The sequence below is a fragment of the Microbacterium schleiferi genome (genome assembly GCF_020781975.1).
GTDB lineage: Bacteria > Actinomycetota > Actinomycetes > Actinomycetales > Microbacteriaceae > Microbacterium.
The window spans coordinates 57,078-112,685 of record NZ_JAJGNI010000009.1 but is presented as its reverse complement, the minus strand read 5'-3'; the positions used below and the strand labels follow the sequence as shown (position 1 = coordinate 112,685).

At 65.8% G+C, this 55,608-nt stretch carries 62 protein-coding genes and 1 tRNA gene (1 of these 63 cut by a window edge); 30 read left to right on the top strand and 33 right to left on the bottom strand.

Annotated features, from left to right (window positions below):
* From LL236_RS12030 to LL236_RS11980, 11 genes are all read left to right on the top strand, one after another.
* A protein-coding gene (locus LL236_RS12030; RefSeq protein ID WP_082157222.1) for an IS1380 family transposase crosses the window boundary here: on the top strand, positions 1-444 show its 3' end. Its footprint begins 963 nt before the window's first position; the window shows 444 of its 1,407 coding nt (coding positions 964-1,407); the start codon falls outside the window, past its left edge; it ends in the stop codon at positions 442-444.
* A gap of 47 nt (positions 445-491) precedes the next feature.
* Positions 492-2,687, top strand: coding sequence for an outer membrane protein assembly factor BamB family protein (locus tag LL236_RS12025; protein WP_228179088.1), 2,196 nt, complete (start codon positions 492-494; stop codon positions 2,685-2,687).
* Positions 2,684-3,553, top strand: a complete 870-nt coding sequence (locus LL236_RS12020; protein WP_045245719.1) for a carbohydrate ABC transporter permease — start codon at positions 2,684-2,686, stop codon at positions 3,551-3,553. Before LL236_RS12025 ends, LL236_RS12020 begins: the two co-directional genes overlap by 4 nt.
* A gap of 50 nt (positions 3,554-3,603) precedes the next feature.
* Positions 3,604-4,395, top strand: a complete 792-nt coding sequence (locus LL236_RS12015) for a carbohydrate ABC transporter permease (protein ID WP_228179087.1) — start codon at positions 3,604-3,606, stop codon at positions 4,393-4,395.
* Positions 4,396-4,476: 81 nt separating this feature from the next.
* Positions 4,477-5,121 (top strand): extracellular solute-binding protein, encoded by a 645-nt coding sequence (locus tag LL236_RS12010; RefSeq protein WP_228179086.1) that lies wholly within the window; start codon positions 4,477-4,479, stop codon positions 5,119-5,121.
* A complete protein-coding gene (locus tag LL236_RS12005) occupies positions 5,007-6,086 on the top strand; it encodes an IS30 family transposase (protein WP_445241960.1) in 1,080 nt (359 codons plus the stop codon). The genes LL236_RS12010 and LL236_RS12005 overlap by 115 nt, the downstream gene beginning before the upstream one ends.
* On the top strand, positions 6,083-7,003 hold the full coding sequence (locus LL236_RS12000; protein WP_228179084.1) for an extracellular solute-binding protein: 921 nt from the start codon (positions 6,083-6,085) through the stop codon (positions 7,001-7,003). Before LL236_RS12005 ends, LL236_RS12000 begins: the two co-directional genes overlap by 4 nt.
* Before the next feature lie 20 nt (positions 7,004-7,023).
* Positions 7,024-8,097, top strand: coding sequence for an ABC transporter ATP-binding protein (locus tag LL236_RS11995; protein ID WP_045245710.1), 1,074 nt, complete (start codon positions 7,024-7,026; stop codon positions 8,095-8,097).
* On the top strand, positions 8,087-8,752 hold the full coding sequence (locus LL236_RS11990; RefSeq protein WP_045245711.1) for an HAD family hydrolase: 666 nt from the start codon (positions 8,087-8,089) through the stop codon (positions 8,750-8,752). The genes LL236_RS11995 and LL236_RS11990 overlap by 11 nt, the downstream gene beginning before the upstream one ends.
* A gap of 426 nt (positions 8,753-9,178) precedes the next feature.
* A complete protein-coding gene (locus LL236_RS11985) occupies positions 9,179-9,964 on the top strand; it encodes an AEC family transporter (RefSeq protein WP_228179083.1) in 786 nt (261 codons plus the stop codon).
* 99 nt (positions 9,965-10,063) lie between these two features.
* The gene (locus LL236_RS11980; protein ID WP_228179082.1) at positions 10,064-10,636 is read left to right on the top strand and encodes an HdeD family acid-resistance protein; all 573 of its coding nucleotides are present in this window, start codon (positions 10,064-10,066) and stop codon (positions 10,634-10,636) included.
* 71 nt (positions 10,637-10,707) lie between these two features.
* Here the strand turns inward: LL236_RS11980 and LL236_RS11975 are convergent, their stop codons facing one another.
* A complete protein-coding gene (locus tag LL236_RS11975) occupies positions 10,708-11,508 on the bottom strand; it encodes an SDR family oxidoreductase (protein ID WP_267189802.1) in 801 nt (266 codons plus the stop codon).
* A 101-nt stretch (positions 11,509-11,609) separates the two neighbouring features.
* On the opposite strand from LL236_RS11975, the gene LL236_RS11970 reads away from it, so the two are divergent.
* From LL236_RS11970 to LL236_RS11955, 4 genes are all read left to right on the top strand, one after another.
* Positions 11,610-12,107 carry an NfeD family protein gene (locus LL236_RS11970; protein ID WP_228179081.1) on the top strand — a complete coding sequence of 166 codons (498 nt, stop codon included), beginning with the start codon at positions 11,610-11,612 and terminating at the stop codon, positions 12,105-12,107.
* Complete coding sequence (locus LL236_RS11965; protein ID WP_228179080.1) at positions 12,100-13,029, top strand: SPFH domain-containing protein; 930 nt, start codon at positions 12,100-12,102, stop codon at positions 13,027-13,029. Before LL236_RS11970 ends, LL236_RS11965 begins: the two co-directional genes overlap by 8 nt.
* Positions 13,026-13,814, top strand: a complete 789-nt coding sequence (locus tag LL236_RS11960; protein WP_228179079.1) for a glycerophosphodiester phosphodiesterase family protein — start codon at positions 13,026-13,028, stop codon at positions 13,812-13,814. The genes LL236_RS11965 and LL236_RS11960 overlap by 4 nt, the downstream gene beginning before the upstream one ends.
* 154 nt (positions 13,815-13,968) lie before the next feature.
* Complete coding sequence (locus LL236_RS11955) at positions 13,969-14,352, top strand: RNA polymerase-binding protein RbpA (RefSeq protein ID WP_228179078.1); 384 nt, start codon at positions 13,969-13,971, stop codon at positions 14,350-14,352.
* Positions 14,353-14,424: 72 nt separating this feature from the next.
* On the opposite strand, the gene lnt is transcribed toward LL236_RS11955, so the two are convergent.
* The 9 genes from lnt to LL236_RS11910 form a co-directional block, all read right to left on the bottom strand.
* A complete protein-coding gene (lnt, locus tag LL236_RS11950; protein ID WP_228179077.1) occupies positions 14,425-15,975 on the bottom strand; it encodes an apolipoprotein N-acyltransferase in 1,551 nt (516 codons plus the stop codon).
* Positions 15,976-16,025: 50 nt separating this feature from the next.
* Positions 16,026-18,515, bottom strand: a complete 2,490-nt coding sequence (locus LL236_RS11945) for a DEAD/DEAH box helicase (protein WP_228179076.1) — start codon at positions 18,513-18,515, stop codon at positions 16,026-16,028.
* On the bottom strand, positions 18,512-19,273 hold the full coding sequence (tatC, locus tag LL236_RS11940; protein WP_228179075.1) for a twin-arginine translocase subunit TatC: 762 nt from the start codon (positions 19,271-19,273) through the stop codon (positions 18,512-18,514). The genes LL236_RS11945 and tatC overlap by 4 nt, the downstream gene beginning before the upstream one ends.
* A gap of 69 nt (positions 19,274-19,342) precedes the next feature.
* Entirely contained in the window at positions 19,343-19,612 is a 270-nt protein-coding gene (tatA, locus tag LL236_RS11935; RefSeq protein WP_228179074.1) for a Sec-independent protein translocase subunit TatA, read from the bottom strand.
* Between the two features lie 100 nt (positions 19,613-19,712).
* On the bottom strand, positions 19,713-20,690 hold the full coding sequence (locus LL236_RS11930) for a helix-turn-helix transcriptional regulator (RefSeq protein ID WP_228179073.1): 978 nt from the start codon (positions 20,688-20,690) through the stop codon (positions 19,713-19,715).
* Positions 20,687-21,619, bottom strand: coding sequence for a helix-turn-helix transcriptional regulator (locus LL236_RS11925; protein ID WP_267189816.1), 933 nt, complete (start codon positions 21,617-21,619; stop codon positions 20,687-20,689). Before LL236_RS11925 ends, LL236_RS11930 begins: the two co-directional genes overlap by 4 nt.
* Before the next feature lie 123 nt (positions 21,620-21,742).
* A complete protein-coding gene (locus LL236_RS11920; protein WP_228179071.1) occupies positions 21,743-22,705 on the bottom strand; it encodes an FKBP-type peptidyl-prolyl cis-trans isomerase in 963 nt (320 codons plus the stop codon).
* A gap of 4 nt (positions 22,706-22,709) precedes the next feature.
* Positions 22,710-23,747, bottom strand: a complete 1,038-nt coding sequence (locus LL236_RS11915; RefSeq protein WP_228179070.1) for a tRNA (adenine-N1)-methyltransferase — start codon at positions 23,745-23,747, stop codon at positions 22,710-22,712.
* Positions 23,744-24,427, bottom strand: coding sequence for an HAD family hydrolase (locus tag LL236_RS11910; protein WP_308017277.1), 684 nt, complete (start codon positions 24,425-24,427; stop codon positions 23,744-23,746). Before LL236_RS11910 ends, LL236_RS11915 begins: the two co-directional genes overlap by 4 nt.
* 125 nt (positions 24,428-24,552) lie before the next feature.
* Between LL236_RS11910 and LL236_RS11905 the strand changes: the two genes are divergently transcribed.
* Positions 24,553-25,419 carry a PAC2 family protein gene (locus LL236_RS11905; protein WP_228179069.1) on the top strand — a complete coding sequence of 289 codons (867 nt, stop codon included), beginning with the start codon at positions 24,553-24,555 and terminating at the stop codon, positions 25,417-25,419.
* A 25-nt stretch (positions 25,420-25,444) separates the two neighbouring features.
* Here the strand turns inward: LL236_RS11905 and LL236_RS11900 are convergent, their stop codons facing one another.
* Positions 25,445-26,269, bottom strand: a complete 825-nt coding sequence (locus LL236_RS11900; RefSeq protein ID WP_228179068.1) for an undecaprenyl-diphosphate phosphatase — start codon at positions 26,267-26,269, stop codon at positions 25,445-25,447.
* A gap of 14 nt (positions 26,270-26,283) precedes the next feature.
* Positions 26,284-27,591, bottom strand: a complete 1,308-nt coding sequence (locus tag LL236_RS11895) for a M20/M25/M40 family metallo-hydrolase (protein WP_374198031.1) — start codon at positions 27,589-27,591, stop codon at positions 26,284-26,286.
* 113 nt (positions 27,592-27,704) lie between these two features.
* Here LL236_RS11895 and LL236_RS11890 point away from each other — a divergent pair.
* A tRNA-Leu gene (locus LL236_RS11890) sits at positions 27,705-27,789 on the top strand.
* A gap of 51 nt (positions 27,790-27,840) precedes the next feature.
* Here the strand turns inward: LL236_RS11890 and LL236_RS14890 are convergent.
* The 4 genes from LL236_RS14890 to LL236_RS11875 all read right to left on the bottom strand — a co-directional run bounded on the left by LL236_RS14890 (position 27,841) and on the right by LL236_RS11875 (position 31,719).
* On the bottom strand, positions 27,841-27,969 hold the full coding sequence (locus LL236_RS14890) for a hypothetical protein (protein ID WP_267189801.1): 129 nt from the start codon (positions 27,967-27,969) through the stop codon (positions 27,841-27,843).
* Entirely contained in the window at positions 27,966-28,628 is a 663-nt protein-coding gene (locus LL236_RS11885; RefSeq protein ID WP_228179066.1) for a DsbA family oxidoreductase, read from the bottom strand. Before LL236_RS11885 ends, LL236_RS14890 begins: the two co-directional genes overlap by 4 nt.
* Before the next feature lie 64 nt (positions 28,629-28,692).
* Entirely contained in the window at positions 28,693-29,775 is a 1,083-nt protein-coding gene (locus LL236_RS11880; RefSeq protein WP_228179065.1) for a VIT1/CCC1 transporter family protein, read from the bottom strand.
* A 96-nt stretch (positions 29,776-29,871) separates the two neighbouring features.
* Positions 29,872-31,719: a DEAD/DEAH box helicase gene (locus LL236_RS11875; protein WP_228179064.1), complete on the bottom strand. Its 1,848-nt coding sequence runs from the start codon at positions 31,717-31,719 to the stop codon at positions 29,872-29,874.
* A 71-nt stretch (positions 31,720-31,790) separates the two neighbouring features.
* On the opposite strand from LL236_RS11875, the gene LL236_RS11870 reads away from it, so the two are divergent.
* Complete coding sequence (locus LL236_RS11870; protein ID WP_228179063.1) at positions 31,791-32,639, top strand: SGNH/GDSL hydrolase family protein; 849 nt, start codon at positions 31,791-31,793, stop codon at positions 32,637-32,639.
* Here the strand turns inward: LL236_RS11870 and LL236_RS11865 are convergent.
* Positions 32,614-33,426 (bottom strand): TrmH family RNA methyltransferase, encoded by an 813-nt coding sequence (locus tag LL236_RS11865; RefSeq protein ID WP_228179062.1) that lies wholly within the window; start codon positions 33,424-33,426, stop codon positions 32,614-32,616. The two genes, LL236_RS11870 and LL236_RS11865, sit on opposite strands and share 26 nt — an antisense overlap.
* A gap of 101 nt (positions 33,427-33,527) precedes the next feature.
* Here LL236_RS11865 and LL236_RS11860 point away from each other — a divergent pair, with 101 nt between their 5' ends.
* The 3 genes from LL236_RS11860 to LL236_RS11850 all read left to right on the top strand — a co-directional run bounded on the left by LL236_RS11860 (position 33,528) and on the right by LL236_RS11850 (position 35,606).
* Entirely contained in the window at positions 33,528-34,412 is an 885-nt protein-coding gene (locus LL236_RS11860) for a Sir2 family NAD-dependent protein deacetylase (RefSeq protein ID WP_228179061.1), read from the top strand.
* Positions 34,409-35,017: a histidine phosphatase family protein gene (locus tag LL236_RS11855; protein WP_228179060.1), complete on the top strand. Its 609-nt coding sequence runs from the start codon at positions 34,409-34,411 to the stop codon at positions 35,015-35,017. Before LL236_RS11860 ends, LL236_RS11855 begins: the two co-directional genes overlap by 4 nt.
* A gap of 115 nt (positions 35,018-35,132) precedes the next feature.
* Positions 35,133-35,606 carry an Lrp/AsnC family transcriptional regulator gene (locus LL236_RS11850; RefSeq protein ID WP_228179059.1) on the top strand — a complete coding sequence of 158 codons (474 nt, stop codon included), beginning with the start codon at positions 35,133-35,135 and terminating at the stop codon, positions 35,604-35,606.
* Here LL236_RS11850 and LL236_RS11845 read toward each other — a convergent pair.
* The gene (locus LL236_RS11845; protein WP_228179058.1) at positions 35,578-36,570 is read right to left on the bottom strand and encodes an EamA family transporter; all 993 of its coding nucleotides are present in this window, start codon (positions 36,568-36,570) and stop codon (positions 35,578-35,580) included. The genes LL236_RS11850 and LL236_RS11845 overlap by 29 nt on opposite strands.
* Before the next feature lie 88 nt (positions 36,571-36,658).
* Between LL236_RS11845 and LL236_RS11840 the strand changes: the two genes are divergently transcribed.
* On the top strand, positions 36,659-37,213 hold the full coding sequence (locus LL236_RS11840; protein WP_228179057.1) for a CGNR zinc finger domain-containing protein: 555 nt from the start codon (positions 36,659-36,661) through the stop codon (positions 37,211-37,213).
* On the opposite strand, the gene LL236_RS11835 is transcribed toward LL236_RS11840, so the two are convergent.
* The 4 genes from LL236_RS11835 to glgA form a co-directional block, all read right to left on the bottom strand.
* A complete protein-coding gene (locus LL236_RS11835) occupies positions 37,173-38,072 on the bottom strand; it encodes an alpha/beta fold hydrolase (protein ID WP_228179056.1) in 900 nt (299 codons plus the stop codon). The two genes, LL236_RS11840 and LL236_RS11835, sit on opposite strands and share 41 nt — an antisense overlap.
* A 96-nt stretch (positions 38,073-38,168) precedes the next feature.
* The gene (locus LL236_RS11830) at positions 38,169-38,426 is read right to left on the bottom strand and encodes a type B 50S ribosomal protein L31 (RefSeq protein WP_228179055.1); all 258 of its coding nucleotides are present in this window, start codon (positions 38,424-38,426) and stop codon (positions 38,169-38,171) included.
* A gap of 87 nt (positions 38,427-38,513) precedes the next feature.
* Complete coding sequence (locus LL236_RS11825) at positions 38,514-39,302, bottom strand: ABC transporter ATP-binding protein (RefSeq protein WP_228179054.1); 789 nt, start codon at positions 39,300-39,302, stop codon at positions 38,514-38,516.
* Positions 39,303-39,312: 10 nt separating this feature from the next.
* Complete coding sequence (gene glgA, locus LL236_RS11820) at positions 39,313-40,536, bottom strand: glycogen synthase (RefSeq protein ID WP_228179053.1); 1,224 nt, start codon at positions 40,534-40,536, stop codon at positions 39,313-39,315.
* 46 nt (positions 40,537-40,582) lie between these two features.
* Here glgA and LL236_RS11815 point away from each other — a divergent pair, with 46 nt between their 5' ends.
* The 3 genes from LL236_RS11815 to LL236_RS11805 all read left to right on the top strand — a co-directional run bounded on the left by LL236_RS11815 (position 40,583) and on the right by LL236_RS11805 (position 43,267).
* Complete coding sequence (locus LL236_RS11815) at positions 40,583-41,824, top strand: glucose-1-phosphate adenylyltransferase (protein ID WP_228179052.1); 1,242 nt, start codon at positions 40,583-40,585, stop codon at positions 41,822-41,824.
* Positions 41,825-41,863: 39 nt separating this feature from the next.
* Positions 41,864-42,499: a phosphoserine phosphatase SerB gene (gene serB / locus LL236_RS11810; RefSeq protein ID WP_228179051.1), complete on the top strand. Its 636-nt coding sequence runs from the start codon at positions 41,864-41,866 to the stop codon at positions 42,497-42,499.
* Between the two features lie 69 nt (positions 42,500-42,568).
* Entirely contained in the window at positions 42,569-43,267 is a 699-nt protein-coding gene (locus LL236_RS11805; RefSeq protein ID WP_228179050.1) for an alpha/beta fold hydrolase, read from the top strand.
* A gap of 6 nt (positions 43,268-43,273) precedes the next feature.
* On the opposite strand, the gene fabG is transcribed toward LL236_RS11805, so the two are convergent.
* Entirely contained in the window at positions 43,274-43,984 is a 711-nt protein-coding gene (fabG, locus tag LL236_RS11800; protein ID WP_228179049.1) for a 3-oxoacyl-ACP reductase FabG, read from the bottom strand.
* Between the two features lie 142 nt (positions 43,985-44,126).
* On the opposite strand from fabG, the gene LL236_RS11795 reads away from it, so the two are divergent.
* Genes LL236_RS11795 through LL236_RS11780 form a run of 4 tightly spaced genes read left to right on the top strand, consistent with a single transcriptional unit; the run spans position 44,127 to position 46,073 of the window.
* Positions 44,127-44,570, top strand: a complete 444-nt coding sequence (locus tag LL236_RS11795) for a DUF4190 domain-containing protein (RefSeq protein ID WP_228179048.1) — start codon at positions 44,127-44,129, stop codon at positions 44,568-44,570.
* Between the two features lie 60 nt (positions 44,571-44,630).
* The gene (locus LL236_RS11790; RefSeq protein WP_267189799.1) at positions 44,631-45,002 is read left to right on the top strand and encodes a DUF3099 domain-containing protein; all 372 of its coding nucleotides are present in this window, start codon (positions 44,631-44,633) and stop codon (positions 45,000-45,002) included.
* Entirely contained in the window at positions 44,992-45,216 is a 225-nt protein-coding gene (locus tag LL236_RS11785; protein WP_228179046.1) for a hypothetical protein, read from the top strand. The genes LL236_RS11790 and LL236_RS11785 overlap by 11 nt, the downstream gene beginning before the upstream one ends.
* Positions 45,213-46,073: an SURF1 family cytochrome oxidase biogenesis protein gene (locus LL236_RS11780; protein ID WP_228179045.1), complete on the top strand. Its 861-nt coding sequence runs from the start codon at positions 45,213-45,215 to the stop codon at positions 46,071-46,073. Before LL236_RS11785 ends, LL236_RS11780 begins: the two co-directional genes overlap by 4 nt.
* A gap of 28 nt (positions 46,074-46,101) precedes the next feature.
* On the opposite strand, the gene abc-f is transcribed toward LL236_RS11780, so the two are convergent.
* Positions 46,102-47,700, bottom strand: a complete 1,599-nt coding sequence (abc-f, locus tag LL236_RS11775) for a ribosomal protection-like ABC-F family protein (protein ID WP_228179097.1) — start codon at positions 47,698-47,700, stop codon at positions 46,102-46,104.
* A gap of 109 nt (positions 47,701-47,809) precedes the next feature.
* Between abc-f and LL236_RS11770 the strand changes: the two genes are divergently transcribed.
* Positions 47,810-48,448, top strand: coding sequence for a biotin transporter BioY (locus LL236_RS11770; protein ID WP_228179044.1), 639 nt, complete (start codon positions 47,810-47,812; stop codon positions 48,446-48,448).
* A 3-nt stretch (positions 48,449-48,451) separates the two neighbouring features.
* On the opposite strand, the gene LL236_RS11765 is transcribed toward LL236_RS11770, so the two are convergent.
* The 9 genes from LL236_RS11765 to sufB all read right to left on the bottom strand — a co-directional run bounded on the left by LL236_RS11765 (position 48,452) and on the right by sufB (position 55,492).
* Positions 48,452-49,606, bottom strand: a complete 1,155-nt coding sequence (locus tag LL236_RS11765; RefSeq protein WP_228179043.1) for a MalY/PatB family protein — start codon at positions 49,604-49,606, stop codon at positions 48,452-48,454.
* Between the two features lie 236 nt (positions 49,607-49,842).
* On the bottom strand, positions 49,843-50,433 hold the full coding sequence (locus tag LL236_RS11760; RefSeq protein WP_228179042.1) for a disulfide bond formation protein B: 591 nt from the start codon (positions 50,431-50,433) through the stop codon (positions 49,843-49,845).
* Positions 50,433-50,591: a DUF5993 family protein gene (locus LL236_RS11755; RefSeq protein WP_228179041.1), complete on the bottom strand. Its 159-nt coding sequence runs from the start codon at positions 50,589-50,591 to the stop codon at positions 50,433-50,435. Before LL236_RS11755 ends, LL236_RS11760 begins: the two co-directional genes overlap by 1 nt.
* Positions 50,592-50,658: 67 nt before the next feature.
* Positions 50,659-51,363, bottom strand: a complete 705-nt coding sequence (locus LL236_RS11750; RefSeq protein ID WP_228179040.1) for a lysophospholipid acyltransferase family protein — start codon at positions 51,361-51,363, stop codon at positions 50,659-50,661.
* A 59-nt stretch (positions 51,364-51,422) separates the two neighbouring features.
* Positions 51,423-51,752, bottom strand: a complete 330-nt coding sequence (locus tag LL236_RS11745) for a metal-sulfur cluster assembly factor (protein ID WP_195693758.1) — start codon at positions 51,750-51,752, stop codon at positions 51,423-51,425.
* A 9-nt stretch (positions 51,753-51,761) separates the two neighbouring features.
* A complete protein-coding gene (sufC, locus tag LL236_RS11740; RefSeq protein WP_228179039.1) occupies positions 51,762-52,532 on the bottom strand; it encodes a Fe-S cluster assembly ATPase SufC in 771 nt (256 codons plus the stop codon).
* Positions 52,533-52,543: 11 nt separating this feature from the next.
* Positions 52,544-52,885: a non-heme iron oxygenase ferredoxin subunit gene (locus LL236_RS11735; RefSeq protein ID WP_228179038.1), complete on the bottom strand. Its 342-nt coding sequence runs from the start codon at positions 52,883-52,885 to the stop codon at positions 52,544-52,546.
* Positions 52,882-54,072: a Fe-S cluster assembly protein SufD gene (gene sufD / locus LL236_RS11730; protein WP_228179037.1), complete on the bottom strand. Its 1,191-nt coding sequence runs from the start codon at positions 54,070-54,072 to the stop codon at positions 52,882-52,884. Before sufD ends, LL236_RS11735 begins: the two co-directional genes overlap by 4 nt.
* A gap of 1 nt (position 54,073) precedes the next feature.
* Positions 54,074-55,492, bottom strand: a complete 1,419-nt coding sequence (gene sufB / locus LL236_RS11725) for a Fe-S cluster assembly protein SufB (protein ID WP_228179036.1) — start codon at positions 55,490-55,492, stop codon at positions 54,074-54,076.
* Positions 55,493-55,608: the final 116 nt, after the last annotated feature.

Below are 55,608 nucleotides of genomic sequence, written 5' to 3'. Positions count from 1 at the left end.
AAGCAGGTCGAGCAGCCGACACTGTTCGACATCTACCGGCACCACGCGTTCTTCACAACCACCGACAAGACAGTGATGGGCACCGTGGTGGCGGACAAGACCCACCGGGCACACGCGATCATCGAGCAAGTCCACGCCGACCTGAAGAGCGGCCCGCTCGCTCACCTGCCCTCCGGGGTGTTCACCGCGAACAGCGCCTGGCTCGTCCTCGCGGTGATCGCGTTCAACCTCACCCGCGCCGCCGGACTCATCGCCGACCACGCCGGCCGGCTCGCCAGAGCGACGACCGCGACGATCCGCCGCACTCTCATCTCCGTGCCCGCGCGGCTGGCGCGGTCCGCGCGCCGGGTCACACTGCACCTGCCCGAGGCCTGGCCCTGGCAGGCCCCGTTCGAGCAGCTCTTCACCGCGACGCACGCACCACCACCGGCCGCGACCAGCTGACCACCGCCGCGCCCGCGGCACGACCAAGGACCAAGTGGACGACCGGGATGCGACGCCCGGAACACACCCCTGCCCGCGGCGCATCATCTCGCACCGATCACGCCAGGACGGCCAGCCGAAGGCTCATCGGTGGATCGAGGCTAAGTGATGCAGGCTCACCGATGCCAGGAGTCGTCGTCAGCGACGGCTTACGGGTCACTCGCACCGACGAGGATGGGCGATTTCGGATTGACCAGGTCCGCGGACCCGTGTTCATTACCCGGCCGGCTGGATGGCGGGTCGACCGATGGTACGTCGGCGCAAGCGCGATCGACCCGGTATTCACCCTCAGCCCAGCTCCGGTGCAGCTGCCCGTCCGTTTTGCACATCTCACAGACACCCACCTCGGCACGGGAGCCGGCTATCCCCAACCGGCCGAAATCGGGACCGGCGAACGCCTGTCGCAGGCCTTCCGCGAGATCGCCGCGGCTCATCCGGGACTCGAGGCCTTCGTCGTCACGGGAGACCTGACCGACCGTGGTCTGCCCGAAGAATTCGCAGCTTTCGTCGCTGCGACCGCAACGACCGAGTTGGCTGTCTACGCGATCCCGGGAAACCACGACCATCTCGTTCCGGATCCGACGGATCTGGTTAGCCGCAACGGCTATGCCATCCATTCCGGGGAGCCCAGGCATTACGAAGACTACCTGGGGCCCAGGTGGTATTCGTTTGATCTACCTGGCCTCCACGTCGTTGCCGTGGACTGGTTCACGCATGAACTCGGTCTAGACCACGAGACCCAGGACACCTGGCTACGCGCCGACCTTGAGATGCTCGCGACCGGGACTCCGTGGATCATGCTCTGTCACGACCAGCCGTGGCGCTCCATTCTCGACGGGCTGCCCAGTGCCCCGATCGCGACGTTCTCCGGCCACCGGCACACCTCCCGGGTCGTCGCGAGCGGCCCCACGCTGCACGTGAACACCCCTCCGGCCATGTTCGGCGGTGTAGACAACTCTCCGGCCACATATCGCATCGTTGTGTGGGACGGCGAGCGGATCACCACAGGGTCACACCAAACCTATCCTCCACAATCCGACACCCGTTCAGGTTGGGCCCGCACCACACAGGCACTCTGGAGCACATCGACCCCGGCGATTGGACAGCGCACACCTTTCATCGTTGCTGACGGTCGGGTGCTCGTACCGCTCGCGCTCGATGATGAGGCCCGCGGCGCGCTGGCCGCATACGACGCCTGCTCGGGAAAGCCCCTGTGGCAGGCCAGTCTTGACGCTCCGCTGCGTAGCGCGCCCGCGGGTGCCGGGACCGCGGCTATCATCAGCTCGACTGTGTCTGGAACGACGTGGGCGCACGACCCGAGCACGGGTGAGATGTTGTGGCAGCGGCCGACATCGGACCCGCTTCGGCGCTTTGGCTTCTACCCACCGACACTCGTCGACGGACTCGTTTTGGTTGGCGACCAGGCTGCACTCCGAGCCCTCGACCAGAGCACAGGCGAGATCGTGTGGGAGCGATCGGACATCGCCGCGTATCAGATCTTCATCACCCTCAGCGCCCCGGTAGTCGACCGATCGGGAGCGAACGGCAGCCTGACGACGGTGCTCTGGGCGGGGTTTCCCGAGCCGAGCACGCCCGTACGACTTGACCCGAAAACGGGCGAGACGATCGCGAACTCTAACGAGGTGGTGGCTGAAGGCTTGTTCGATGTCTTGACGAGCGGCGCCGGCCTGCCGATACGCACCCCCAGCGTTGACCCTGCAACGGGCGACCTGATCGCCACTGGACTGACGAATGTCTTCCGGCGTTCGGCGTCCGGTTCCGCAATACGCTGGTCGTACCCGACCTCAGTGCCGTGGAACCCTGTCGGGGTCAATCTCGGCAGCCACGGCGTGTTAGTCGTCGACGCCGGCGGCGCTGTCGCGATGCTCGACCCCGTCTCGGGCGAGCAGCTTTGGCGCACGGAAATTGCGGCCGACTCCGACGAGTGCTTCCTGACCTACCGGCGCAGTCCTCATCCGCTCTTCGCCCAGGCGACCACGGTGGGCGACCGGCTGCTGATCCCGGCGCTCGACGGTGACATCGTCACGCTAGACGCGCGCACGGGTGACGAGCTGGGCCGCTTCGCCACCGGAGTTCCGATCCTGGCTCCGCTGGTCGTGCACGACGGCACGGCCGTCGCGCTGCATCGTGACGGTCTTCTCGCGGCCTACCCGCTCGCCACGCTCGCGGGGGAACGCTTGTGAGGGGCATACGAATCGGCGGCTGGGCGCTTGCCCTGCCAGCGCTGATCCTGATCGGGCTCTTTCTGCTACTGCCCGGCGTTCTTGCGCTCGTGGGAAGCCTGTTCCAAATCGACCTCGGCGACCGAACTGTGTGGCGCTGGGCTGGGCTGCAGAACTACACGGCTCTCTTCTCCGACCCCGCGGTTGTCGAGTCGATCTGGAATACCGTGCTGTATTCAGCGATGACGATCATCCCGAGCCTGGTCCTCGGACTGGGCCTGGCCCTTCTGGTTGCCTCGTTTCGGCGGGCCAGGCCACTTCTTCAGGTGCTCCTATTCCTGCCCTTCGCCACCAACATGGTCGCGATGGCCGTGGTGTTCCGCTGGATTTTCGCTAACCGTGGCGGTTTTGTAAACGAGGCACTTGCGCTGGTCGGCCTAGCCCCGATCAACTTTCTTGGTGACTCCAGGTACGCGTTGATCACCGTGGCACTGGTTGGAATCTGGCGGCTGACGTCGTTTGTCATGATTTTCTATTTGGCAGGCTTGACGAGCATCCCGACGGCGCTCTACGAGGCATCCGCCGCCGATGGCCTCGGCCCGTGGTCGACGTTTCGTCGCGTAACACTGCCCCTGCTTCGACCGACGACCGTGTTTGCAACAGTCATGGCCGTTCTGCAGGCGGTGCAGGTGTTCGACACAGTCAACGTCCTCACCGGCGGGGGACCGCTCGGGGCTACGGAAACCATCCTGACCATGACCTGGCGACTCGGCTTTGTCTACTTCGACCTCGGTCAAGCGGCTGCAGTGTCAACACTGCTACTGGTCGTTCTCGTGCTCATTGGCGTGCTTCGCCGTCGAGCCTTCCTCGGAGACAAGGAACTCTAATGCGCACCACACACCGCACCCGACGTTTGATAGGCAGGAGCATTCAGATTGTGGCGGTCACCGTATTCGCCGCGATCTCGGTATTTCCCGTCGTCTGGATGTTTCGCATGTCGGTCTCTCCTGCCGACGAGGCCGTGCTCGATGGCTTGCAGCTGCTTCCCGAATCCCTAGACCTCGGCAACTTCACCCGCGCTTGGGACCAAGCGAACCTGGGCCAAGCCATGCTCAACGGCGCACTCGTCACCCTTGGCATCCTGGCCGCACAGCTCGTGACGGTCATACCCGCGGCATACGCCTTTGCCAAGCTGCGCTTCCGTGGCCGCGATGCTGCCTTCGCGATCGTGCTCGCGTGCCTCCTGATCCCCACCCAGGCCATCGCGCTTCCGCTCTATCTCGGAATCGGCTCGGTGGGGCTCGCAAACACCTTCGCCGCCCTCGTCCTGCCCTTCACAACGAGCGCCATCGGGATCTTCATGCTCAGGCAATACATGGTCACGATCCCCGACGCACTGCTCGAGGCCGCGAAGGCCGACGGCCTCGGCGTGTTCTCCACCCTGCTGCGTGTCGTCGTCCCGACGTCGATGCCATCGATCGCGGCCTTCTCGGTGCTGTCGATTTTTACGCACTGGAACGACTATCTGTGGCCCTTGTTGGTAGCGCGCGACAGCTCGCTCTACACACCTCCTCTCGCACTATCAGTGTTCCAACAGGCCGAGACAGGCACCTCCTACGGCGAACTTGCCGCGGCAGCCCTGCTCGTGACCCTGCCGATAGTGGTGCTGTTCATCGTGGCCCAACGCAAGTTCGTCAGCGGCATAGCCGGCGGCGAACTCCCGGGCTGACGTCCAACGCCTCGCAAATACCTCCCGTTATCCACCTCCTCACCACCTCTTCATTCCTCCGCACAGATTGTGAGTATCCCCATGCCCGTACCCAGAAGAGCTCTCGCCTTTGGCGCTGGCCTCATTGCCTCCACACTCGCCCTGACCGGCTGCTCGGCCGCCCAGGAGACCGCTCCGAGCGCGCAGGTCGACGTCAGCTCCTGCGATCCGAGCGGCGTCACCATTTCCGCCCAATACGCCAGCCAAGGTCAAGCCGCCGCCGAGCTTGGCAAGGAGACGCTGGAGAAGAAGTACTCAGGCCTAACCGTCAACCTCAAGGCTGCTCCCGAGGGCACCAGCTACGACGAACTCACGCAGCAGGTCGTCGCTGACATCGCCGCTGGATCCCGTCCCGACGTGATCATGCTTGGCCTGGACCAACTCAAATTCTGGGTGGAGAAATACAGCCCACAGGCGATTGACACGGCGGATTCAACCGGTCAACGCAACGGGTGCTGTGAGATGAAGCAGGCGCTGATCTCGGGAGGCATCGATTGCAGGGCAAACATGGTCATCTCAGTCGTGAGCAGAAGCAGCTCGCGCTCCGTCTCCACTCGAAGGGGTGGCGGCTCATCGATATCGCCCGCGAGATCGGCTGTACGGCGCCGATGGTCGGCCGCATGGCGCGGGAGGGCCGTCACCTCGACGGGAAGCCGTTCGGCTGGGAGCCGCGCGAGGGGCATCTGACGGTCTTCGACCGTGAGGAGATCCTGGTCGGCCTCGCCCGCGGTGACACGCTTACTGCGATCGCGCGTGCCCTGGGACGCGCGGTGTCGACGGTCAGCCGCGAGGTCAAGCGCGGCGGCGGACGGGAGGAGTACTCGGCGTGGCGGGCGCACGAGGACGCACGAGAGCAGGCCCGCCGACCGAAGCCGTTCAAGCTCGACAGTGGACGGCTGCTCGAGGTCGTCACGACGCAGCTGGAGCAACTGTGGTCGCCGCAGGAAATCGCCGCGCGCTTACGTTTGGAGCATCCCGACAACCCGGAGATGCACGTGAGTCACGAGACGATCTACCAGTCCCTGTTCGTGCAGGGACGCGGGCAGCTGCGCCGCGAGCTCGCCCGCTGCCTGCGGTCGGGGCGGGCGGCACGGAAGTCGCGGACCGCGACGGACGGGCGGGGCCGGCTGCCAGGGATGGTGATGATCAGCGAGCGCCCCGCAGAGGTCGAAGACCGTGCCGTGCCGGGGCATTGGGAAGGCGACTTGATCCTCGGCGAGAACAGTCGCAGCGCCGTGGGAACCCTCGTCGAACGCAGCACCCGCCTCACACTTCTGCTGCACCTGCCCGACGGGAAGAGCGCCGACAAGGTGGAGGCCGCAATGCGCGAGGCGATCACCGCGCTTCCGGCGTCGCTGGCGCGGACGATCACCTGGGATCAGGGCGCCGAGATGGCCAAGCACGCCGAGTTCACCACAGCGACCGGCATCCCGATCTACTTCTGCGACCCGCACTCCCCGTGGCAGCGCGGAAGCAACGAGAACACCAACGGGCTGTTACGCCAGTACCTGCCGAAGAGCACCGATCTGAGCATCGTCACCCGCGCTGAGCTGACCGCGATCCAGGACTCGCTCAACGGTCGACCACGCAAGACACTCGGCTATCTGACACCATCGGAGAAGTTCGCGGAACTCGTTGCGACCACCGGTTGAATCCGCCCACTGATTCGCTCCGCGACAGTTACGACCGGGACTATCTCAGCGTCGGCACGGTCGACGGTACGACTTACGTCGCTCCTTTCCAGATCTCGGTGCCCGTGCTCTACACGAACACCACCCTCGCCGAGTCCGCTGGCATCGACGCACTGCCGACCACCCACTCTGAAGTCCTCGAGGACGCGCGTGCCATCCAGGAAAAGACGGACGTCTCCACCCCGATCCAGATCCCTCGTGACAACATCGCCTGGTGGTTTGTCCAGGCCTTCGTCGGCAGTGGTGGCGGCACGTTCGTAAACAAGGACGGCACCGCGGGCTTCGACAGCGAGGAAGGGCGGGCAGCGCTCAAGATTTATCAGACCATCGGCGACGAAAAGCTCGAAGACCAGGTGAGCTGGCAAGACTCGATCGCCCAGTTCACGCAGGGAAACGTGGCCTACTTCTTTGCCACGCCCGCCGTGGGCGCGAGCGTGGCTGCCAGCATCGGCGACTCGTTCGACTGGACTATCTCGGACATGCCGATCCCTGACGGCGGCACCGCGAAGCTCCCCGCGGGTGGTAACGGCTGGATGGTGCTCTCCGACGATGCCTGCCGGGCTGCGTTCAGCAACGAGCTGATCGGCGCCATGCTCGACCCTGAGGTCATCCTGACGAGCTCGCTGGCCAATAGCTACATCCCGGTCGACACCGAGGCCAAAGCCGAACTGCTCCAGCGCCCCGAGGCCGACGGCCCGCTCGGCTACGCCTGGCGATACGAGGGCACCCCGGTTGCCGGATCTGGCTGGGCTGGCGAAAACCTTGGACGCACCAACCAGTACCTGCAGGACATGGTGCAGTCGATGGTCGACCAGGGCGAAGACGTCAACGACGTCGTTCCCAGCACCGCCGATCGCATCAGCGCACTCACGAAGTAAACAAACAAAGGAGCACGAACATGTCTGCTGAGGTTTCCCTTCGCCATCTAGTCAAACAATTCGGCGGCGTAACCGCGGTCAACGACGTCTCAATCGAGGTCGCCGCCGGTGAATCCCTCGTCATCCTCGGGCCCTCTGGATCGGGGAAGTCCACCCTGCTTCGCATTGTGGCTGGACTCGAGGCGCTTGACTCCGGCGACGTGCTAATCGGAGGGAAACCCCAGCAGAATCTCCCGCCCCACGAACGCGATGTAGCCATCGTCTTCCAGCACTTCGCGCTCTACCCCCACATGAGCGCGCTCGAGAACATCACCCTCGGCCTTCGGCACGGCCTGGGTCTGGATCGTGCCGCGGCGCGTCAGCGAGGTCTGGAGTTCGCGAAGCGGATGGATATCGAGGATCTACTCGACCGTAAACCCCGGCAAATGTCGGGGGGCCAGCGGCAGCGAGTCGCCCTCGCCCGAGCTCTCGCCCGGCAGGCTCGCTTGGTGCTACTCGACGAGCCCCTGTCCGGGCTCGATGCCCAGCTGCACATCGCGCTGCGCCAGGAAATCGCCGATCTGATGCGGACGACGGGGGCGACGTCGATCCACGTCACGCATGACCAGAGCGATGCCATGGCCTTGGCCGACCGGATTGCCGTGATCAACAAGGGATGCTTCGAGCAGATTGGCACGCCCGATGAAATCTATAACGAGCCGGCGACGGTGTTCGTTGCGGGCTTCATAGGGTCTCCTCCGATGAATCTTCTCCCTGGAACGGCAGTCGATGGCGGCTACCGCACTATCTTCGGTGACGTTGAGGAGCGCACCACCGCCCGAGAGGTGAGGGTCGGAGTGCGTCCGGAGCACGTGCGAATCGACAGCACGGGCCGGTACCATGCGACTGCCATTGTGCACACCACTATCTTCGAAGGTTCCACCCGGATCCTGGAGGTCACGGTCGGCGATGTCAGACTCGCAGTCCGTACCGACCAGAGCGTGCGCGTGCGTCGAGGCGACTCCGTGTCGCTGAGCTTCGGCGACGAGGACGCGCAGCTCTTCGACGCTGAGACCGGCCGCCGCATCGAGCGATCGCTATCGCGTGTCCGCTGAGTCCGGAGGCGCCCTGCTCTGGGACCTCGACGGGACCCTGATCGACAGCGAGCAACGATGGGCGGCCGTCTGCTGGGAGATCGCTGAGGAATCGGGTATTAAAGAGTGGAGGCCGTCACCGGTGGATATCTCCGGTCGTGCTATCCCGATGCTGGCAGGCATGCTGAGGGAACGCGGAGCGGCAGGCACGCTAGGCTCGCTCACCTCGGCACTTACTGAACGGATGCGAACCCTGAATCGCCAGGACGGAGTCCTGTGGCGGCCTGGGGCTCTAGAAATGCTCGAGACTGCGCACCAGAATGGCGTCCGGCAGGCTCTGGTGACGATGTCGCTCGAGATGAATGTCATCGACATCCTGGAACAGCTACCACGACCCTATTTCGCTCAAATCGTGACGGCGAACATGGTGACCAGGCACAAGCCAGCCCCCGATCCGTACGTGCTCGCCCTCAAACGGCTGGATCTGCCCACATCCGGCTCGGTCGCCATCGAGGATTCTCCCGCCGGGCTGCGCAGCGCCTGCGATGCGGGTTTGAACGTGATAGCTGTACCCTGCTCTGGCGCGATCGCGCCGAGTGACGACTACCAAATCTGGGAAACGCTTGCCGCGCGCGGCCTGCCCGACCTCGTGGCCGCGGGACTCGCCGTAGGCTGAGTAGCCACAGCGGAAGCAGATTCCAACATCGGCCCTGCTTTGCTCCACCAGTTCCCGTCGTGCTGAAGAGATGCCTGCTCGTAAATCGACCTTCGGTCGTTCATGTCGTTCGAATTCCAAAAGCAGTGTCAGCGTTCGTCTCGAACTAATTTATCAAGATAGATGATTCTCGGCGCTCGACGCGCTCGCCCGCGAATCATCACCGAAAGCCCAATACGCAATGCCCGAAGCCTCATGCACAGCGGACAGACAGCGGCCGAGGTCTTACGCAGCCTCGGAAGATTCAGAGCGACGTTCTATCGCCCGGCGCCTTGGCTGGGACTTCTGCCGGGTTCAGTCGCGGTTGATGACTCCCTGGTAGCCGATGACGCCAAATAGCGATCACAGAACGCCGCCAATTATTGTTCAAGTCCACACCTCTCCCCCGTGCTGCTGTTTGTGGTCCTCTCCGAAGCCGATATCGCAACCCTGTTTTCGGCACTTCTCCCGGTCTCGGCGATCACGGCGATCATCGTCATCGGCCTCTACGCAACGATCTCCCGCCTGTTGTGGCGACGGCCCGTGGGAGACACGCTCATCGGCGCGCTCGCGGCCGGTCAGGTGAACTCCAACAACATCGGGATCCCCCTGTCGCTCTATCTCCTGGGATCGGCCGCGTTCCCGGCACCCGTCATCTTGTTCCAACTGCTTGTCCTCGTACCGATCTCGATGGCGATCCTCGAAAGCGTCACCGCGCAGACTCGGAACCTCGGAAAGATCGCGCTACGCACTGTGACGAACCCGGTCGTGATCGGATCGGTGGCCGGAACGATCGTGGCGGCGACGGGGCTTCAGCTCCCGTCACTCGTCACGGAGCCTTTACACTTCCTCGCCGCAGCATGCGTCCCGGTGCTCCTTCTGAGCTACGGGATGTCTCTCCATGGCCAGCGGGTTCTCGCCGCCGGCGGTCACCGCCGCGAGGTGATCCTGGCTACCGCGTTCAAGCTGATACTGATGCCGGTGCTGGCCTGGGTGCTTGCGAGCATCGTGTTCAGATTGCCGGCGCCCGAAACGCTCACCGTGGTCGTCCTGGCAAGCCTCCCGACCGCACAGAATGTCTTCAACTTCGCTCAGCGCTTCGGCGTCGCGGAAACCGTCGCGCGTGACACTGTCTTCCTCACAACAATCGGGTGCATCCCGGTGCTGATCGGCGCGCTCGTCCTTTTCGGGTGATCTCGGGCCGACATGCCCCTCCCACTCCCCCGAAGTCCGGCCGGAAGAACGCTACGCTGAGAACGCAAGCTCTCAGCTAACTCCCAGAAAGGGAACGCCATGTCAACCGAAAGCTCCGTCGCCAAGGAGGCCATCAACGGCGTCCGCACGGCGCTCGGCATCGCCGGTGTCCTCTCGCTCATCGTCGGAATCCTGATCCTCGTCTGGCCGGGCCGCGCGGCCATGGCCGTGACCGCGATCATCGCCATCTACGCCATCGTCGGCGGACTGGTCTACGGCGGCCTCGGCATTTTCTCGAAGGGCAAGGGAGCGTGGGCGCGCGTCGGTCACATTTTGCTCGGCCTGCTCTTCATCGCTGCCGGCGTAATCGCTCTGTTCAATCTCGCGCAGACCACCGAATGGCTCGCAGTCTTCATGGCGATCCTCGTCGGCATCATGTGGATCGTCGAAGGTGTTGTTTCTCTGACCACACTCGGCGACGCCGCCTCCAAGGGCTGGACGATCTTCTTCGCGATCGTCAGTCTCATCGCGGGCCTCGTCCTGCTCTTCTCCCCCCTCTGGGGAGCAGTGATCCTCGTGTGGCTGGCCTTCATCCTCATTGGAGTCTCGCTCGTCGTGCTCGGCATCATCCAGATCGTGCGTGCCTTCACGTTCGGCAAGAAGAGCGTCTGACTGCTCGTATCAGTGAAGAAGGCTCCGGGGGATTTCCCGGGGCCTTCTGCTGTGAATGGATGCAGTGCGGACTACTCCCCCACAAAAGAGCTCGTGTCGCCGACGAGCCGCGTGTTGTCCGCGGGGATCGGGTCCACAGCGGCCTGTGCGACCTCGGCAGCGAACTCCGAAACGTTGTAGAGCTTGCCGGCTGATTCGCGACGCGACGCGATAGCTCCGGGGTTCGCACGCTCCAGCAACGTTGCGGTGATGGTTCCTTCGATCATGTCGCCGGAGACGACGACGAACCCGATGCCGCGTTCGAGGAGCGCGGGCACCCGCTCGCGAAGCGCATCCTCGCCGGCACGCTTGGACAGCGCGACCGGCTCATATTCGGGCATGGTCGGGGTCGTTCGGATGAAGTGCGCCTGGTGGCTGGTCACGAAGACCACCCGTGCGTCGCCCCGAAGAAGCGGCACTGCCGTCTCAAGCACGCTGACCTGAGCGTCTCGGTTCAGCAGCAGGGCGTAATCTTCCGCCATTCCTGATTCCATGCCACCGGATGCGTTCAGGACGAGGATGTCCAGGCCTCCGAAGGCCTCCTCGACGGCAGCGAACATTGCCGCGACCGACTCTGGATCGGTGAGGTCCGCTCCCACGACGAGAGCGTCGACACCCAGCTCCCGCACCTCAGCGGCAAGCCTCTCAGCGCGGGGAGCCTTGTTGCGGAAGTTGATGACGACGTTGGCCCCCGCGGCTGCGAGATAGCGGACGGTGTCGGCACCGATTCCGCGCGACGAGCCGGTCACCAGTGCGGTCTTGCCGCGCAGGGTTCCGGGGGCGATCGGGGTGGAAATGTCGGTCACTGTTGCTCCTGTTGCACGGTGGCGCATCGGCCGGGGGCGGCACCGGAATGGCGCGCGTACCGACCCTACCAACCGGTCCGCTGCGCGCCCTGCGTTGATAGGGTCAGTCCAAGAGGAAGGAGACTCGGATGTTGCCCGATCTCACGCAGTATCTGTGGATCCTCTGGCTCGCTCTGGCAGTCCTGTTCGTGATCATCGAACTGCTCACCCTTGAGTTCACATTCCTCATGCTCGCCGCCGGAACTCTCATCGGGGGCCTGGGAACGAATTTGCTGGGCGGCCCGTGGTGGCTGCAAATCGGCCTCGCCGCGATCGCATCAGCGCTTCTCCTGTTCACGATTCGCCCACTCCTGCTGCGGGCGCTGCATCGAAGTTCGCCCGTCGTCCTCACGAACGTCGATGCACTCGTCGGGATGCCGGCGCGCGTGACCCGCGCGTTCGTGCAGGGTGCGGGTGAGGTGAAGCTCGACAACGGCGAGACGTGGACGGCACGACTGAGCGCGGGCGTCACGGATGCCCAGGCGAGCGTTGGACAGTCCGTCAGCGTCATTGCGGTGCGAGGCGCGGCCGTCGAAGTAGCTCCGGAGCCCCGGCCATCGACAGAAAGGACCGTGGAACATGATTGACATCGGCGCGTTCGCGGGACAGATCTTTGTCATCGTCCTGCTGCTTGTCATTGCGATCTTCGTGGTCGTGGTGATCTTCCGATCGATCCGGATCATTCCGCAGGCCACAGCCGGCGTCGTGGAGCGCCTCGGCCGCTATCACAAGACCCTCTCCCCCGGCTTGAACCTCCTCGTCCCGTTCATCGACCGCGTTCGGCCGTTGATCGACATGCGCGAGCAGGTCGTCTCGTTCCCCCCGCAGCCGGTCATCACGGAAGACAACCTCGTCGTCTCGATCGACACGGTCGTCTACTTCCAGGTGACTGACGCCCGTGCGGCCACTTACGAGATCGCGAACTATCTGGGCGCAGTCGAGCAGCTCACGACGACGACGTTGCGAAACGTCGTCGGTGGCTTGAACCTCGAGGAGGCGCTGACGAGTCGTGACGAAATCAACACGAAGCTGCGGGTCGTTCTGGACGAAGCGACGGGCAAGTGGGGCATCCGAGTGTCGCGGGTGGAGTTGAAGGCCATCGATCCCCCGGTGTCCATCCAGGACTCCATGGAGAAGCAGATGCGCGCCGAGCGAGACCGTCGTGCGGCGATCCTCACCGCAGAGGGCACGAAGCAGTCGGCCATCCTGCAGGCTGAGGGCGCACGTCAGGCCGAGATCCTGCGCGCCGAGGGCGAAAAGCAGGGCCAGATCCTGCGTGCGCAGGGTGAAGCTGAGGCGATTGCCACGGTGTTCAACGCCATCCACGAGGGCAATCCGGATGACAAGCTGCTCGCCTACCAGTACCTGCAGACGCTTCCAAAGATCAGCGACAGCGCGTCGAGCAAGCTCTGGATCATTCCGAGCGAGTTCACCGAGGCACTCAAGGGTGTGTCCGGTGCGTTCGGGGCGCGGGAGGCCGCAAAGCCTGCACCTGACGAGCAGGCGTGACCCACCCGTACTTCCTCGACGCGCCATACCCGCGCGTCCTTGCGCACCGGGGGCTGACGGTTGACGAAGCGATTGCGGAGAACTCCTATGCATCGGTTGCCGCGGCGAAGCGCGCTGGCGCGACCTACGTCGAGTCCGACTGTCATCTCACCCGGGACGGCGAGGTCGTGCTGTTCCATGACGCGGATCTTCGTCGGGTGACGGGCGATCCTCGACGTGTCGTTGACGTCGAGCTTTCAGAGTTGACTGACTTGATGGCAGATCGCGGCGGACTGATCACGTTGCGCACCGCGCTCGAAGACTTCCCGACCGTGAGGTTCAACCTCGACGTGAAGGCGCCCGGCGCTGCTGACGCCGTCGGCATGCTCGTGGCCGGTCATGGTGAGCGCGTGCTCCTGACGAGTTTTGCGGACACCCGCCGCCGCGCAGCCGTAGCATCCGCAGCTCGTCACGCACCCACCGGCGCGGTGGCACCTGCAACATCGGCGGGTCGCGAGACCATCGCCCGGCTGCTCTGGGGCCTCGTCGCGCGGTCGCCGCGGCTGGTCGCATCATCGCTCGCGGGCATCGACGCGCTGCAGGTCCCGGAGCGTCAGGGACCGGTGCGGGTGGTGACGCCACGGCTGCTTGAAGCCGCTCACCGTCACGGGGTCGAAGTCCACGTATGGACAGTGAACGATCCCGCAGACATGAGCCGGCTTGTCGGCATGGGCGTCGACGGCATCGTCACAGATCGCGTAGACGTCGCGCTCACGACTCTCGGACCCGCGCCGGGTCACCCCTGAGTCGGCGGCGCTGACGGCGCCGCACCCCAGGTCGGCGTTGCGCCTATTCCTCCCCCGCTGAAGATCGGCTGAGAATGCTCTCATCTGCGGGTCGGCATGGATGATCTGCCCAGCTGAGAGCGTTATACCTGAACAGCGACGAGAGGACCACACAATGGCAGACCGCAGCCTCCGCGGCATGCGACTCGGCGCCTCCAGCCTACAGAGCGAGGACGGCGTCGTATTTCATGAGCGGGCACAATTCAGCTACTCCTGCACGTCTTGTGGACGTGACACCACCATGACCTTCGCGGCAGACGCCGAGGTCCCCGAGACCTGGGAATGCCGCACCTGCGGCGCCGAGGCTTTGCTGCGGGTCGACGGCGAGACCGTCACCGTCGACCACGGCGACGTCAAAGCCCCCCGCTCGCACTGGGACATGCTTCTCGAGCGTCGCACGATCCCGGAGCTCGAGGAGCTGCTCGAAGAGCGCCTCGCCTTCGTTCGCTCACGCCGAGGCGCCGGCGACGACGTCACGGTCGACAAGCTCAGCGCCTGACAGACGCCCACCGCGACGGCTTACGAAGCGGTGCAACAAACGGGACCGGTCCGATCACGGATCGGTCCCGTTTCATGTCCGGCGGCGGTTCGCGACGACTCCGCTGGCGATCAGACCGGCAATGCTAAGAATCGCGATCGCCATGCCCAGTGAGCCGCCGATCACGATGCTCGGGGTCAGGCCGGTCCGCAGCGGAACATCGGTGAGCATCGCTCCGGCCTCATCGGCGGGAAGAGAATCGATCGTCGCACCGTCGGGGCCGATCACCTGGCTCGTGCCGACTGTCGAGATGTTCACGACCGAACGACCGGTCTCGATAGCGCGCGTGCGCGCGAAAGCGAGTTGCTGCAGGTTCTCGTCGGTGTTGCGGAAGTCGGCGTTGTTGGTCTGGAACATGTAGACCTCGGCGCCGTCTCGCGCGCCGTCATGGATGACGTCGTCATAGATCACGTCGAAACAGATAGCGAGCCCCACCCCTGTGCCATCGATATCGACGTACGGCGGATTGGATCCTGGTGTGTACTCCCGGCCGATGAGCCCGATCAGATCGGGAACGATCATCTCGTAGAACCACCGGTCGGGCACGTACTCGCCGAAGGGAACCGGGTGAGTCTTGTCGTGATACTGCACGGCGCCCTCCCCCGCTTCCCACAGCATCGAGGTGTTGTAGGTCAGGTCGCCCCGCGTTGTTGCGGCGTTGACAAGAAGCGGAGCATCCGCCGCCTCCGACAGTCCGTCCAGAACCGCCGCAGTCGTCGCGTTGGTCATCGGATCCGAGTCGATCCCGCCTTCGGGCCACAGCAGCACATCCATGTCCTGACCGATCAGGTCAGTGGATGCCGACAGCTGCGCGTTCAGGATGTCGTTTCGCTGTCGCGCGTCAAAGTATCCGGAGGGACCGTTGCCCTGCACACTTCCCACGGTCATCGTGCCCGCCGGGGTGGTCGGGAACTGCGGCGTGACGAGCAGGGCGATCCCCAGCCCTGCGACCGGCAGCGCCGTGCGCACATCCGACCACTGGCGCAGTCGCAGCCACTCGATGGTCCCGGCGGTGAAGGCGACCATCAGGAACGACAGGCCCGTCACGCCGATCCACGAGGTCAGGTGTGAAAGGGGGCTCTCGGATTGACTCATCCCGATCCGCGCCCACGGGAACCCTGTGTAGGGCCAGGATCCGGTCACGAGTTCCCGCAGTGTCCACAGCCCGGCTATCAGCAGCGGTGTCAGGACGAGCTGAGCCCACCGACCGGGGGCTGCTCTCGGCATCCACCGGTATGCCAACGCGATGAGCACGGAGCCGAGCGCGACGTAGATGGTGGCCGCGACCGCCAGGGCGAACCACGGGATGACGCCGAGGTAGCGGTTCAGCCACACGATGTGGACGAGATAGAACGTGATCCCGAAGATGAACCCGACCAGCAGCGCGCCCCAGGCGCTGCGCCCAATGAGCGCCACAAGCGAGAGTCCGACACCGACGAAAGCCAACGGCCACCAGCCCACCGACGGGTACGCCAGATCGAGGATGAGCCCGGCAGCAACTGCCACCAATACCGCAGCCCACAAGGGCAACAGCGCACGGACACCGGTGGTACGGCTCTGCGTGGCGCTCGACGGTTCGGGCATGAGGACCAGCCTACATTCGGACGGCTATGGTGCGGCTGAAGGTTCGGCGATCACACCGACGAGTACGCCACGATCCCGCGACGAACACCATCGAGCGCCCGCCGCGCGACCGTGGCAAGGCTGGGTTCGGCCACAAGCGACATCTGGTCGAGAAGGTCGATCGTCTGCTTGGCCCACCGGACGAAGTCGCCGGCGGCAAGGTCTGCCTCGCGAAGCACGCGATCCAGCGGCATCCCCTTTGCCCACGAGTGCATCGCGAGCGCGAGTCCCGCTGCCGGCGGCTCCGACCCGGGCAGCCGCGAGTCGCGTTCGAGATCGTCCAGGCGTTGCCAGAGGTCGAGGGTCTGCGCGAGAGCCTCGCGGAACGCGCCGCGGGGAAGCGCCCGCTCCCCCGGTTCGTCCCGGCGCGGCTCGTAGACCAGAGCACAGGCCAGGGCGGCCAACGACGGCGCGTCCAGCGAGTCCCACAGGCCCAGGCGCAGTGACTCGGCCACGAGCAAGTCACGCTCTCCGTAGATCCGGCGCATTGTGCGACCAGCGGCCGTGAGCGTCGCCGCTCCGTCTGCATCCACGCGCACGTAATCAAGAGAGGCCAGAACATCCACGATGCGGTCAAAGACCCGCGCGACGGTTCCCGTGCGCGCGTCGATCTGGCCACGGAGTCGTTCGACGGTGCGGTTCAGCTTCCAGTACCGCTCTGCCCAGCGGGCGTGATGCTCACGGTCGGGGCACTGGTGGCACGGATGCCGCTGCATGCGCCTCCGCAGCTCACTGATCTCGCGCTGGCGCTTGTCGCGCGTCTGGCGCGAAGCATTGGCGTCCTTGCGATTCAGCTTCTCGAGATCACTCAGCTCGCGACGGATGCCGGAGTATTCGGCGAAGTCGCCCTTGTCGCAGCTCATCGCCTTGGCGTAGCCCGCGAGCGACTCTTCGGCATCCTTCACCTGCCGGGCAAGGCCGACGACAGCGCGGTCGGCCTGGAACTGGGCGAACGAGGACTCCAGGATCTCGCGCGCCCGTGCTCTGCCGAACTGGTCGATGAGGTTGACCGCCATGTTGTAGGTCGGCCGGAAGCTGGAGTTCAGCGGATACGTGCGGCGGGATGCCAGTGCTGCCACGGCCTGCGGGTCGAGTCCTTCGGTCCACTGGACGACGGCGTGGCCTTCGACATCGATCCCCCGGCGTCCAGCTCGACCGGTCAGCTGTGTGTACTCGCCCGAGGTGATCGCGACCCGCGCTTCGCCGTTGAACTTCTCGAGCTTCTCGAGCACGACAGTTCTCGCCGGCATGTTGATCCCCAGCGCGAGGGTCTCGGTGGCGAACACGACCTTCACGAGCTTGCGCTGGAAGAGCTCTTCGACGACCTCTTTGAACGCCGGCAGAAGACCCGCATGATGTGCGGCGACTCCCCGCTCAAGGTTCTCGCGCCATTCCCAGAATCCGAGGACAGCCAGATCCTCCTCGAGCAGGGTTCGGGTGCGCTCCTCGACGATCGCCCGGATCTCCGCCCGCTCCTCGGGTGTCGTGAAGCGGGCTCCGGACCGGCGAACCTGCTGCACCGCGGCATCGCAGCCGGCGCGGCTGAAGATGAAGAAGATGGCGGGGAGCAGATTCGATCGCGCGAGGAGTTCGATCACCTCGGGGCGATCGAGCCGTTCGATCCGTTGTGCATTCGCCGATCTCACCGGCCGCTGACCGCCCTTGTGGGGGCGGCGATGCTGGCCGTCACGGCCGCGACTTCCTGACATTGCGGCACTGCGGCCAGCCTGAGCGCGCCGATTGTTCTCGTAGGTCGGGCCCTTGAACGAGCGGATGCGCATGAGCTCTTGGTTCACCTGCGCCGTCGCGATGCCGGCGCGATCGTCGAACAGCGGCAGAAGGTCGCCGCGCACCAGAACATGCTGTTCGAGCGGAACCGGCCGTGTCTCCGAGACGATGACGTCGGTGTCTCCGCGCACAGTGTCGAGCCAATCACCGAACTCTTCGGCGTTCGAGACCGTCGCCGACAGCGAAACGAGACGCACCGCCGGCGGCAGATGGATGATGACCTCTTCCCACACTGCACCGCGGAACCTGTCGGCGAGGTAATGGACTTCGTCCATGACGACATAGCGCAGGTCGCGGAGCGCCGGTGAGCCCGCGTACAGCATGTTGCGCAACACCTCGGTCGTCATCACGACGACGCGAGCATTTCCGTTGATGTTGGTGTCTCCGGTGAGAAGCCCCACATCATCGGGCCCATAGACATCGACGAGTTCGCGGAACTTCTGGTTCGACAGCGCCTTCATCGGCGTCGTGTAGAACGCCTTGTCGGAGGGCTCCCGCATCGCCAGATGAATCGCGAACTCGCCGACAATGGTCTTTCCCGCCCCCGTGGGCGCAGCGACGAGCACGCTTCGCCCCGACTCGAGCGCGTGGCATCCGGCGATCTGAAACGGATCGAGATCGAAACGCTGATCGTCGGCGAACGCCGCCGTGACCGGATACGCACGGGCTGCTTCGGCCCGCGCAAATCGCTCCGCTGGGCTTGGAGCACTCACCCCGTCGCCTCAGGCGGCAGCAGGGCTGCGTCGCGCTTGGATTTGCGTCGGTCGAACAGTAGCGACACACCGGCTGCCGCGAAGAAGAGCACGACGAGGATGCCTGCCAACATCAGCATTGACACGGCGTCAGCTGCGGGTGTTGCAACCGCCGCGAAGAGGGTAGCCACCAGCACTGCAACCCGCCACCCTTTGAGAATGCCGCGGCCCGAGATCACCCCCGCGACGTTCAAAGCAACGAGGAAGACGGGTAGGACGAAAGAAACCCCGACCACAAGGAGGAACTTGAAGACGAAGTCGTAGTAGTACGTTGCGTCGTAGAACAGGGAAGTCTGGTCTGGAGCAAAGGTCGCCATGATCTCGACGACGTGCGGGAGCACGAGCCACCCCACGGTAGTCCCCGCGAAGAACAGCGGAACAGCTGCCCCGACGAACCCCGCCGTGTAGCCGACTTCTTTCCTTGTGAGTCCCGGCATGATGAAAGCCCAGATCTGCCACAGCCAGACCGGTGCAGAGATCAGAAGACCGGTCGCGAAAGCGATTCGGATGCGGAGATCGAACGGACCGGTGATCGTCGTGAACATCACCTCGACCTTGTCGGTCTCGCCACGCATGGCCGCCACATCTGCGATCGGAATCGTAATCAGCCGGATGATCGGATCGGTGATGATGAACGCCACCACCATGCCGACGACGAGCGCGAGGGCAGCGATCATGAGCCGCTTGCGCAACTCGATCAGATGTTGCCCGAGAGACATCCTCCGGTCACGGCGCGGCCGGTCGGGCTCTCCTACCTCCGGCAGGGAACTGGTCGCCACGCGGCCGGGTCAGGCTGTGGAATCTCGGCCGCTGGATGACGCGGCCTGCGACGAGCCAGCAGAACCCGTCGAGGACGAGTCAGCGGCTTCGGACGCTGCGACGTCGGGCTTCGCGGCATCCTTGGAGTCGTCGTCCTTCATGGCCTTCATCTCGCCCTTGAAGACACGGGCGGACTGGCCGAGGCTCTTTGCCAGCGCGGGCAGCTTCGCCGCGCCGAACAGCAACAGGATCACCGCGAGAATGATCAGCAGGTGCGGCCACCCGAATGCGTTCCCCATGGGGTCTCCTCACGATTGCGGTTTCTGCAGTCTACCCCGGTGCCGCTCACCGGTACCGGAACCTGGCCTGAGAACCATCCATATCCCTGTTTTGGTCTTCTTATGTCTGCTCGGGGTACTGGGCGAGGCCCGCCTCAGCCCACTCCCGCGCCGCTTCGCGGGCGCCTGTCGGCGCGAGAATCCGCACGTCTCCCCCGCGACGTGCTGCAAGTCGTCGCAGGCTCAGCACATCAGCCACCCGCATCCGTGCGGTGCTCACCCCCGCCGTGGTAGTGACGGTCGCTCGATCGAGGTAGTCACCCAAGAGTGGGGCGACGGATGCCGGGAACTCGAAGGTCACGTTCACGTCGCCCGCTGCATCGTCGCCGGTGTCGGCGAACCAGCCGGGTACGGTTTCTTGCCCGTGCGTGATCGGGATGTCGGTCAGGGCGAGATCGCTCACGCGGTCAAGGTGGAAGGTCCGCATCGCCTCTCGCAGATGGCACCAGCCCTGGAGATACCACTGCCCTTGGGCTATCAGAACCTTGACGGGATCGACCGTGCGTGTCGTCGGTGACCCTTCGGGAGTCTTGTAGGTGAAGCTCACAGCGACCCGACGACCGAGAGCGTCGGCTACGAGACGGCGAACCGCATCGACCGGCTCCGATGCAACGACGACGGCAGCAGGTGCGCGAGACGCGCCGCGCGCGAGTTTCGCCAGCAGCCCGGTATACAACTGCGAATCCCCCACGCCGGGGATCGTGGCCGCAAGCTGCAGTCCCGCCAGCAGAGCAGCAGCTTCGCGGGCGGTCAGTCGTGGCGCCCGCTCGAGACCCACGGAGTTCGTGATCGCGATGAGGTCCCGCTCGTCCAGCAGGTCCCAGTCGATGTCGAAGAGCTCGTTCGCCATCTGCCAATAGCCGGAGTCTCCGGGCAGCCCGATGACGGTAAGGCCGCGCACCATGGTGCGCATCTGCTCCGCGGTGACGTCGAACTCGTCTGCAGCCTCGGCCACTGACACCTCGCCCTTGGAGATGAGGTATGGCACCAACTGCAGGAGCAGTGCTGCGCGGTCGGTCGCGATCGACGAGCCGCTCATCCGTTCCCTCCGTTGTGCGCATCCCGAGTAGAGCGAAGCCGCCGAATGACCTCTGCTTTGACGTCATCCGGTTCGACGACACGGACTTCCGGACCGTACGATGCCAGCTCGTCGGCGAAGACGTGAAGATCCACGTACGGCACCCACCAGCCTTGCGCCGCAGGTTCCGCGCGACGCGAGAGGCGCAACCACGCCTCGGTCCCGGGGTCGATCTCCACCAGTGCCCTCTGCCGCTGTGCGAGCTCGCGCAGCCCGTCGAGCGCGCGGGCACCCGCACCCTCGCGCAGCGCGGGGTCTCCGACGGTTCGACTGATCACGACGTCATCGACGATGCGCGTGAGAAGGAAGGTGCGAGGCGCGTCCAGGTCGAGATCCAGACCGTATACGTGCCACCGAGCCTCGAACTCGACGAGCGCGAGCGGCTGCAGCCGCCGCACTCGCGGCGCAGCGCTTCCGGGCCGCATATATCGGAAGCTCACGATTCGCGAGTCCTCGATCGCCCGCTGCAGGGGCGCAAACGACGGTTCGCGCAGACTGATCCGCGGCGAGTATCCGAGGATCGGATCCTCGACCGGAATGCCGAGCGCGCGAATCTTGCGTAGGCCGCTGCGCGCATCCGCCGACAGAGAGCTTTCGCTCCACACGCCTCCGGCCAGGTTCAGCAGAGCGAGCTCGGCCGGCGTGAACTCGATATCGGCAGGCAGCTCGTACTCGGCGGTCGGTACGCGGTAGCGAGCCTCGCGAAGATCGTCGGGATCGGCACGGTCACCGATCGTCTCGATCGGGACACCGAGTCCACGAAGGCTCTCTTTATCGCGCTCGAACATCTTCTCGAGCGCGTCCTTCGACGTGCCGGCTTCCGACTGCTCGCGGTAGCCCGACACCGACGACAGAATCGTGTCCTTCGTGAGGCCCTGCTCGGTCGCCATCAGGGCGACCACGAGGTTGACAAGCCGCTCCTCGGGCGGGATGCGCACAGTGGACTTCGAGGGCACGCCCCTCATCCTAGGTCCGCGATGGGCGGCATCCTCTCTTGCCGTGGGCGATTTCGCTCAGGAGGCCGGCTCTGGATCGAGCCCCAGGATGTCGATGACGAACACCAGCGTCGCTCCGCCGGGAATCGGCCCCTGACCGGCATCGCCGTACCCCTGGTCCGGCGGCACCACGACGAGAACCTGGGATCCGACGGTCTGACCCTCGAGAGCCGCGGCGAAGCCCGGCACGACCGCGGTCAGATCGAACGAGACCGGATCGCCGTCCCAGCTCGTGTCGAAGACCTCACGCGTGTCCCACAGCAGACCCGTGTAGTGGGCGCGAACCGGCTGCTCGCCGGTGACGACCTCGCCGTCGCCCTTCTTGATGGTCTGAATCGAAAGCTCGGTCGGCGCTGGCGCGTCCGGGACGATCACGCCGGGCCGTCCGTTCGGTGCCCGGACCACCGAAGGCAGCCCGTTGGAGTCGGTGAACTGGTCAGCACCGTCCGCCTTCGGCAGGTAGACCTTGCGCACATCGACAACGGCGACAGCCGAACCCCCCTCTTCGAGTCCGATCTGCGTCGCGGCAGCCGGGTTGATCGCATCTGCCGGTAGGGCGACAACGACGCGGTCCCCTTCCTGCGCGCAGTGAAGAGAATCCTCAAGCCCTGGCAGGGTGTCGATCCACCGCGACATCGAGAAAACGTTCTCGAGCGTCACGTCGTAGGAGGTGGCGACGGCCGGCTCACCGGTCTGACCGTTGAGGACCACCATGTCGAGGATGACCATCTGGTCGGTCGTGATGATCGGCGTCCCCTCCCCCTGCGTGAGGTCGGTCCATGCGAGCTCATCCACCTGGAACGGGGTATAGACCTCGACGTCGGGCGCCTCGCCGAACTCACCGGTGACTGTCACGAGATCGGTCGCTGCGGGGTCGGTATCGGTGACACGAGCGCACCCGTCGGCTGGGCTTGTCGAGCAACCGACGAGTCCGGCAGCTGTCAGTCCGAGGATCGCGAGGAAGGCGGGTGTCTTTCGCACCGGATCAGTCTAGGTGGTCAGGCTCAGCCGTTTCGTCGACCGTCACAGGGCCGCCGCCGGTGGCGGCTTGGCGGGCACCGTCAGCCGCCTTCTGCGCTTCGCGAACTCGTTTCCGCAGGTTCTTGTCGGTGATCTGACGGTCACCGACGGCACCGGGAGTCCACAGCTCGACATCCTCGTCGCCGTAGCTGCTCTTCGAGGCACGCCGCTTCCGCTCGGGCGCGACAGCGCCGGGCGCGAGGCGTCGAGCCCACAGCAAGAAGCCCGTGTGCGCGACCATTCGGTGGTCTGGGCGAACGGCGAGGCCCTCGACGTGCCAGCCTCGCACCATCGTCTCGTTCGCGTCGGGTTCGGTGAACAGGCCGGTGTTGCGGATGTACTCGGCTACGCGGCTCAGTTGCGTGGCGGTCGCGATGTAGCAGAGGACTACCCCGCCCGGGGTCAGGGCCTCCGCAACGGCGTCGATGCACTCCCACGGGGCGAGCATGTCCAGGATGACGCGGTCTACCGTTCCGGGTTCGACGGCCGTCGGCAGCTCAGTCACGAGGTCGCCGACACGAACGTCCCAGGATGCCGGGCGGTGACCGAGGAAGGTCTCGACGTTGGCCTGCGCAACCTCGGCGAACTCCGGCCGTCTTTCGAACGAGACCAGTCGCCCGGCGTCGCCGATCGCGCGCAGCAGCCAAAGCGAGAGCGCGCCAGAGCCGACGCCGGCTTCCACCACGACGGCGCCCGGAAACACGTCAGCCTCGGAGAGGATCTGCGCCGCATCCTTCGGATACACGATCGCGGCGCCACGCGGCATCGACATCACGAAATCACGCAGCAGGGGGCGCAGCGCGAGGTACTCGTGGCCGGCGCTATTGACGACGACCGAGCCGTCCGGGATCCCAATGAGGGTCGAATGAGGCAGCACCCCGTGATGCGTGTGGAGTTCCCCACCTTCGCGAAGCGTAATCGTGTGCAGCCGGTTCTTCGGACCGGTGAGCTGGACACGGTCGCCCACGCGGAACGGACCGGACAGACGTGGTGTGGTGCTCATGCGGCGCCGACCTTTCGGTGTGCGCGGTGAAGCTCGCTGAGGTCCGAAGCTGTCACCCCGTGAAGTGTGGGCCAGACGGCGTGGGCACCGGCCCCCTCGAGCGAGACCATCGCGGGAACGCCCAGAACAACCGATCCCGCGGCTACAGCGGAGCGCAGCCCGTTCGGCGAGTCCTCGATCGCCACGGTGTCGGCTGGTTCTACGCCGAGCGATGTGCACGCCTGGAGATACGGATCCGGATACGGCTTCGGGCGGGTGACGTCATCGCCGGCGACGACGAGGTCGAATGCGTCGAAATCGATGAGCTCGGCGATATGGGAGGCCATCCGTCGCATCGACATCGTCACCAACGCGGTCTTCAGGCCGGCATCCTTCAGGTCGGCAAGAAGCTCGCGCGCGCCCGGTCGGAAGGGAACGCCGTCCCGCGAGATGCTGCGCATCACTTCGCTGGTGAGGTGCTCGATGATGTCGCCGGTGGACATTCGCACTCCCTCTCCCTGCAGGATCCGCGCAGAATCCTCCAGGGCGAGCCCGACCAGCGAGAGCGCCTTCTCGTGAGTCCAGGAGCCGCCGTAGCTCTCAACGAGCGGCGTCTCAGCGGCAATCCAGTACGGTTCCGTATCGACGAGCGTGCCGTCCATATCCCAGAGCACGGCGGAGAGGGCGGGTGGCGCAGTCACCGGACCATGCTACCGACGGCCTCGTTGACGATTGCCCGCTGCCGGCTCCCCCCGACCTCGACGTTTCTCGCACCCGCCCGACAGCGGCATCCTATTCTGGATGGATCGCCACCTGAGGAGGTCACGTGGAGGGACTGGGACGCAGGGTTCTCGTCGCCGCATTCGACGGCTGGAACGACGCGGGTGAAGCAGCGTCCTCGGCGGTCGCTCATCTGCGCGACTCCGGCGGCTACGAGACTGTCTACTCGGTCGATCCCGAACTGTACTTCGACTATCAGTACACGCGTCCCCAGATTCGCACGACCGCGGATGGCGCCCGCGAGCTGACCTGGCCAGAGACGACAATTCACCGTCCCACCCGCGCGACGCGGGGCACGCAGCTCTGGCTGCTCACGGGGGTCGAGCCGGCGCGAGCATGGCAGGCTTTCGCGTCCGAACTTGTCGATGTCGCCCTGCGCGAAGACATCACCGGGTTCGTTGCGATGGGGTCGATGATGTCGGATGTTCCGCACACTCGTCCGATCTCTGTCTTCGCGGGTAGCGAGAGCGAACCGGTGCGGACGTCCCTGGGACTTGAGCGCAGCTCCTACGAGGGCCCCGTCGGCATCCTGAGTGTGATCTCGCACGTCGCGACGGCTGCCGGCATCCCGGCGGCGCAATTGTGGGCCAGCGTCCCGCACTACGTCGCCGGCCACACTCCCTCACCCAAGGCGAGCCTGGCGCTGCTCGATCGGCTCGAAGACATCACGGGCGCGAAGCTCGACCGCGGCGACCTTCCCGCTCAGGCACGCACGTGGGAGGCCTCCATCGACGCTGCGGCGGCCGACGATGAGGAGATGACGGAGTACATCCACCAGCTCGAACGCACGCGGGACACGTGGGACTCGCCGGAAGCGTCGGGGGATGCCATCGCGCAAGAGTTCGAGAAGTACCTTCGTCGTCGCGGCGACGGGCCCGGTCGCGGTGGACGCGACGAGCCTCGCAAGCCCTGACCCGTTTCGGCCCCGCTCACCCGAGTCAGTAGGGCTGGATGACGCCCATGCTCAGCAGCACGAGCAACGTCGCCCCGAGGGCTACCCGGTAGACCACGAACGGCAGGAAGCTGCGCTTGGAGATCCAGCTCATGAAGAAGGCGATGACGCCGAGCGCGACGATGAAGGCCACACCGGTGGCAGCAGCAGTCTCTATCGGGGTGAACGGCCCCTGCTCGTCCCAGCTCTTGAACAACTGATAGAAGCCGCTGCCGAAGACCGCAGGGATCGCCAGGAGGAAGGCGTACCGGGCTGCAGCCGCGCGTTCGTAACCGAGGAACAGTCCGGCGGTGATCGTGCCGCCAGACCGCGAGACTCCGGGGACCAGGGCGAGAGCTTGCGCGAACCCGAAGATGACGCCGTGTCCCAGGGTGAGCTGGTCTAGTTTTCGCCGCTTCGCACCCACGAGGTCGGCGATGCCCAGCAGTACGCCGAAGAAGATGAGCATTCCGGCGACGAGCCAGAGCGATCGGAGCGTCGTCTCGATCTGATCTTGGAAGAGCAGCCCGAGCACGACGATCGGCACCGATCCGATGATGATGAGCCAGCCCATGCGGGCGTCGGGATCATTCCGCGGCGCCCTCCCGACGAGGGCGAGCGACCAGCGTGAGACGATCCGCACGATATCGCGCCAGAAGAAGACGACGACCGCCGCCTCGGTACCGATCTGGGTGATGGCGGTGAAGGCTGCACCCGGGTCCTCAGCGCTCGGAAGAAATTCGCCCAGGATGCGCAGGTGAGCACTCGATGAGACCGGCAGAAACTCCGTGAGCCCCTGCACGAGGCCGAGGATGATTGCTTCCAGCAGCATGGATGCCTTCCGGATCAGTAAGACAACAGCAGGTCGGTCAGCACGCGCTGACCGAAGACGAGCGAGTCGAGCGGGACTCGCTCGTCAACGCCGTGGAACATACCGGTGAAATCCAGATCCGCCGGAAGCCGCAGCGGCGCGAACCCGTAGCCTCGGATGCCGAGTTCAGCCAGTGCCTTGTTGTCGGTGCCTCCGCTCATCAGGTACGGGAGGACCGGAACGCCCGGGTCGTGTCGCCCGAGGGCAGCGACCATCGCATCGACCAGTTCGCCCTCGAAGGGCACCTCGAGACCGATGTCGCGGTGGACGACCTCGATCTCGATGTCCGGCCCGACGATGTCCTGGATGGCGCGCAGGGCACCATCCTCGCCGTCAGGAAGGGTCCGCACGTCGATCAACGCCTCGGCGCGGTCCGGGATGACATTGTGCTTGTACCCGGCGGTGAGGGCGGTCGGGTTCGTCGTGGTGCGGATGGTGGAGCGTAGGAATCTCGACGCCGGCCCTGCCGCCGCGGCCACCGCGTCAGGGTCATCCGATGCCTGGCCGGTGAGTTCGGCGATCCGTTGGGTCAGCCGTTCCGTCGTCGCGGTCAGTTCCACCGGCCAGGCCGTGCGTCCGAGCGCGGCGACGGCCTCGGCGAGGCGGGTGACGGCGTTGTCTTCGTGGAAGGCGCTGCCGTGAGCGGCCCGGCCGCGGGCGATGAGGCGGATCCAGACCAGCGCCTTCTCGCCGACTTGCAGGAGGTAGGCGCGGCGACCGGCGAGGTCGATCGAGTAACCGCCGACCTCGCTGATGGCCTCGGTTGCGCCAGCGAACCACTCCGGGTGGTCGCGAACGACCAGGGCGGAGCCCTCGCCGCCGCCGTTTTCTTCGTCCGCGAAGAAGGTCACCACGAGATCGCGCGCTGGCTGACGCCCGCTGCGCAGGATGTCTGCGACAGAGGTGAGGATCATGGCGTCCATGTCCTTCATGTCGACCGCGCCGCGTCCCCACAGCATCCCGTCGCGAATCTCTCCTGCGAAGGGGTCGACCGACCAGTCCTCAGCGACAGCTGGCACGACGTCGAGGTGCCCGTGGACAACAAGCGCGGGCTTGTCGCGGTTCGCACCCGGAATGCGAACGCCGACGTTCGTTCGCCGGTCGATCGGTTCGTAGATCTCGGGCGTCAGGTCGAGCTTCCGAAGATAGTCGGCTACGTATTCTGCGGCTTCGCGTTCGCCGCGGGCCTGTCCCCCACCCCAGTTCGTGGTGTCGAAACGGATGAGGTCCCGGGCGACGACGACGACTTCGGGGAGATCCGATTCGGTATGCGACACGGCCACCAACCTACCGCGATCAGACGACGCGAATGTTTCGGGTCGGGACCTCCTGCGATTATCGGCGGTGCCGCGGACGTGATAATGTCGATCTTCGGTTGCGAAGCCGAAACCACTCTGCGCGGGTGGCGGAATAGGTAGACGCGCTAGCTTGAGGTGCTAGTGCCCGTATAGGGCGTGGGGGTTCAAGTCCCCCCTCGCGCACAAACGAAAATGGGTCCCGAAAGGGGCCCATTTTCGTTTGTCTGGGCTTCGCTAGCTCGTTACGGTTTCGCCGTCGGCGGCGGGGATGTTGCAGACCTCGCCTTCGCAGACGATCCCGTCACCACCGAGCATGGTGAACGGCTGGACAGCATCCTGTTGGGTCGGGGACGAACCGCTCATGCCGGAGCCCGCTCCGACGCCACCTGGGCGAGCACCTGAGCGAAGGTCGCGCTCTCCTGTGCTCCCGAAACGCCGTATTTGCCGTCGAAGACGTAGAAGGGCACACCCTGGATGCCGTACGCGGCAGCTTGCGCGACATCCGCCTTCACCGCGGCGGTGTACTGGCCCGACTCGAGCGCGCGGACGACGTCATCATGGTCGAGCCCGACCGTGGCGGCGAGATCGGCGAGATCATCGACTCGGCCGACGTGCCCGCCATCGACGAAGTATGCCTTCAGCAACGCTTCCTTCATCTCTTCCTGCAGACCGTGCGCCTTCGCATAGTGCAAGAGTTCGTGGGCCTTGATCGTGTTCGTCTGATGGATGTGGTCGTAGTCGTAGGCGAGCCCCTCGCCTGCAGCGAGCGTCGTCACCCGCTCGACCATCTGAGCGGCCTGCTCCGGCGAGACCCCCTTGCGCTCGGAGAGGTACTGCACCGGCGACCCGTCGTAATCGACAGGCGTGTCAGGGGCAAGCTCGAAGGAGTGATACTCGATCTCCACGGGTACTCCGGACGCCGCCACGCCCTTCTCGAAGCGCCGCTTTCCGATGTAGCACCAGGGGCACTGCACATCGGACCAGACATCGACCTTGATCGGGGCTGCAGAAGACTCGCTCATGTCACACCGAACCGCGGCATCCCCGACACTATTCCCGGCGTCAGCGGCGTAAGTAGGCTCGCGGTCAGCCGACCGTCACTCCGAACAGCAGCCCCAGCAGGTAGGTCACCGCTGCCGCACCGAATCCGATCGCAAGCTGTCGCAGCGCGCGCTTCAGGGGCGGACCGCCGGACAGCAGCCCCACCGTGGCCCCTGTGGCCAGGAGCGCGACACCGACGAGCGCCAGCGCTGTCGCGACTGCGGCGAGTCCGGATAGTCCGAAGATCCACGGCAGCACCGGGATGATCGCTCCGGATGCGAAGAACAGGAAGCTGGAGAGCGCTGCGCCCCACGCACTTCCGACGACGTCGTCCTCGGCATCGCCCGCCACGCCTCCGCGGGCCAGAGCGCCGGGACCCGCCGTTTGAGCATCGCCGATGATCGCTCGCGCCGCTGTGAGCGCCTCTTCCTCCGGCATCCCGCGCGTGCGAAACACCAGAGCCAGTTCGTTCGCATCGAGGTCGAGGAACGACAACACCTCGTCGGCGTAATCGTTCGGCTGCGTCGCCGCGAGCAGCTCGCGCTGGGATCGCACCGAGACGAACTCACCGGCACCCATTGACAGCGCACCGGCGAGAAGGCCCGCGATACCGCTGAACAGCACGAGTTGCGGGGCGACTCCGGTCGCACCGATTCCCATCACCAGGGCGAGGTTCGAAACCAGTCCGTCGTTCGCGCCGAACACCGCGGCTCGGAACGTCCCCGACAGCCGCCGTCGCCCGCGGGCCGCAAGCCCACGCACGACCTCGTGATGGATCTTCTCGTCGGCCGCCATCTGCGAAGTCGCATGCGGATCGCTGTCGTAGGGAGAGCGCGCTTCGGCGTTTTGGGCGAGAGCGAGCACGAAGATCGAGCCGAAATGCCGCGCCATCCACGCAAGCATTCGAGTCGACACGCGGGGTCGCGGCAGCGTACTGGGCTCGCCCCCGAGCAACTGTAGCCAGTGCGACTCGTGCCGACGTTCGGCATCGGCGAGGGCTTCCAGGATCGCGCGCTCTTCGCCGGTGCGGCGAGCAGCCAGCTCACGGTATACGCGCGCTTCAGCGCGCTCGTCCACCAGGTACTGAGCCCACCTCCGCCGCTCCTTTGCCGTGGTTTCGGCGTTCATCGGGCTCCTTCTGGGTCTTCCCCAGGCTAGGAGAGACGACCACGGCAACGACGCCGAATCCGCGGATTCGCAGCATTTTGGAGCACCGAATCCCGGCTACGACCTCACTCGGGCACGCAAGACATCAATGCGCGCCTGGAGCTGAGCGACAGTTGCGTGCGATACGGCGGGGCCGCCACAGATGCGGCGAAGCTCGGCATGAACGTGGCCGTGTTGCTCACCAGACTGTCTCGCATAGAGCCCCACGAGGCTGTTGAGCAGCTGCCGTTGTTCCTTCAGCGTGCGGTGCAGGGCTGGAGGCGGCGAGGGCGGCGCGTCATCCGTCGCCCCCACTTCGCGCTCCTTTGCTTCGCGCGCCTGCCGGTGACGGCTTTGCCGCGCCTGCCGCTGCATCAGCAGATCGTGCACGTGTTCGGGTTCGAGTAGCCCGGGAAGGCCGAGGAACTCCTCCTCTTCCGGCGTTCCGGGGGTGGCGAGCTGTCCGAACTCCTTGCCGTCGAACAGCACGCGGTCGAAATGGGCGATGGCACCCAGCGCGGCGTACTCGAACTCGTCGGTCAGCGCGTCGGATGTCGCATCCTCACGCTCGGCCGCCGCGAGCAGGTCATCTTCGGCCGACCACTCGCCGTCCTCGTCAGACCGCCGATCGAGGGCGTGATCGCGCTGCCGCTCGAGTTCGCCCGCCAGAGCGAGAAGCGGCGGCACGTGCGGAAGAAAGATGCTCGCGGTCTCGCCACGGCGTCGCGTGCGCACGAAACGCCCGATGGCCTGGGCGAAGAACAGCGGGGTGGACGCCGACGTTGCGTAGACGCCGACCGAAAGCCGTGGCACGTCGACGCCCTCAGACACCATTCGTACCGCGACCATCCACCGGGTCGTGTCGGCGGCGAAGGTCTCGATACGCGCGGATGCCTCGGGCTCGTCCGACAGCACGACGGTGGGCTCCTCACCGGTCACTGCCTGCAGGATCTGCGCGTAGGCCCGAGCGGCGGTCTGGTCGGTGGCGATCACGAGGCCACCGGCATCCGGGACGTGCTCTCGCACTTCGGTAAGCCGGCGGTCGGCGGAGCGCAGCACTGCCGGAATCCACTCGCCGCCGGGATCGAGAGCTGTCCGCCAGGCCTGCGCCGTGATGTCTTTCGTGTTGTCTTGCCCGAGTTGGGCCTCCATCTCGTCGCCGGTGCGGGTTCGCCACCGCATGTGGCCGGCGTAGACAAGAAAGAGCACGGGACGCACGACACCGTCTTCGAGCGCACGTCGATACCCGTAGTCGTAGTCGGTACGAGACACCCGGATGCCGTCGGCGGTGGGGTGGTACTCCACGAAGGGGATGGGTGCCGTGTCGCTGCGGAACGGCGTACCCGACAGCAGCAGCCGCCGCGTTGCACGTCCGAAGGCTTCGCGGAGGGCGTCCCCCCAGCTGAGGGCATCCCCGCCGTGGTGCACCTCGTCGAGGATCACGAGGGTTCGGGCTGACTCGGTCACCACCTGATGCACCGATGCCTTCGTGGCGACCTGCGCGTACGTGACCGCGACCCCGTGGTAATGGCGGGCCGGGCGAGTGTGCCGATTTGTGAAGTGCGGGTCCAGCCGCAGCGAGACCCGGGCTGCAGCGTCGGCCCACTGGGTCTTCAGATGCTCGGTCGGGGCGACCACGACGACCCGGTCGATGATGTTGCGCCGCAGCAACTCGGTAGCAAGGCGCAGTGCGAAGGTCGTCTTGCCGGCGCCGGGCGTCGCGGCAGCGAGGAAGTCGCGAGGTCCACCGCCGGGACCGTCGGGCCCGTCCATGTCGAAGTACCGGTCGAGGGCTTCGGCCTGCCACGCGCGGAGGCGCCCGGCCGTTCCCCAGGGTGCACGCTGCGGGTAGGACGGCGACAGGTGTTCGGCGGCGAAGCTCCCCCGGGGATGGTCAGATGCCGGGACCGGCGCTGTCTCGTGCACGCTCCCCCTCCCACAAACATCGGTCGCTCGTCGGACCGCCCGACTACGATAGACGACCAGGAGGACAGAGCATGGCCGCCACCGACGAACACCGAACTCCGTTCATCGCGAACAGCGAACCTCACCCCTGGCGACGGTTCGTGGCGCTCGGTGATTCGTTCACGGAAGGCATCGGTGACCCCGACCCGACCCACCCCGGATCGCACCTGGGCTGGGCCGATCGCGTAGCTGAGGTGCTGGGATCACAGTCCGAAGACTTCGCATACGCAAATCTCGCGGTGCGCGGCAAACTCATCGCCCAGATCGTCGACGAGCAGGTCGAGCCGGCACTCGAGCTTTCTCCCGACCTGATCACGTTCTGCGCGGGGGGCAACGACGTCATCCGGCCCGGTACCGACCCTGACGAGATCTCACAGTTGTTCGAGGATGCGGTCGTGCGTCTGAGCAGCACCGGCGCGACAGTCGTGATCTTCACGGGCATCGACACGAGCTTCACTCCCGTCTTCCGCGCGTTTCGCGGGAAGATCGCGATCTATAACGAAAACCTGCGCGCCATCGCAGACCGCTACGACTGCATCGTCGCCGACCAGTGGTCGCTCAAAGAGATTCAAGATCCCCGGTTCTTCGATGACGACAGACTCCACCTGAACGCGCTGGGTCACCACGAGGTCGCGCGGATGGTCTTGCGTGCGTTGAATGTGTCCAACGACCTCGTGCCGATGCAGCCGGATCCCTTCCCGACCCGCACGTGGCGCGAAGCGCGTGCCGGAGATCTCGTCTGGGCACGCACGCACCTCGTGCCGTGGGTCCTGCGGCGCCTGCGACACCAGTCATCGGGCGACAACCTGACAGCCAAGCGCCCTCAACCGCTCCCGATCGCGACCACCGGTGCGATCAGCCTGCCGAAAGAGGATGCCTGAGCGCCCACAGCGCGACAGCGCTCGCGGCGGCAACGTTCAGTGAGTCGACGCCTCCCGCCATCGGGATGGTCACGACAGTGTCAGCAACGCCAAGAGCTTTCGGTGTGAGCCCGTCGCCCTCGGCGCCAAGCAGGAGCGCCACACGGGAGGTCGGCTCGAAGTCGTCGAGCGAAACAGCGTCCTCACGCAGCGCAAGAGCGGCGATCTGGAAGCCTTCCTCGTGCAGAATGCTGCGGGTCTGGTCCCAGTCGGGTAGGCGCGTCCACGGCACTTGGAAGACCGTTCCCATACTCACTCTGACGCTGCGCCGGTAGAGCGGATCGGCACAGCGCGCAGACACCAGCACTGCATCGGCGCCCAGCCCTGCGCAGGCGCGGAAGATCGCCCCCACGTTGGTGTGATCGACGATGTCCTCGAGCACAACGACGAGTCTCGCCTCCCGCAGCACGTCTCGAAGCGGCGGCATCTCCGGCCGGTGCATCGCCGCCAGAGCGCCACGGTGCACGGCGTAGCCTGTGAGGCGCTCAGCGAGGTCGGCACCGACGACGTAGACCGGAACGTCCGGGTGCTGCGCGAGCAGCGGGGCGAGATCATCGATCCACTTCTGCTGGGTCAGGACCGAACGCGGCCGATGACCCGCACCCAGCGCGCGGGCAATGACCTTCGCGGATTCTGCGATATACAGCCCCCCTGCGGGCTCGATGCGTCGACGCAGGGCGACATCGGTGAGATCGCGGTAATCCTCCAGCCGTGGGTCGTTGGCATCCAGGATGTCGACGCGCTGCATCCTTTGATCCTCTCACTCGTGCGGTGCGGACCCAGCAGCACGAAACATGCCGGAAAACGTGGATGCCTAAACTTGAACCAGGCGAGACAGAGGAGGCAGGGATGTCGCTCATCGACGGCGCTGCCACGGACGTTCCCGAAGCTCTCGCCCATGCGCTGCGCGTCCTTGACGGGCGCTCAATGACGATCCTCACCGGTGCTGGCGTTTCGACCGACTCGGGAATCCCGGACTATCGCGGAAAGGGTGCGCCGGTGCGCCGCCCCATGACCGTCGAGCAGTTTCTTGGCAGCGATGCCGCACGTCGGCGCTATTGGGTCGGCTCCCACCTCGGGTGGCGCAGCTTCGCCTCGGCAGAACCCAATGCGGGGCATCGTGCCATCGCCACACTCGAAGAGCACGGGGTTGCCACCGGGGTGATCACACAGAACGTGGACGGTCTGCACGTGCGGGCCGGCAGCCGCCGCGTGGTTGAGCTGCACGGCACGATGCGTCGCGTGTTCTGCACCCGCTGCGGCCAGGTCTTCGACCGGCGGGATCTGTCTTCACGGGTGGAGAGTGACAACCCCTGGCTGGTCACGACGCACGAACTGCCCCTTGGACCCGACGGCGATGTGACGCCCGAAAGTACCGACGGTTTCATCGTGCCGGACTGCTCGGTGTGCACGGGAACCCTCAAACCCGATGTCGTCTTCTTCGGCGAGTACATTCCGACCGAGAAGTTCCGTGAGGCAGAGCAGCTCGTCCTGGGCAGCGAAGCCCTCGTCATCGCCGGCTCTTCTCTCGTGGTGAACTCCGGCATCCGCCTGCTGGAACGGGCGCGCCGCCGGCGAATCCCGATCGTGATCATCAACCGCGGTCAGACGCGAGCGGACGGGCGCGCCACCGTGAAGATCGACGGTGGAACCTCCGAGGCCCTCACAGCGCTGCTCGAGGGATTGGTGACGCCAGTCGGTCAGCGAGAGCTGGCAAGTAGTCTCGAGAGGTGACCCACCTCACGCTCATCCGTCATGGCGAGACGGACTGGAATCGCGCCCGGCTCATTCAGGGCAGTACCGACATCCCCCTCAACGAGACCGGACGAGCGCAAGCCCGTCAGACCGCCGAACGGCTACGCGGAGCACTCGAAGACCCGACCGCTGCGCGCATCGTCAGCAGCGACCTCTCTCGCGCCCGTGAGACAGCGCAGATCATCGCTGACCAGTGGGGATCGGAGGCGCCGCTGGCGTACTCGGCGCTCCGTGAGCGCGCCTACGGCGAGGCCGAAGGGCTGACGGTCGATGATTTCGCCGTGGGGTGGGGCAACTGGTACACGGCCGAGGTGCCCGGCGCGGAATCGCGGGAGCAGCTGCAGCTGCGAGCGTTCGCGGCATTGGATGCCGTCGTCACCGACGCTCTTGCCGCTCAGCCCGATCTCACGCGAGTATTCGTGGTCACTCACGGCGCACTCATCCGTTCCGTCATCCATCACGTGAGCGACGGCAGGCTACCTGCCCGCGAAGAGCGGCTTGCCAACGGATCCGACTACACCTTCCAGTACTCGCCCGATGGACTCACCTTGGTCGACTACGCGGGGGCGGCAGTCTCCCTCTAGGTTGGGCATACCGATCCGCCCATCGGACTGCGCTACGCAGCTCGCTCAGTTTCGTGATGACATTGTGAGCAACATGAGCAATCCGCGAATCAGCGACATGCTAGCCTTTCGCGATATGACCGCTCTTGACCATGTCGACCTTGAGCTCCTGGCTGCGCTCGCGGCGGACCCGCGCGCGACCGTGGTGGCACTGTCGGATCGCCTCGGTCTGTCTCGGAACACCGTGCAGGCGCGGATGTCGAGGCTCGACAAGGCAGGCGTCTTCCTCTCGTACGAACGGGCTCTCTCCCCCACCGCTCTGGGTTTTCCCATTGAGGCATTCCTCAACGTCACGGTCCGCCAGGCTGACTTGCCACGGATCACAGCAGAACTCGAGAGGATCCCCGAGATCGTTCAGGTGCACGGCCTGAGCGGGACCGTGGATTTGCTCGTCCGAGTAGCGTGCCGCGATACCCAGCATCTGTTCGATACCGATGCCCGCATCCTCGCGATCGAGGGCGTCGAGCGCACCGAGACCTCGCTGGCGATGGGTGAAGTGATCGGCTATCGGGTGGGCCCACTCATGGAGCTGGCACGAGAGGAACGCTAGCTTTCTCTTCCTTCGCGGCCTCGCCGGGATCGGAACGCACGAGGATCACTCCCGTCAAGATCATCGCTCCCCCGACTGCCTGCATCACGGTCGGCACCTCGGCGATCACAACCCACGCAATGAGCAGCGCGAACAGAACCTCGGTGAGCCCGACGAACGACGCGACGCGGGAACCGAGCATCGATCCCGCTCGCACCCCGAACGCGTAGCCTCCGGCAGTTGCCACGACAATCACCCACGCGATGGGGACGTACCAAGGAAGGCTGACGCCGGCCAGTACGACATCGACGTCCGGAGCCGTGAACGCCAAGAAGCCGGTACCCACGAGCACGCCCATCAGAAGTGCGCCGGTGATGAGGCCGCCCGAGGCTAGCGCGAGCGGCGGGATGTCGTCGCCGGTCTTCTCGGCGATGAGAAAGTACGCGGCGGTGCAGGCGGCTGCCCCCAAGGCGAGCAGGGTGCCGAGCAGGTCGAAGCTTGCCCCGGCAATGTCGACGACGAGCACGAGGCCCGCGATCGCGAGAACCGAGCCCGCGAGAATGCGGCGGGAGGGTGCTCGCCGGGTGCGCACCCACGCGAGCCCGACGAGCAAGACCGGAGCCAAGTACTGGATGAGCAGGGCCATCGCCACCGGCATCCGTTGCAGGGCAGCGAAGTAGAAGATCTGGCAACCGGCCACTCCGGTGAGCCCGAAAGCCACGATTAGCAGGCCGTGCTTGCGAAGAAAGCCGGGCCGGCGACGGATCGTCACAATCAGCACGGGCGCGAGAATCAGGGCGGCTCCACCCATGCGCAGCAACAGGGTCGCGCCCAGGCTCCATCCTGCCTCCATCAGGGGCTTCATGAAGCTCCCCGAGGACGCGAAGCTCAGCGCGGACAACAGTCCGATCGCGAGCCCCGCCAGCGAGGAGTGCCGACGCGCAGGAGCGGTGAGCACGGGGACCGGAGCGGTCGGAGCGGACATGGGCGGCCTGTCAGGAGTGAAAGGGGGTGACACTCGTGACACACTCGTCACGAACGAAACAGTAGCCCTCGGCATGTCAGGAGTCAACATGGTTTTTATCCATGACACCGAGATGGCCCTGCGCGCGGCCGTCGACCTGGTCAACACGCTGCCCCTCGGCGGTGACGACGACACCCTTACTACCGCAGACGAGTACGATGCCTTCCTCGCACGCTACCCCTACAGCGGCACGGTTTCACGCACGCGTGATGAGCACGAGGCTGTGCGCGCCATCCGGTCTCGTCTTCGCACCCTCTGGGGAGTCGACCGTGAGAGTGCCGTGCCGATCGTCAATGCCATGCTCCGCGACGGTGAGGCGCTTCCCCAACTCGTGATCCACGACGAGTACGACTGGCACGTGCACGCGTCGGATGACGATGCGCCCCTGGCCACACGCATCCTGGTCGAGACAGCGATGGCGTTCGTGGAGGTCATCCGCATGGACGAGTACGATCGGGTGCTGGTCTGTGAGGCTGACGACTGCGAAGGAGTTCTGGTCGATTTCTCCCGCAACCGCTCGAAGCGCTACTGCGACACCGGCAACTGCGGCAACCGCATGAATGTCATCGCGTATCGGGCTCGTCGAGCCCAAGAAACGTCCTGATTGCAGCGGCGGCTGGCGCTGGCGTTTCGTAGTGGATGAGGTGTCCGACATCCGCGATCTCGACGAGGGCGGCGTTGGCGAACAGGCGCGCGAGCTCGCGCTCCGCCTCGATCGGCGTGATGTCATCGCGCTCGGCCGCGATGAGCAACGTCGGCTGCGTGATGCGGGAAGCGAATTCCCTGACGTCGTGGGAGACCGAGGCCACAAACGCATCGTGCAGCACATCACGATCGGCGAAGCGCGAGAAGTACGTGTCGTGCTGGTCGTGGATGAACCGGCGCAACTCAGGGTCCCGCGTCTTGGCCATTGACACGCTCATGACCCGCACGACTGCACCGTTTCTGAGGAGCGCAGTACCGACGCCGCTCGGTAGCCGCGCGCCGGCCCAGTAGTAGAAGACCGCGAGCCGGGTGAGGATCCCCCGCGGGCCTTCCAGCGCGGGCGCACCGATCGGATTCACCAGGATGACACGCGGGGTATCGAGCCCGGCGGCCACGGCGGCAGCCACCACGATCGACCCGAAAGAGTGACCGAGGATGACCGCCCCCGGCGCGACACGAGAAACGAACTCGGCGAGCCATTCGGCATACAGCGACAGGTCATGCCTGCGCCCGGCGATCGGCGCCGTGTCACCGAAGCCGGGGAGATCGGGCGAGATGATGCGCATTCCCGGGAGGTGAGCGACGACGGGCTCCAGCCCGTGGTGCTCGCCGCGGAAGCCATGAACGGCGACGACGGTGACCGGCGCATCTGCCGGTCCGTAGTCCCAGTACGCTGTCGTGCCACCGAGCACTGACACGTCACGGCCGGTCACCGGAATCTCGTCAAGAAGCGCGGCGTACGGATGCGGGGCGGGCACCCGACGAGTCTACTGAGCGCACCCGCCCCTTCGACGCTGACAGAAACGACGAAGACCCCGCTCGAAAGCGGGGTCTTCGTCGTGTGCGATTCGGGCTTACTTGCTCGAGCCGCCGAAGTTCTTGAAGCGCTGGTTGAACTTCTCGACGCGACCTGCCGAGTCCATGATGCGCTGCTTGCCGGTGTAGAACGGGTGCGAGGCGGAGGAGATTTCGACGTCGATGACGGGGTACTCCACGCCGTCCAGCTCGATCGTCTTGTCGCTGCTGACCGTCGAACGCGTGAGGAAAGTCTCGCCGGAACCGAGGTCGCGGAACACGACAGGCTGGTAGTCGGGGTGAATGTCAGTCTTCATGGGGTTCCTTGCCGAGATGGGGGAAAGAAAGTCTGCGGTGCGCTGGCACCAAAGGACGAGTCTACCAGGTTCGCGTGCGGATGCCGATCACGACGTCCTCGCCCGCGCGGCATAGCGACCGGCCTCCTCGTGGAGGGCGATCGGTACGCCGAAGGCGGTACTCAACGCGTCCTCCGTGAGGGTCTCGCGCAGGGGTCCCGCTGCCACGACAGCCCCCTCGCGCAGCAACAGCACGTGAGTGAAGCCCACCGGTATCTCTTCCACATGGTGGGTGACCATGACCATGGCGGGAGTGGTCGGCTCGGCAGCGTAGCCGCTCAGGAGCGTGAGGAGCTCCTCGCGTGAGCCCAGGTCGAGACTCGCTGTCGGTTCGTCCAGCAGCAGGAGTTCGGGGTCCGTCATGACCGACCGAGCGATCTGCACGCGCTTCTGCTCGCCATCGGAGAGCGTGCCGAAGGTGCGCGTTGCAAGATCATCGAGCTGCCACTCGGCAAGCACCCGCATCGCACGGCGAACGTCGACCTGGTCGTACTCTTCGCGCCAGCGACCCATCACCGCGTAAGCGGCGGTCATCACGACATCCAGCACTGTCTCGTCCGGCGGGATGCGACGCGCCATCGATGTGGACGCGAAACCGACGCGCGGACGCAGCTCGAAGACGTCGGTACGCCCGATCCGCTCACCCAGGATGCTCACGCGACCCGAGGTCGGGTGAAGCAGCGACGCCGAAAGCTCAAGCAGGGTTGTCTTCCCTGCGCCATTCGGGCCGAGCACGACCCAGCGCTCGTCCTCGGACACTGTCCAATCGATGTGATCGATGATGTCTCGGGCGTTTCTGCGGACGACGACGTCGGAGAATTCGAGCACCTGAGCCATGCGTTCCAGCCTATCGGGCGCCGCGTGCCACCTCGGCGTAAAGCGCGGCGGTTTGCTCCGCGATGCGCTGCCAGCTGAACTCCGTAGTCGCACGCTCGCGACCAGCCCGCCCGTACTCCTTCGCCATCTCGCGATCACTCACGACTTCGCCCAGGACCCGGGCGAGGTCGGCGACGAACGCCTCGGGATCCAGTGGCGTTCCGGTGCCGTCCGTGACCTGTTCGATCGGAACCAGCCTGCCCGTCACACCGTCGGCGACGACTTCCGGGATGCCGCCAGTGGCGGTGCCGACGACTGCTGCGCCGCACGCCATGGCCTCAAGGTTCACAATGCCGAGGGGCTCGTAGATCGACGGGCATACGAAGGTCGTCGCCGCGGTCAGCGCCACGCAGAGCTCGTGTCGGCTGAGGTGGCGGTCGATCCAGACCACCCCATCGCGTGTCTCCTGCAACCCCCGAACAAGTCCCTCGACCTCAGCGAGGATCTCGGGCGTGTCCGGGGCGCCGGCGCACAGGATGAGCTGCACCTCCGGGTCCAAACGCTCGGCCGCGCGCAGCAAATACGGCAGACCCTTCTGCCGTGTGATGCGCCCGACGAAGACGATCGATGGTCGGGTCGGATCGATGCCGAGCGCGGCGAGGGTCTCGGCATCCTCGACCGGATGCCACTGCTCGGTGTCGATGCCGTTGTAGATGACCCGGACGGTCGCCGGATCGAGGTCGGGGTAGCTGCGCAGGATGTCGGCACGCATGCCCTCGCTTACCGCGACGATCGCCGCTGCCCCGTGGTACGCGGTGCGTTCGATCTCACTCGAGACCGCGTATCCGCCGCCGAGTTGTTCGGCCTTCCATGGGCGGAGCGGCTCGAGGCTGTGTGCTGTGACGATGTGGGGGATGCCGTGGAGCAGCCCTGCCACGTGCCCGGCGAAGTTGGCGTACCACGTGTGGGAGTGCACGACAGCGGCGCCTGCCACATCGTCGACGATGAGCAGGTCAGTCCCCATCGTCTGTATCGCCGCGTTCGCGCCCCGAAGCTCTGCCGGCGTGACGTACGACGTCGTGCCAGCTTCGTCGCGATCAGCGCCGAAGGCGCGCACCTGAACGTCGAGCGGAGCGGCGCCAGGCGCCTCGCTCGCCGGAAGCGCGCGGAGCGCCTTGACCAGCTCTGCGACGTGCACACCGGCGCCCCCATAGATCTCGGGCGGATACTCCTTGGTGACGATGTCGACGCGCATGTGTCGAACGCTAGTACAGGGTCACCGGGCGGCATAGTGTGGGGGTATGGCTACGTCGCCCAAGATCTTTGGAATCGTCCTCGCCGGTGGAGAGGGTAAGCGGCTGATGCCGCTGACCGCCGACCGCGCCAAGCCCGCGGTTCCCTTCGGCGGCCAGTACCGGCTGATCGACTTCGCGATCTCCAACCTGATCAATTCGGGGCTTCGGCAGATCGTCGTACTCACGCAGTACAAGTCCCACAGCCTGGATCGCCACATCTCGCAGACCTGGCGGATGTCGCCGATGCTGAGTTCCTACGTCGCCTCGGTGCCTGCTCAGCAGCGGCTCGGAAAGCGCTGGTTCTCGGGCTCTGCCGACGCGATCCTGCAGTCGATGAACCTCATCATCGACGAACAACCCGACATCGTCATCGTCATCGGCGCGGACCACGTGTATCGCATGGACTTCCGCCAGATGCTCGACGCCCACATCGAGTCGGGTGCCCGGGCGACTGTTGCCGGCATCCGTCAACCGATCGGCCTCGCTAACCAGTTCGGCGTCATCGACGTCGAACCGGGCTCGACGCGCATCCGCGAGTTCCTCGAGAAGCCGCAGAATCCGAACGGTCTGGCTGATGCTCCCCACGAGGTCCTGGCGTCGATGGGCAACTACATTTTCGACACGGATGCCCTGATCGAGGCAGTCGAGGCCGACGGTGAAGTCCCGACATCAAACCATGACATGGGCGGCGACATCGTGCCGTACTTCGTCAACCGCGGCGAGGCGAGTGTCTACGACATGAAGCTCAACGATGTTCCCGGATCCACGGATCGGGACAGGTCCTACTGGCGGGACGTCGGAACGATCGACTCGTTCTTCGACGCGCACATGGACCTGATCTCGACGCTCCCGGTCTTCAACCTCTACAACACCGACTGGCCGATCCACTCCCAGACCGTCAACTCGCCGCCAGCGAAGTTCGTGCGCGACTCGGTCGGAAGGATCGGGACCGCCATCGATTCGGTGGTCTCGCTCGGTTCCGTGCTCTCGGGAACGCACCTGGAACGCAGCGTCGTCGGCCCGTGGACTCTCGCTGCCGGCGGATCGACCATCACTGATGCCGTACTGTTCGACTACGTGCGCGTAGGTCCGGGTGCGCGCGTCCACCGCGCGATCCTCGACAAGAACGTCGTAGTCGCCGACGGCGCGACGATCGGGGTCGACCGGGCTCATGACCTCGAACGTGGATTCACCGTCACGGACTCCGGGATCACCGTCGTCGGCAAGGGCGTCGTCGTCGAGCGCTGATCCGTGCCGCGCCGGCCGGGCCGGTAGCGTAGTCGGGTGATGCCAGCCCGCTTCCTTGTCGTTCTCGATGCCGATTCGACGCTGCTGCGTAATGAGGTGATCGAGCTCATCGCCGATGAGGCGGGTCGCGGCGCAGAGGTCGCTGCCGCGACGGAGGCAGCGATGCGCGGCGAGGTTGACTTCGCCGCGAGCCTGCGAACCCGCGTGGCCGCTCTGACGGGAGTACCGCTGGAGGCGTTCGAGCGCGTGCTGGCGCGCGTCGAGCCGACACTGGGCGCATCCGAGTTCATCGCCGGCGTCCACGAGCGCGGCGGCGTGGTCGGTGTCGTATCCGGCGGTTTTCACGAGGTCCTCGATCACGTCGCGCCCAGGCTCGGGGTGGACCGTTGGCGGGCGAACCGCCTTGCCGCTTCGGACGACACCCTGAGTGGAACCGTAGAAGGCGAGATCGTTGACGCTGAGGGCAAGGCCGCAACCCTGCGGGAGTGGGCGGGCTCACTCGGCCTCGCCTTGGCGCAGACGATCGCGGTGGGCGATGGCGCCAACGACCTTCGAATGATGGCGACGGCGGGCCTCGGCGTGGCGTTCAACGCGAAGCCCGCAGTCCGTGAGCGTGCCAACGTCGTGGTCGACCCGGTCGACCTGCGCGAGATCCTCCCCCTCCTCCCCCGCTGAAAGCACTGCGAGAGCGAAGCGCGGGCAGGGTCCTGATCGGTGTCGGATGCCGGCGCTAGCGTTGCCGCTATGCACATCATCCTGATTCCCGGCCTCTGGCTGGACGCGTCATCGTGGGACGACGTCATTCCTGCGCTTCGCGAAGCAGGCCACGAACCGCACTCCGTGACGCTTCCGGGTGTGGGCGAACCGGCCGACCGGTCCGGAGAGATCGGCATCACCGAGTGGGTGGGTGCTGTGGTCGATCTGATCGACCGGCTCGACGGCGATGTCGTGCTCGTCGGTCACAGTGGCGGGGGCAACGTCGCGTGGGGTGCGGCAGAACGGCGTGTGGATCGTGTGGGGCGCGTGATCCTGGTCGACACGCTTCCGCCGACCCCTGGCGGGATGATTTGGGAGTTCCCCATCGTGGACGGAGTTGCGCCCTTCCCCGGATGGGACACGTTCGAAGAGCGCGAGATCCGCGACCTCTCCGAGGCGGTGCGAGTCGCGGTGGCACAGCGGGCCCTGTCGGTGCCGGCACAAGTGCCGACCGACGCGATCACGCTGACGGACGAGCGACGTCACCGGGTTCCGATGACCGTCCTTATGGGGACCGCGAGTGCCGACGAGATCAGCAGCCTGCTCGAGGACCCGCCCCCATGGGCAGCCGAGCTCGCCGCGAGTGAGCACCTGTCGATCGTCGAGATCGACTCGGGTCACTGGCCGCAGTTCTCGGTGCCCGATGAGCTCGCCAGAATGCTCATTGCCGCCATCCGGGAGGACTGAACTTCGTCAGTGCCCCATACCCAGGCCGCCATCGACCGGGATGACCGCTCCCGAGATGTAGGCGGCGTTGTCTGAGGCGAGCCACGTGACCACACCGGCCACCTCGTCTGGGGTCGCGAACCGGCCCGCGGGGATCGTCGCTTTGTACTGCGCCTGCGTCTCGTCCGGGAGCTCGGCGGTCATGTCGGTCTCGATGAAGCCGGGGGCCACCACGTTGGCGGTGATAGCGCGACCGCCGAGCTCCCGTGTCAGCGACCGCGCGAACCCGACGAGCCCGCTCTTGGATGACGCGTAGTTGATCTGGCCCGGCGAGCCGTAGAGGCCGACAACGCTCGAGATCAGGATGACCCGTCCCCACTTAGCGCGCAGCATGCCCTTCGCCGCACGCTTGACGACACGGAATGCGCCACCGAGATTCGTCGCCACGACCGAATCGAAGTCGTCTTCGCTCATACGCAACAGCAGGGTGTCCTTCGTGACGCCCGCATTGGCCACCACGATCGTCACCGGTCCGAGCTTTTCCTCGACCTCCGAGAACGCGGCGTCGACGGCCGCGGCATCCGTCACATCGGCGCGCACCGTCAGCGTGCCGGCGGGGCCCTCTCCGGAGCGGGCGGTCACGGCGACCGGGTACCCCTCCGCGACGAAACGCTCGGCGATGGAGCGACCGATGCCGCGATTGCCTCCGGTGACGAGAACGACGTGATCGGTGGACATGAAGCATCTCCTGCGGTCGATTCGACCCGCTGCGCGGGCAGGACCGACCCAGACTACCGTCCACGTTGACACGCCACGGGGCTACTGGAACGCTGGTGGCAGCACGAACGATCGTGCGGATGCGTGTCAGAAAGGCCGAACCGTGAGCGACCAGAACACCCCCGCAGCCCCCGAGGAACAGCCGCCCGCGGCAGCTCCGGCACCACCTGCTTCCTACCCGCCGCCGGCCCCGCCCGCACCTCCGGCCTACGGCGCGCCGGCAGCTCCGCCTGCCTACGGGGCAGCGCCCGCCTACACCGCGTACCCGCAAGGCCCCAAGACCAACACGCTGGCGATCGTGTCCCTCGTGTCATCGCTCGTGGGTGTCTTCGTGATCCCCGTCATCGGCCAGATCGTCGGCATCATCACCGGCCACATGTCGCTCAGCCAGATCAAGCAGACGGGTGAGGGCGGCCGCGGGCTCGGACTTGCCGGAGTCATCATCGGTTGGGTGACGTTGGGACTGGCGATCCTCGGCATCATCTTGTTCATCGCATGGTTCGGAGTCATCTTCGCGAACGCGCGCGAGATGGGTTATTCGTCCTAACCGTCACGTCACAAGCGCCGCCCCGACGGATCCCGTCGGGGCGGCGCGGCGTAATCTGGTATGACCGTGAAATCATCTGCCAAACCGCAACCGGCGACGTCCCTCCCCCGGGCGCCGAAAGAGGACGCAGGCAAGCGGTCGACGACGTATCTCGTGATGATGGCGATCCGTCTCGTCTGCCTCGGCCTCGTCCTGTTCGTGACGCCCTACAGCTGGTACACCTGGGTCTTCGCGGCCATGGCGATCTTCCTTCCGTATCTCGCTGTTGTCATCGCCAATGTCAGCGCAGACATGACCGCACCCACGGCGCTCGGGCCCGAACGCATGATCGAGGCGCCGGCGCCGGGCCAGACTTCAGCTTCGCCTTCGCCGGCGGCACCGCAAGTCATCCGGATCGACGAGAGTCGGCAGGAGGACGCGGGTGACGACTGAATCCCCGACCGCGGGCCCAGAGACGATCTGTTCACGCGCCGGATGCCGCGAGGATGCGCAGTGGAGCATCCGATGGCGAAACCCCCGAATCCACAAGGGAGATCGCAGCAAGACGTGGCTTGCCTGCGATGAGCACGTCGGCTACCTGCGAGAGTTCCTCGCTGCGCGCTCGTTTCCCCTCAGCGTGGAAGCTTTCGCGGCGGAACAGGCGTGAGTGAGCACAAGGCGCCTGCGGCAGAGCACAAGGCGCCAGCGGCGGTGCGCTGGACGGCGTACATCGGCATCGCGGTGCTGTTCGCGATAGCGTGCGGATTCCTCTCCAACTGGCAGTTCACCCGCAACGCTGAGCGCTCGCAGCAGCTTGCTCTCGTCGAGGCCAACTACGACGCCGAGCCTGCGGCGCTCGATGATCTGGTGCCCGAGACGGGAGATCTGCCGGTCGACAACGAATGGCACCCGGTGGCGCTCCAGGGAACCTATCTGGTCGACGACACAGTGCTGGTAAGGAACCGCCCGCACGGCGGGACTGCCGCCTTCGAGGTCCTGGTGCCGTTCCAGACGACGGACGGCCGAATCCTACTCATCAACCGCGGCTGGGTTCCCCCCGCCGAAGACAGCGATCCGAGTGCGGTCCCCGCACCCCCTGCGGGCACCATCGACGTGATCGCACGGCTGCGACCGGGAGAGTCGCTCCCCCGATCGGGACGTACCGAGGCCCCCGAGGGTCAAGTGCCGACGATCCACCTGCCGCTTATCGCTGAAGCTCTCGGCGGCGACCCCGCGTTCATCACAAGCGCGTATGGCGTCATGGTCTCGGAGACTCCGGCTGCAGCATCCGTACCCAATCAGCTGGAATCCCCCTCTGAGGACCCCGGGCCCTACCTGTCGTATGCGATCCAGTGGATCCTGTTCGCCGTGATGGGATTCTTCTTCATCGGCTACGTCATCCGCACCGAGGTCCGTCACCGCCGAGAGGAGACCGACGACACCCCTCGCCCCCCGCGAGGCCAGCGCCGGCGCGACCGCGACATGGCCGAGGAAGACGAGATCCTCGACCGACTCCCTCAGTAGGGCGCGAGCGCGCCTGCGAGGCGAAGCCTCAGGCGAGCGTGATGAGGTCGATGTAGTCGCGACCCCAGATGTCTTCGACGCCGTCGGGAAGAATAAGCACCCGCTCGGGGTTCAGCGCCTCCACAGCACCCTCGTCGTGAGAGACCAGGATGACTGCGCCCTCGTAATGTGCCAACGCGCCCAGGATCTCGTCGCGGGATGCCGGGTCGAGGTTGTTGGTCGGCTCGTCAAGGAGCAGCACGTTGGCACTAGAAACGACCAGCGTCGCCAGCGACAGGCGGGTCTTTTCCCCGCCCGAAAGCACCCCGGCGGGCTTGAGCACGTCGTCTCCCGTGAACAGGAACGACCCGAGAACCTTGCGTGCCTCGGTAGCGGTGATGTCCGGCGCCGCGGACATCATGTTGTCGAGCACCGAGCGGCCCACATCGAGGTTCTCGTGCTCCTGCGCGTAGTACCCGATCTTCAGTCCGTGTCCGGGCTCGACCTGTCCGGTATCGGGACGGTCCACTCCGGCGAGGATGCGCAGCAGCGTCGTCTTGCCGGCACCGTTGAGTCCGAGCACGACCACCTTCGATCCGCGGTCGATCGCCAGGTCGACATCCGTGAAGATCTCCAGGGACCCGTACGACTTCGAAAGCCCGGATGCCATGAGTGGCGTCTTGCCGCACGCTGCCGGCTTCGGGAAGCGGAGTTTGGCGACGCGGTCCTCTTGCCGCACCTCGTCGAGGCCCGAGAGAAGCTTCTCGGCACGTGCAAGCATCTGGTGCGCAGCAGCAGCCTTCGTGGCCTTGGCCCCGAACTTCGCCGCCTGCTGCTGGAGCGCAGTGGCCTTCTTTTCGGCGTTGGCGCGCTCCTTCTTGCGGCGCTCCTCGTCGGCCACACGTTGGCGCAGGTAGTTCTTCCACGACATGTTGTAGATGTCGATGACCTGACGGTTTGCGTCGAGGTAGAAGACGCGGTTGACGGTCTCGCCGACGAGTTCGACATCGTGCGAAATGACGATCAGACCGCCCTTGTAGTTCTTCAGGAACTCCCGCAGCCACACGACACTGTCGGCATCCAAGTGGTTCGTCGGCTCGTCGAGGATCATCGTCTGCGCGTCCGAGAAGAGGATGCGGGCAAGTTCGATGCGTCGGCGCTGACCACCCGACAGCGTACTGAGCGGTTGGTCGAGGATGCGGTCGGGCAATGCCAGGTTGTGGGCGATCGAGGCTGCCTCGGCCTCGGCGGCGTACCCGCCGAGAGCCTCGAAGCGCTCGGTGAGCGACCCGTAGCGGCGCATGGCGCGCGCGGCGACATCGGCATCGTCATCGCCCATCGCGAGGCTTGCCTCGTGCATCCCGATGGCGAGCTGGCCGAGCCCCCGCGCGTCGAGGATGCGGGTGCGGGCGAGATCCTCGGGATTACCCGAGCGCGGGTCCTGGGGCAGGTACCCGAGTTCGCCGCTGCGATCGACGCGACCCGCAGCCGGCAGAAGGTCGCCCGAGAGCACTTTCGTGAGAGTCGTCTTGCCGGCACCATTGCGACCCACGAGCCCGACCTTGTCGCCCGCGCCCACGCGGAACGTGACGTCCGACATGAGCACCCGGGCGCCCACGCGAATCTCGAGGTCGTGCACGGAGAGCACAGCAAAGCTCCGTTTCATTCGGTGAGAAGGGTACAAGGGGGCCGATGGCCAGCCCCCTAGTATAAGTCGCAATACTTCGCCGCCTGGATTCAACTGACCAAGGAGCACCATGACGACTGCCGCCGCACCGGCCACGCACACCCGGGTTCTCGCCGACATCATCGCCCGGCCCTCGTCGCGGGCGCGGGCGTTCGCCATCGACGCCGGCCTCGTGCTGGCGGGAGTCGCCGTCGTGGCGTTGCTGGCGAAAGTGTCGTTCTTCATCGGGCCGATCCCGATCACGGGGCAGACCCTCGGCGTCATCCTCGTCGGCGCTGCGCTGGGGTCCGCGCGCGGCGCTGCCACGATGACGACCTACATGTTCGTCGGCCTTCTCGGTCTGCCGGTGTTCGCTGGACCGGTCGCAGGCCCGGCCTACCTGCTGGCTCCCTCGTTCGGGTTCATCCTGGGCTTCATCCCGGCGGCGTTCGTCGCCGGATGGTTCGCTGAGCGTGCTTGGGATCGCAAGCCCCTCCTCGCCTTCGCGGGGTTCGTGATCGCCAGTGTCATCCCGTTCGTCATCGGCGTGCCCTACATGGCCTTCATTCTGTCGACAGTCATGGGCCAGACGATCTCGCCAGCTGAGGTGCTCAATGCGGGCCTATGGCCGTTCATCGTTCCCGGCCTGATCAAGGCGGGCTTTGCGGCGCTCCTGATCCCCGGCGCATGGGCGCTCGTGCGCCGGATCGACACCGCCAAGAAGCGCTGAGGTTCAGCGGGAGAGCTCGCCGATCCGCTCGATCGCCTCGCGCAGAACCTCCGGCGAGCACCCGAAGTTGACCCTCACGAACCCTCGACCCTCGTCACCGAAGGTCGGACCGTGGTGGACCGCGACTCGCGCCTCGGTGAGAATCCGCTCTGCGGGGTCCTCACCCCACCCCAGGCCCGACAGATCGACCCAGGCAAGGTACCCCGCATCGGGGATCGCATACCGCGCCGCCGGTACGTGCTCGGCGAGCAGGTCGGCGAGGAGGTGCCGGTTCGCGTCGAGCGCGGCGAGTAACGCATCCAGCCACTCATCGCTCTCGGGCGAGAAGGCCGCAACGCCTGCCAGTGCGCCGAAGTGACCAGTTCGCCACTCGACTTCCTTCGGGAGCCCCTGCACGACCCGGCGCGTGTGGTCAGCGGCGGTCGACATCAGCGCGCACTTCAGACCAGCGAGATTGAAGGCTTTGCTTGCGCTCGCCACGGCGTATCCGACGGATGCCGCAACCGGAGATGCGCTGAGGAACGGTGTGAACGTCGCCGGCGCATGCACCAGGGGTGCATGAATTTCGTCACTGACGACGATCGCGCCGTGGCGTGCGGCGATCTCGGCGAGTTCTGCAAGCGTCTCGCGGGAGTGCACTGTTCCCGTCGGGTTGTGCGGGTTGCACAGCAGAACCGCGCGGGCGCCTCCGGCCAGTGCCGCCTCGATGCCGGCCAGATCAAGCGTGTATCCGGCATCCGCGAGCAGCGGCACTGTCTCGACGACTCCCCCCGCTTCCGGGATGAGGTCGTAGAACGGCGGATACACCGGGGGCGTGATCACGACGCGGTCCCCGGGTGAGATTGTGGCTCTGAGGATCTCGACGAGACCCATGACGACGTCGCCCGTCGAGCGAACGTGCGCGGGGTCGATCTCCCAGCCGTAGCGCCGCCGCGCAAAACCGGCGTAAGCCTCAGCGATCCCCGGCTTCGGCGGCGTATACCCCGTGTCACCGATCTCCACCGCTGCGCGCAAACGCGCTGTGATCGCCGGCGCGAGCGGGAAGTCGGTCTCTGCAACGAACAGCGGCAGCACATCGGCCGGGTAGGCGCGCCATTTCGTGCTGGTCCGTTCACGCAGTCGCTCGATCGGGAGGGCCTGGAGGGGACTCACGGTCATTCTCCGAGCCTAGCCGTGCGAGCCCGAACCTGTCCGGGCGCAGCCGCGCAGCGGGGTGCCGTCCTCGGGGCTGGCACCGGGTCTGGCGGGAGCGGGCGCAGCCCGCGAGGGCATGTCCCCGAGGACGGCACCCCGCGGAGCGGCGGACATCAGACCCAGCCGCATAGCGGCACACATCAGACTCAGCCGCATAGCGGCACACATCAGACTCAGCCGCGTAGCGGCACACATCAGACTCAGCCGAACAGGAGATAACGCGTGGGGTCGTCGGGAAGAACCCAGTTGAAGCCCTCCTCGGCGAACACGACCACGAGGTTGATCGCAATGGTCGCGACGAACAACCACACGACGACCCAGGCGAGAATGCGCAGCCAGCCAGTGGCGGGAGCGATCGGCAGCAGATCCCGCGCGAACAGCGCGACAACCCCGGCGAACACGATAACGACGACGAACGTGATCAGCGCCCAGGTGTACAGGTGCAGGCCCAGAACCGCCTCGCCGTAGCCGGGATCACCGGGCAGGATGTGGAGCAGGATCTGCCGTATGGAGATCGCCGCGCCCACGACGGCACCGAGGATCGCTAGCCCCAGGCCGGTCGCGAGTTCGCGCAGCAGAAGCTCGCCGCGCAGCGCCCTCACCACGACGTACAGCGCTCCGAGGCTCGCCAACATCATGCCCATCCGCTGCAGGATGCACAGCGGGCACGGCAGTTCGCCGAGCCCGAATTGGAAGACGAACATCGCCATCGACAGGATGCCGACATAGGCCACGAGGAAGGCCACGAAGGCCCAGAACGAAAGTTTGCGAACCACGATCGAGGCGGACATCAGAAGCTCAACTCCAACACGTCGTTCGCGTGGTAGGCGAACAGCCCGATCACGGCAAGCGCGGCGACGGCCCAGGAGCCGATGACCAGCCACCGACTCTTGGAGAAGATGATGATGAGGGCTACCGCGAGCAGCACGCCGAAGATGAGGGTGTCCACGCCCTCAACGTAGCGGGGGCTCCAGCTCGGGAGCCATAGCGCGCGGAGCCGGCGAGCCGTCCGACGTTCAGTCGCGCGAGCTCGCGTTCACCTCGCCGGAACGCTCTTGACCGCTGAGGGCTGCGATCGCGTTCATCGTGCGCTCGGTGATCTGCCGCCGGGCTTTGCCTGCCGGAACGCCATCGAGATCGGAGAGGTCGAGCGGCTCACCGAAATGCACCTCGATTCGAGACCTTCCCGGCACCAGGTGGCTGAAGGGCTTGACGGTGCCGGTACCGATCAACCCCACGGGGACGACCGTCGCGCCGGTGTCGTACGCCATCCATGCCGCTCCCCCGTGCCCCTCGTGCAGTCTGCCGTCGCGCGAGCGGGTGCCCTCGGGGAAAACGGCGAAGACGCTGCCGGCTCGAAGGATGCTGGCACCGGCCTCGAGTGCCGCGCGCGCATCGCGTCCCGTTGCGCGGTACACCGGCACCCCGCCGATCGACGTGAAGAACCAGCGCATGAACCGTCCGAGCAGCCCGGACCCGGTGAAGTACGACGACTTGATGAGGAACTGGACAGGTCGCGCGGCGGACGTAGGGATGATGACGGTGTCGAGAGAGGAGAGGTGATTGCTCGCGAGCAGGACGGGTCCGCGCGGGGGCACGTTTCCCCGACCGACGATGCGCGGCCGGTACAGGATCCAGAACAGCGGGCGGAGGACGACCCGCCCGAGGAAGTAGATGAATCCTGGCCGGGAGACACGGCGGGGCGGAGCGGGATCTGTCACCCCGCCACCCTATCGGCGGCAGAACACGGCGTGATGGCACGCCCTGAAGGAGGAGCCGATCAGATGGCGAAGCCGAGGGCACGCATCATGTCGCGACCATCGTCGGTGATGCGCTCGGGGCCCCACGGCGGCATCCACACCCAGTTGATACGGAAGCGTTCCACGACATCGTCGAGGGCCTGCGCCGTCTGCTCTTCGAGGACGTCGGTGAGCGGGCACCCGGCGGAGGTCAGCGTCATGTGGATGACGAGAGCGTCGTTCTCGTCATCCCAGCTGAGGTCGTAGATCAGTCCGAGGTCGACGACATTGATCCCGAGTTCGGGATCCATGACGTCCTTGAGGGCCTCGGTGACCTCGTCGAACTTCTCAGGGCTGAGAGTCGCGGTCATGACTTGATCCTAGGCGCCGGATCCGGCGGCGGGCTCGAGAAAGCGATCGTATCCCTCGGCCTCGAGCCGGTCGGCAAGCTCCGGCCCGCCCTCTTCGACGATGCGTCCGCCGACGACGACGTGCACGAAGTCGGGGTGGATGTAACGAAGGATGCGGGTGTAGTGCGTGATCAGTAGCACGCCCATGTCGGTCTCGGCCTTGGCACGGTTGACGCCCTCCGAGACGACCTTCAGGGCATCGACGTCGAGACCCGAGTCGGTCTCATCGAGCACAGCGATCTTCGGCTTCAGCAGCTCGAGCTGCAGGATCTCGTGGCGCTTCTTCTCGCCGCCCGAGAAGCCCTCGTTGACGTTTCGCTGCGCGAACTTCTCGTCCATACGGAGGTCCGCCATGGCCTTCTTGACGTCCTTGGTCCACGTGCGGATCGAGGGCGCCTGCCCGTCGATGGCGGACTTCGCCGTGCGCAGGAAGTTCGTCACCGTCACGCCGGGGATCTCGACGGGGTACTGCATCGCGAGGAAGAGACCGGCGCGCGCGCGCTCGTCGACCGACATCTCGAGGACGTCTTCACCGTCGAGCGTGATCGAGCCGCTTGTCACGGTGTACTTGGGGTGCCCGGCGATCGTGTACGCGAGGGTCGACTTGCCCGACCCGTTGGGGCCCATAATCGCGTGGGTCTCCCCCGTCCGAATCGTGAGGGTCATGCCGTTGAGGATCTCGGTCTCTCCGGCATCCGTGTCGACCGTGACGTGCAGGTCGCGGATCTCGAGAACAGCCATGGGGTTCCTTTTCAGTGGATGTCTGGGGTGACGGCCTTGGTGACGGCCGGGTCGATCAGGACGTCGTCGCCCTCGATCGTGACCTCGTACACCGGCACCGGCTCGTACGCGGGAAGGTTCAGGGGGCGGCCCGTCAGAAGCGAGAACGCTGAGCCGTGGGCCCAGCATTCCAATGTCTCGCCCTCGACGAAGCCGTCGGAGAGCGAAATGTCACCGTGTGTGCAGGTATCGCCGATGGCGTGCACGTCACCGTTGGAGTCTTTGACGACAGCGATCGCAACACCGTCGATCACGACGCGCTTGGCAGCGTCCTGTTCCAGCTCGCTCAGCGAGCACACGCGGGTGGCGCTCACGCAGCCGCCTCCTGTTCGAGTTCGGCGGTGACCGCCTCGGTGAGTTCAGCCTCGAGCTCGGGGATGCCGAGGCGCTGGATGATGTCGCTGAGGAATCCGATCACCACGAGCCGGCGGGCTTCGTCTTCGGGGATACCTCGCGCCTGCAGGTAGAAGAGCTGCTCGTCGTCGAAACGACCGGTGGCGCTGGCGTGTCCGGCACCCTGGATGTCGCCGGTCTCGATCTCGAGATTCGGGATCGAGTCGGCGCGGGCACCGTCGGTGAGCACGAGGTTGCGGTTGGCTTCGTAGGAATCGGTGCCGACGGCCTCGCGCCCGATGAGCACGTCCCCGACCCAGACGCTGCGTGCGCTCGAGCCCTGCAGGGCTCCCTTGTAGAGCACGTCGGCACTCGTGTTCGGGCCGCGGTGGTGGACGTACACCTGGCTCTCAAGGTGCTGACCGGAGTCAGCGAACGACAGACCGTAGACCTTGCCCTCGGATCCGGCGCCGGCGAGATCGACGGAGGGGTTCACCCGCACTACCGCGCCACCGAGGCTCACGACGGTGTGCCGGAGGGTCGCGTCGCGTCCCACGACAGCCTGGTGCGCGGCGACGTGCACCGCATCGTCGTCCCACCGCTGCAGCGAGACCAGCGTGAGGCTGGCACCGTCACGGACGATGATCTCGACGTTCTGCGCGAACTGGGCCGACCCTTCGTGGCGAAGCACGACAGTCGCACGCGAGTGCGGGGCAGCTTCGATCACTACGTGGGAGTGGGTGCGGAGTTGGGCGCCGGAGCCCGTGAAGACTACTTCGACGGGCTCATCGAGTTCGGCATCGGCCGGCACCTTCAGATAGAGCGCTTGCGCGGAGCGCTGCCAGGCGATTGCGCTCGGCAGATCCTCGGGCACGAAGGCTTCGCCGCGCGGTGACTCGCCGACAGCGAGGCCGGCTGCCGCGAGCGGGCCCGTCACCGTGATGCCGACAGCGCCTTCGTCGCCGGGCTCGTCGGCGAACAGCGGAGCGACAGCCGCGATGGGGCTGTGCTTCCAGTTGACTTCGCGCCCGGTCGGTGCACCGAACGCCGAGGGCTCGTACGAGCGCGGGCGTTCGGAGCGGGTCTGGACGGGAACGAGGTCCCAGCCCCCGTCGGTGTGCACGGTTGATCCGGGCGCCGTCGCCGACGCCTGTGCGGTAGTCGTCATCTCAGCCGACGCTGCCTTCCATGCTCATCTCGATGAGCTTGTTCAGTTCGAGGGCGTACTCCATGGGCAGTTCGCGCGCGATGGGCTCGATGAATCCACGAACGATCATTGCCATCGCCTCGTCCTCGGGAAGCCCCCGGGACTGCAGGTAGAAGAGCTGCTCTTCACTGACCCGCGAGACTGTCGCCTCGTGTCCCAACTGCACGTCGTCGACGCGGATGTCGATAGCCGGGTAGGTGTCGGAGCGGGAAACGGTATCGACCAGCAGCGCGTCACAGCGAACCGTGTTGGCGGAGTGGTGGGCATTCGGGTCGACCCGGACCTCGCCCCGGTACCCCGCGCGACCGCCGCCTCGGGCGATGGACTTCGAGACGATCGAGGACGTCGTGTACGGCGCCATGTGGATCATCTTCGCGCCGGCATCCTGGTGCTGCCCGGGGCCGGCGAAGGCGACCGAGAGGGTCTCGCCCTTCGCGTGCTCCCCCATCAGGAAGACCGACGGGTACTTCATCGTCACCTTGGAGCCGATGTTGCCGTCGATCCATTCCATCGTGGCGCCCTCGTGGGCGACGGCGCGCTTGGTGACCAAGTTGTAGACGTTGTTCGACCAGTTCTGGATCGTCGTGTAGCGCACGCGGGCGTTCTTCTTCACGATGATCTCGACGACTGCCGAGTGCAGGGAGTCGCTCTTGTAGATCGGGGCCGTGCAGCCCTCGATGTAGTGGACGTATGAGCCCTCGTCGGCGATGATCAGCGTCCGCTCGAACTGGCCCATGTTCTCGGTGTTGATCCGGAAGTAGGCCTGCAGCGGAATCTCGACGTGCACCCCGGGCGGCACGTAGACGAATGACCCGCCCGACCACACGGCGGTGTTGAGAGCCGCGAACTTGTTGTCACCGGCGGGGATGACGGTGCCGAAGTACTCCTCGAAGAACTCGGGGTGCTCGCGCAGCGCCGTGTCGGTGTCCATGAAGATGACACCCTGCGCCTCGAGGTCCTCGCGGATCTGGTGGTAGACGACCTCGGACTCGTACTGCGCCGCGACGCCCGCCACAAGGCGCTGGCGCTCGGCCTCGGGGATACCCAGCTTCTCGTAGGTGTTCCGGATCTCTTCGGGGAGGTCTTCCCAGCTCTGCGCCTGCTTCTCGGTGGAGCGCACGAAGTACTTGATGTTGTCGAAGTCGATCGCGCTGAGGTCGGCACCCCAGGTGGGCATGGGTTTGCGGCCGAAGAGCTGCAGGCCCTTCAGCCGGGTCTTCAGCATCCACTCCGGCTCGGATTTCAACGAGGAGATCCCACGGACCACGTCCTCGTTGATTCCGCGCTGAGCCACCGCGCCGGCGGCGTCGGTGTCGTGCCAGCCGAACTCGTAGACTCCCAGGCTTTCGAGTTCGGGACGCTCGATCAGCACATCGGACATCGGTTTTCTCCTTCGCGGCCATTGCGGTGTCATCCGCACCGACATCCGTCGCCCCCGGCGGAGTACCGGAGGGGATGTCGCTTACGGGCCCTTTCACGTCTTCGGCGAATTCTCGC

Coding starts and splice junctions, on each gene's coding strand:
- LL236_RS12025 (WP_228179088.1), top strand. CDS start 492: ATGCGACGCCCGGAACACACCCCTGCCCGCGGCGCATCATCTCGCACC.
- LL236_RS12010 (WP_228179086.1), top strand. CDS start 4,477: ATGCCCGTACCCAGAAGAGCTCTCGCCTTTGGCGCTGGCCTCATTGCC.
- LL236_RS11995 (WP_045245710.1), top strand. CDS start 7,024: ATGTCTGCTGAGGTTTCCCTTCGCCATCTAGTCAAACAATTCGGCGGC.
- LL236_RS11980 (WP_228179082.1), top strand. CDS start 10,064: ATGTCAACCGAAAGCTCCGTCGCCAAGGAGGCCATCAACGGCGTCCGC.
- LL236_RS11975 (WP_267189802.1), bottom strand. CDS start 11,508: ATGCGCCACCGTGCAACAGGAGCAACAGTGACCGACATTTCCACCCCG.
- LL236_RS11970 (WP_228179081.1), top strand. CDS start 11,610: ATGTTGCCCGATCTCACGCAGTATCTGTGGATCCTCTGGCTCGCTCTG.
- LL236_RS11965 (WP_228179080.1), top strand. CDS start 12,100: ATGATTGACATCGGCGCGTTCGCGGGACAGATCTTTGTCATCGTCCTG.
- LL236_RS11955 (WP_228179078.1), top strand. CDS start 13,969: ATGGCAGACCGCAGCCTCCGCGGCATGCGACTCGGCGCCTCCAGCCTA.
- lnt (WP_228179077.1), bottom strand. CDS start 15,975: ATGCCCGAACCGTCGAGCGCCACGCAGAGCCGTACCACCGGTGTCCGT.
- tatC (WP_228179075.1), bottom strand. CDS start 19,273: ATGTCTCTCGGGCAACATCTGATCGAGTTGCGCAAGCGGCTCATGATC.
- tatA (WP_228179074.1), bottom strand. CDS start 19,612: ATGGGGAACGCATTCGGGTGGCCGCACCTGCTGATCATTCTCGCGGTG.
- LL236_RS11930 (WP_228179073.1), bottom strand. CDS start 20,690: ATGAGCGGCTCGTCGATCGCGACCGACCGCGCAGCACTGCTCCTGCAG.
- LL236_RS11925 (WP_267189816.1), bottom strand. CDS start 21,619: ATGGCGACCGAGCAGGGCCTCACGAAGGACACGATTCTGTCGTCGGTG.
- LL236_RS11915 (WP_228179070.1), bottom strand. CDS start 23,747: ATGAGCACCACACCACGTCTGTCCGGTCCGTTCCGCGTGGGCGACCGT.
- LL236_RS11900 (WP_228179068.1), bottom strand. CDS start 26,269: ATGCTGCTGGAAGCAATCATCCTCGGCCTCGTGCAGGGGCTCACGGAG.
- LL236_RS14890 (WP_267189801.1), bottom strand. CDS start 27,969: ATGAGCGGTTCGTCCCCGACCCAACAGGATGCTGTCCAGCCGTTCACC.
- LL236_RS11885 (WP_228179066.1), bottom strand. CDS start 28,628: ATGAGCGAGTCTTCTGCAGCCCCGATCAAGGTCGATGTCTGGTCCGAT.
- LL236_RS11880 (WP_228179065.1), bottom strand. CDS start 29,775: ATGAACGCCGAAACCACGGCAAAGGAGCGGCGGAGGTGGGCTCAGTAC.
- LL236_RS11870 (WP_228179063.1), top strand. CDS start 31,791: ATGGCCGCCACCGACGAACACCGAACTCCGTTCATCGCGAACAGCGAA.
- LL236_RS11865 (WP_228179062.1), bottom strand. CDS start 33,426: ATGCAGCGCGTCGACATCCTGGATGCCAACGACCCACGGCTGGAGGAT.
- LL236_RS11860 (WP_228179061.1), top strand. CDS start 33,528: ATGTCGCTCATCGACGGCGCTGCCACGGACGTTCCCGAAGCTCTCGCC.
- LL236_RS11850 (WP_228179059.1), top strand. CDS start 35,133: ATGACCGCTCTTGACCATGTCGACCTTGAGCTCCTGGCTGCGCTCGCG.
- LL236_RS11845 (WP_228179058.1), bottom strand. CDS start 36,570: ATGTCCGCTCCGACCGCTCCGGTCCCCGTGCTCACCGCTCCTGCGCGT.
- LL236_RS11840 (WP_228179057.1), top strand. CDS start 36,659: ATGGTTTTTATCCATGACACCGAGATGGCCCTGCGCGCGGCCGTCGAC.
- LL236_RS11830 (WP_228179055.1), bottom strand. CDS start 38,426: ATGAAGACTGACATTCACCCCGACTACCAGCCTGTCGTGTTCCGCGAC.
- LL236_RS11825 (WP_228179054.1), bottom strand. CDS start 39,302: ATGGCTCAGGTGCTCGAATTCTCCGACGTCGTCGTCCGCAGAAACGCC.
- glgA (WP_228179053.1), bottom strand. CDS start 40,536: ATGCGCGTCGACATCGTCACCAAGGAGTATCCGCCCGAGATCTATGGG.
- LL236_RS11815 (WP_228179052.1), top strand. CDS start 40,583: ATGGCTACGTCGCCCAAGATCTTTGGAATCGTCCTCGCCGGTGGAGAG.
- serB (WP_228179051.1), top strand. CDS start 41,864: ATGCCAGCCCGCTTCCTTGTCGTTCTCGATGCCGATTCGACGCTGCTG.
- LL236_RS11805 (WP_228179050.1), top strand. CDS start 42,569: ATGCACATCATCCTGATTCCCGGCCTCTGGCTGGACGCGTCATCGTGG.
- fabG (WP_228179049.1), bottom strand. CDS start 43,984: ATGTCCACCGATCACGTCGTTCTCGTCACCGGAGGCAATCGCGGCATC.
- LL236_RS11790 (WP_267189799.1), top strand. CDS start 44,631: ATGACCGTGAAATCATCTGCCAAACCGCAACCGGCGACGTCCCTCCCC.
- LL236_RS11770 (WP_228179044.1), top strand. CDS start 47,810: ATGACGACTGCCGCCGCACCGGCCACGCACACCCGGGTTCTCGCCGAC.
- LL236_RS11765 (WP_228179043.1), bottom strand. CDS start 49,606: ATGACCGTGAGTCCCCTCCAGGCCCTCCCGATCGAGCGACTGCGTGAA.
- LL236_RS11760 (WP_228179042.1), bottom strand. CDS start 50,433: ATGTCCGCCTCGATCGTGGTTCGCAAACTTTCGTTCTGGGCCTTCGTG.
- LL236_RS11745 (WP_195693758.1), bottom strand. CDS start 51,752: ATGACCGCGACTCTCAGCCCTGAGAAGTTCGACGAGGTCACCGAGGCC.
- sufC (WP_228179039.1), bottom strand. CDS start 52,532: ATGGCTGTTCTCGAGATCCGCGACCTGCACGTCACGGTCGACACGGAT.
- sufD (WP_228179037.1), bottom strand. CDS start 54,072: ATGACGACTACCGCACAGGCGTCGGCGACGGCGCCCGGATCAACCGTG.
- sufB (WP_228179036.1), bottom strand. CDS start 55,492: ATGTCCGATGTGCTGATCGAGCGTCCCGAACTCGAAAGCCTGGGAGTC.